Here is a 56,185-nt window from a genome sequence, read left to right as displayed (position 1 = left end):
TGAGGCAGGGGCGGACGTCTATGTGATCAATACCTGCTCCGTGACGAATATGGCGGACAGGAAATCCCGCCAGATGCTGCATCGGGCCAGGAAAATGAATCCTGAGGCTCTGATCGTAGCGGCAGGCTGCTATGTACAGGCTGTTTCCCCGGAGGCCTTGAAAGAGGCCGGGGTGGACCTGGCGGTAGGCAATGAGAAGAAAGGGAGTCTGGCGGATATTCTGGACCGCTGTTTTGCAGATAAAAATACGTCTCAGGAAGAAACAGTGACAGATATCGCCCGCCTCCATCCCTATGAAGAGATGGAACTGGAGACGGTGACAGACCATACCCGCGCCTTCATCAAGGTTCAGGACGGCTGCAATCAGTTTTGCAGCTACTGCATCATCCCTTATACCAGGGGACGGGTGCGCAGCCGGCGGCCGGAGCATGTGACGGAGGAGATCCGAAGGCTGTCCGGACAGGGCGTAAAAGAATTTGTGCTGACAGGGATTCACCTGAGCTCCTATGGGACGGATTTTACCGGGGAAGGAATTTCCCTGCTGACTCTGATCCGGCTGGTCCATGAGCTGCCGGGAGCAGAGCGGATCCGCCTGGGTTCACTGGAACCCAGGATTATTACGCCGGAATGGATTGAAGCAATACAGGGGCTTCCCAAGATCTGCCGCCATTTCCACCTTTCCCTGCAGAGCGGGTGCGACAGGACGCTGGAAAGAATGAATCGGCGCTACACTTCCGGGGAATACTTAGAAAAATGCTGTATGATCCGGGAAGCTTTTCCGGAGTCAGCCATCACTACAGATGTGATCGTGGGTTTTCCGGGAGAGACAGAAGAGGAGTTCAGCTGTACGAAGGCATTTCTGGACAAAATCGGATTTTATGAAATGCACATTTTTAAATATTCTCCGAGAAAAGGGACCAGAGCGGCTAAAATGCCGGAACAGGTGCCGGAACAGGTGAAAACGGTCCGGAGCAATGAACTGATTTCCCTGGAACGGGAGCAGTCCAGGCGCTTCAGAGAGTCCTTCGTGGGCAGGAGAGTATCCGTGCTTCTGGAGACCAGAGAGGTTCTGGACGGAGCTGCATACTGGGTGGGCCATACCAGAGAATACGTGCGGGCCGCTGTGCCGGAAGGGCCTGCAATGGGCGCAAATCAGGTGGTGGAAGGAGTGCCTTCCGGTTTCCTGACAGAAGAGATACTTTTGATGGAGGATGAAAATTGAAAGCTTGTCAAAGGAAAAGTACTTGCCTTATGAGAAAAAGTATATTACAATATACCCAAATGGTTTTTAGGGAGGCAGCCGCATGGAGAATCTGACACAGACACAATTTTTTAGACCTGAGCTGGAAAAACAGGCAGATGTCAGCGAAGTCCTGTCTCAGGTATACGCAGCTCTGAAGGAGAAAGGATACAACCCCATCAGCCAGATTGTAGGATATATCATGTCCGGAGACCCTACTTATATTACAAGTTATAACAGCGCCAGAAGCCTGATCATGAAAGTGGAGCGGGACGAGATTCTGGAGGAACTGCTGAAGAACTACGTGGCATATAAGCTGGAAAAATAATCCGGGACGGAGGAATTATGAAGGTAATGGGCCTGGATTTTGGGTCAAAGACAGTGGGTGTTGCAGTGAGCGACGCCCTTTGTCTCACTGCCCAGCCATACGAAACGATTGTGCGGAAATCAGAAAATAAATTGCGGCAGACCCTGTCACGAATTGAAGAGATTGTGAAGGAACAGGGAATAGAAACCATTGTGCTGGGTCTTCCAAAGAATATGAACGGCACAGAAGGGGAACGTGTAGAGAAAACGAAAGAGTTTCAGGAAATGCTGATACGGCGCAGCGGGTGCAGCGTGGTGCTCTGGGATGAGCGGCTCACTACTGTGGCGGCGGAGCGCGTCCTGATGGAGAGCGGAGTGAGGAGAGAACACAGAAAGGAGTTTGTGGACCAGATTGCTGCGGCGATGATTTTGCAGGGATATCTGGATGCGCATGGACGGAATGCAGGAGAAAATAAAATTTGATACAGAAGAAGGCGCTGTAGAATTCTTTGTGCTGGAGGAGACCAGGGTAAACGGATGCAATTATCTGCTGGTGACGGACAGCGAGGAGGAAGAAGCGGAGGCCTTTATTCTGAAGGACGTTTCTGACGCGTCAGAGGCAGAAGCGGTATATGAGATGGTGGAAGACGGGACAGAATTGGAGAGCGTGTCTAAAATTTTCACGGAATTGCTTGAGGACATCACTTTTGAATGACCAGATGAACATGGATTGGAACGTATCATCGTCTGAGGACGGTGTTATTTGCGTATAAAAAGAAACGAAAAATATTAAAATAGAATATATGGAGGTAAGAAATTGAAGAAAACAACAGCAAGCACAGACGCCCGGGTGAAAATTATACCGTTGGGGGGTCTGGAGCAGATCGGAATGAACATGACTGCCTTTGAATATGAAGACAGTATTATTGTGGTGGACTGCGGCCTGTCCTTTCCCACCGACGATATGCTGGGCATCGACCTGGTGCTGCCGGATATCACCTATCTGAAACAGAATATCGATAAAGTAAAGGGCTTCTTCATTACCCATGGTCATGAGGACCACATCGGCGCGCTGCCTTATGTACTGAAGGAAGTGAATGTGCCTGTGTATGCCACGAAGCTGACCCTGGGCATTATTGAAAACAAACTGAAGGAACACAATATGATGAAACAGGTGAAGCGGAAGGTTATTAAATACGGCCAGTCCGTGAATCTGGGCTGCTTCCGTGTGGAATTCATCCGCACCAACCACAGCATTGTGGACGCAGCTTCTCTGGCTATCTTTACCCCTGCCGGGGTGATCGTCCATACCGGCGACTTTAAGATCGACTATACGCCGATTTTCGGGGACAGCGCGGATCTTCAGCGCTTTGGCGAGCTTGGAAAGAAAGGCGTGCTGGCGCTGCTCTGCGACAGTACCAACGCAATCCGGGCCGGCTTTACCAGTTCAGAGCGCACGGTAGGGCACACCTTTGACAATATTTTTGCGGAGCATTCCAACAGCCGCATTATTGTGGCCACCTTTGCATCCAACGTGGACCGGGTGCAGCAGATCATCAACTCTGCCTGCAAATACGGACGCAAAGTTGTGGTAGAAGGCCGCAGCATGGTGAACATCATCGGGACGGCCATGGAACTGGGATATATTAATATCCCTGAGGGAACACTGATTGATATCGAACAGCTGAAAAATTATCCGGACGAAAAGACAGTATTGATCACCACAGGGAGCCAGGGGGAATCCATGGCCGCCCTTTCCCGGATGGCTTCTTCCATTCACCGAAAAGTTTCAATTAAACCAGGGGATACGGTGATCCTCAGTTCCACGCCGATTCCCGGAAACGAGAAGGCAGTGGCCCGGATTATCAACGAGCTGTCCATGCAGGGAGCGAATGTGATCTTCCAGGATACCCATGTATCGGGACATGCCTGCCAGGAAGAGATCAAGCTGATGTACTCCCTGGTGCGCCCCAAATACTCTGTGCCGCTGCACGGAGAGTTCCGCCACAGGAAGGCGCAGGCGGGTATTGCGGAAAGCCTGGGCATTCCCAAGGACAATATTTTCATGCTGAATTCCGGGGACGTCCTGGAAATGGGCATGGAAGGCGCGGCTGTAGTGGATCAGGTGACCCATGGGGCGGTTCTGGTGGACGGCCTGGGCGTGGGGGACGTGGGAAATATTGTACTTCGCGACCGGCAGAACCTGGCACAGGACGGCATTATCATTGTGGTGCTAACGCTGGAGAAATACAGCAACCAGCTGCTGGCAGGCCCGGATATTGTGTCCAGAGGCTTTGTGTATGTGAGAGAGTCTGAGAACCTGATGGAAGAGGCCCATGCCGTGGTGGAGACTGCCACCTACGACTGCCTGAACAAAGGGGTGACGGACTGGGGAAAGATCAAAAATGTGATCCGGGACAGCCTGGGCGATTTCCTGTGGAAACGCATGAAGCGCAGTCCCATGATTCTTCCGATTATCATGGAAGTAGATTTATAATGGCAGAGGGATAATGGCGAAAAAAAGAAAGAGATCATCCACAGAAAAATCAATTATGATTATGAAAGCTTCTCTGAAGATATTCCTGTTTGCCGTGGCGATCGTCCTGTTCTATGAGGGCGTCACCAGAGGGTACAAGCTGGGTTATGATCTGTTTTATGGGGAAGCTGTGGAAGCTGCGCCGGGCCGGGATATCACTGTGACGATCCCGGAAGGCGCTTCTGCCGCCGAAGTGGCGGAGATCCTGGAGGAAAAGGGGCTGATTACAGATCCCTTTCTGTTTCAGATTCAGGAAAAGTTCTTTTCTAAAAAGATCTTTTCCGGCGAATTTGTACTGAATACTTCAATGAACAACCGCGAGCTGATCCGGCAGCTGAGCGCTGCGCCGGGAAGCGGCTGAAAGGATAAAAATGGAGTGGGAAAGAATCGGGACTTTTATCAGGTCCCTGGAAGAACCCGGCACGCCTTTGCTGGAAGAAATACGCCGGGAGGCTCTGGCGGAAGATGTGCCGGTGATCCGGCCTGAGACCGGCAGCTTTCTGAAAACCCTGCTGCTGCTGAAACGTCCGAAGCAGGTGCTGGAGGTGGGCACCGCAGTGGGATATTCCGCGCTGCTGATGTGCGAGGCGCTGGAGGAAGACGGCCGGATCACCACCATTGAAAAATACGAAAAACGGATTCCGAAAGCCCGGGAGAATTTCCGCCGGGCAGGCCGCCAGGAGCGGATCACTCTGCTGGAAGGAGACGCGGCAGAGATACTGAAAGGGCTGGAAGGGCCTTTTGACATGATTTTTATGGATGCGGCAAAAGGGCAATATCTGAATTTTCTGCCGGATGCGCTGCGCCTTCTGGCTCCGGGTGGCCTGATGGTTTCAGATAATATCCTTCAGGACGGGGATGTGCTGGAATCCAGGTTCGCAGTGGCCCGCAGGGACCGTACCATTCACAGCAGGATGCGGGAGTACCTGTATCTGCTGAAGCATACAAAAGGGCTGGCCACCTCCATCGTGCCTATAGGAGACGGTGTGGCAGTCAGTGTGAAGGAATGAGGAGAGTAAAGTTGAGACACCCAGAATTGCTGATTCCGGCGGGAAGCCTGGAAGTGCTGAAGATCGCGGTGATTTACGGAGCGGATGCAGTTTATATCGGAGGGGAAGCCTTTGGCCTGCGTGCAAAGGCGAAGAATTTTTCCCGGGAAGAGATGAGAGAAGGTATTGACTTTGCCCATGCCCGGGGCGTGAAGGTCTATGTGACTGCTAATATTCTGGCGCACAACAGTGATCTGGCCGGGGCGAAACAGTATTTTGAAGAGTTAAAAGAGGTAGGCCCGGACGCCCTGATAATTTCAGACCCGGGCATTTTTGCCATTGCGAGAGAAGTATTGCCTGAAATGGAAATACACATCAGCACCCAGGCCAACAACACGAATTACGGCACTTATCTGTTTTGGCATGGACTGGGCGCAAAGCGGGTGGTGTCGGCCAGAGAGCTGTCCCTGCAGGAAATCCGTGAAATCAGGGACCATATCCCTGAAGATTTGGAGATTGAAACATTTGTCCATGGGGCCATGTGCATTTCCTATTCCGGACGCTGTCTGCTGAGCAACTATCTGACAGGGAGGGATGCCAACCAGGGGGCTTGCACCCACCCCTGCCGATGGAAATATGCCCTGATGGAAGAAACCAGGCCCGGAGAATATATGCCTGTGATTGAAAATGACAGGGGCACGTTTATTTTCAATTCTAAAGACCTGTGTATGATCGAACATCTTCCCGACCTGCTGGACGCAGGGGTGGACAGCCTGAAGGTGGAAGGCCGCATGAAGACGGCGCTTTATGCAGCGACGGTGGCCCGAACCTACAGGAAGGCGCTGGACGATCTGGCGGAATCCCGGGAAAAATACCAGGAGAACCTGGAGTGGTATAAACAGGAAATCGGCAAATGCACTTTTCGGGAGTTTACGACAGGATTTTTTTATGGAAAGCCGGGAACGGAGGCGCAGATTTACGGGAACAGCACTTATGTGAAAAACTATACATTTCTGGGTATTGCGGAGCAGACAGATGAAAGCGGAAGGCTGCTGCTGATGCAGCGCAACAAATTTTCCGTGGGGGAACGCATAGAACTGATGAAGCCCGACGGGCGGAATCTGGAAGTGACAGTGCATTCTATTACAGACCTGGATGGAAACTCACAGGAGAGCGCCCCCCATGCCAGACAGATGGTCTGGGTGGATTTGGGGGCTGAAGCGGAAAGATTTGATATCCTGCGCAGAGAGGAATAGGAGGGGGCAATGGTGATTACTGTGGTATACGGTGTTCTGGCGGTGATATGCCTGGGATATTTTGCAGGGATTGTAATTTATACCCAGACCGTGGGTTTTGCCCTGTTCTGGCTGCTGACTGGACTGCTGCTCTGCGCGGCCGGCGCCTACTGCGCTTACCGCAGGAAGCATCCTGACAGGCTGGAAATGCCCCTGATGCTGAAGAGCGCAGTTTTCACCTGTGTGTCCGTGGGATTTCTCATATTAGCCGCCGCAGGCATTACAATTTTTATGGATACGGAAGAAGAAGCGCCGGAGGATCTGGATTATCTGATTGTGCTGGGGAGCAAGACAGTGGGGAGGGAGCCTTCGGATACGTTGAAGCTCCGTCTGGACGCGGCGCTGGAATATCTGCAGGAGAATAAAAAAACCCGGGTGATTCTTTCCGGCGGAAAAGGGAGCGGAGAGGACTGGACCGAGGCCCAGGTCATGTACCTATATCTGAAAAATGCAGGGGTGCAGACCCACCGTATGGTGATGGAAACACAATCCACTGACACAGAAGAGAATGTTATCTATTCTCTGAATCTGGTAAAAAAGACTGATACGGTAGGAATTGTAACAAATGATTTTCATCTCTGCAGAGCTCAGGCCCTGGCGAGAAAGCAGGGAAAGACAGAGGTCTATGGGATTCCCGCAAAGTCCAACTGGTTCCTGCTACCAAACCAGACGGTACGGGAATGCTTTGCCCTGTTAATTGAGAAATTTATGGGAAATATCTGAATGAAATAAAAATGGAGGGTTTTAATGGATATTAATAAAATGACAGCGTATACCTGCGAACTGGAAGAGAAAGTGCCGGAGCTGGGAGGGACTGCCTGGCTGCTGCGCCACAAAAAAAGCGGCGCGCGCCTGTTTCTGGTTTCCAATGAGGATGAAAACAAAGTATTTACGATCGGATTCCGCACTCCGCCCGCGGACAGCACGGGACTGCCCCATATCCTGGAACACTCCGTGCTCTGCGGATCAGAACAATTCCCTGTGAAGGACCCTTTTATAGAACTGGCCAAGGGCTCCCTGAACACTTTTCTGAACGCGATCACCTATCCGGACAAGACGATTTATCCCATCGCCAGCTGCAACGACCAGGATTTTCAGAACTTGACGGCGGTCTATATGGACGCTGTGCTCCACCCCAATATCTATAAAAGTGATAAGACCTTCCGGCAGGAGGGATGGCACTACGAGCTGGAGGATACTGCCTCAAAGCTGAGCTATAACGGAGTGGTTTATAATGAAATGAAAGGCGCGTTTTCTTCCCCGGAAAGTGTTCTGGACCGGCTGACCAGCCAGGTGCTGTTCCCCGATACTCCTTATGCTTTTGAATCCGGCGGAGATCCGGCGGATATTGTGGACCTTAGCTACGAGGACTTCCTGAAATTCCACCAGACTTATTACCATCCCTCCAACAGTTTTATCTATCTGTATGGGAATATGGATATGGAAGAAAAGCTGGAATGGATGGACAGAGAATACCTTTCCCACTATGACGCAGTGAAAGTGGATTCAGAGATTCCGGAGCAGAAACCGTTTGAACAGGATGTGTATAAGACGGCCTGGTATGGGATTTCCGAAGAAGAGACGGAGGAAAACAGCGCTTATCTTTCCTGGAACAAGGTGACCGGTTCTGTTCTGGACCCCAAAAGATATATGGCTTTCCAGGTGCTGGAATACGCCCTTTTGGGAGCCCCCGGCGCCCCTTTGAAGAAGGCGCTGACTGACGCGGAAATCGGCCGGGATATTTACGGCGGTTATGACAGCAGCATGCGGCAGACCAGTTTCAGCGTGGTGGCGAAAGGAGCGGACGCGGACAGGCTGGAAGAGTTTCTTCAGATCATCCGCGGAACCCTGGAGCAGCTGGCGGAGCAGGGAATCAGAAAGAAATCCCTGCTGGCAGGAATCAATCACTGTGAATTTAAGTGCAGGGAGGCGGATTTCGGCTCTTACCCCAAAGGGCTGATGTATGGGATACAGTGTTTCGACAGCTGGCTTTACGATGACAGCGCTCCGCTGATGCACCTGAAATATGAAGATACCTTCCGGTTCCTGAGGGAACAGGTGGATACGGGATATTTTGAAGGGCTGATCCGGGAATACCTGCTGGATAATCCTCATGGAGGGGTTGTTACGCTGCTTCCGAAAAAGGGATACACGGCACAGCTGGAAGCAGAGGCGGAAAAACGCCTAGAAGATTATCAGAAATCTCTGAGCAGCCAGGAATTAGATCAGCTGGTGAAGGATACGGAAGAACTGCGCGCTTACCAGGAAGAACCGTCCACAGAAGAGGAATTGAAAACTGTGCCAATGCTGCAGGTTTCAGATATCGGGAAAAAGGCTGCGGGATTTCATAATGAAGAAAAGAATATCGGGGGAATGCCTGTCGTATTCCACAGGCTTTTTACAGGAGGAATCGGATACATTTCTTTCCTGTTTGACGCGTCTTCTGTAGCGACGGAGGACCTGCCCTATCTTTCACTGCTGAAAACGGTTCTGGGGCAGCTGGATACGGAACATTTCAGCTATCAGGAGCTGACTGATGAAATCAATATTGCCACCGGAGGGTTTGGCGCGTCTCTGGGCATCTATACTCAGGCAAAGGATATGAATTCCTATGATCTCCGTCTGGAAACGGGTTACAGGGCGCTGTATGAGAATATGGGGAATGGACTGTCCCTGCTGCGTGAAATTCTGTTCACTTCCCGCCTGGATGACACGAAGCGGATACGGGAGATCGTGGGCCAGCTGGCTTCCCGGTCTCAAATGGCGCTGAATAACGCCGGGCATACCGCCGCAGTGGTCCGGGCAGGCTCTTATCTCTCAGAGAGCGCATGGGTGATGGACACCACTTCCGGCATTGGCTACTATCATTTCCTGGAAGATCTGCTGGCTCATTTTGAAGAGCGGAAGGAAGAACTGACAGAGAAGCTGAAGGAGGTGGCCGGCCAGATATTCCGCAGAGAAAATGTAATTGTCAGCTATACCGCAGAGGCGGAAGGGCTGTCTGTTCTGGAGCAGGAACTGCCCGATCTGGCAGATTCCTTGCCGGAAGGCTTCCAGCCGGGAAAGAAAAGAGAGATTGCCCTGGAGAGAAAGAATGAAGGGTTCAAGACAGCGTCCCAGGTCCAGTATGTGGCCAGGGCCGGAAGCTTCCGGAGCGCCGGCTATGATTATACAGGGGCCATGCGGGTGCTGAAGGTGATCCTGAATTATGAATACCTGTGGCAGAAGCTGAGAGTGAAGGGCGGCGCTTATGGCTGCATGAGCGGCATGGGGCGCAGCGGCGAAAGCTATCTGGTGTCCTACCGGGATCCGAATCTGAGAGAAACAAACGAGGTTTACGAAGGTCTGCCGGAGTATCTGCGCCAGGTAGAAATCAGCGGACGGGATATGACGAGATATATCATTGGCGCGGTCAGCGATCTGGATACGCCTTTGACGCCCAATGATAAAGGGCGGCGTTCCATGGGCGCTTATTTAACAGGCGTGACGGAAGAGATGATACAGAATGAGCGCGACCAGGTGCTGGGCTGTACGCAGGAAGATATCAGGGCTTTGTCCGGCCCTGTGGCGGCTGTGCTTGCTTCAGACTGCCTTTGTGTCATTGGGAATGACGAGAAAATTGAATCAGAAAAAGAAATGTTCGGCAGCGTCAGCACGCTGTTCCACTAATGAGGAGAATGAATGAAACAGGAATATAAATCTGGCTTTGTAGGGCTGATCGGCCGCCCTAATGTAGGGAAATCCACTTTGATGAACCGTTTGATCGGGCAGAAAATTGCCATCACCTCCAAAAAGCCCCAGACCACCAGAAACAGGATACAGACAGTTTACACGGACGAGCGGGGGCAGATTATATTCCTGGATACCCCGGGCATTCACCAGGCTAAAAACAAGCTGGGAGAATATATGGTAAAAGTAGCAAACAGGACGCTGTCCGAAGTGGATGTGATCCTGTGGCTGGTGGAACCCAGCACCTTTATCGGCGCGGGAGAGAAGGAAATTGCCAGGCAGCTGTCCATGGTAAAAGCCCCGGTGATTCTGGTGATTAATAAAGTGGATACCGTCCAGAAGGAGCAGGTGCTGCGGTTTGTGGACGCCTACCGCGGGCTGCTGCAATTTGCTGAAATTGTCCCTGTTTCCGCGCTGAAAGGGCTCAATACGGACACTCTGCTGGATATACTGTACCGTTATCTGCCCCAGGGGCCCCAGTATTATGATGAAGACACAGTTACAGACCAGCCCATGCGGCAGATCGTGGCGGAAATGATCCGTGAAAAGGCGCTGCGGTGCCTGGACGATGAGATTCCCCACGGAATTGCAGTGGTCATAGACAGGATGAATGAGCGCAAGGGCGGGGGGATCATGGATATTGAGGCCACCATTGTCTGTGAAAGAGAATCCCACAAAGGAATTGTGATCGGAAAAGGCGGGCAGATGCTCAAGAAGATCGGCTCCGCCGCCCGGCACGATGCGGAAGAAATGCTGGAAATGCAGGTGAATCTGAAGCTGTGGGTAAAGGTGCGCAAGGAGTGGCGTGATAACGATCTGTATCTGAAGAATTACGGATATAATCCGAAAGAAAAGTAGGACCGGCGGAAAGGAGGCGGCATATGAGCGATGCGGTTGTGCTGACGGGGATGGTGCTGTCGGCAGTGGCGGCCGGCGAGTATGACCGCCGCCTGGTGCTTCTGACAAGAGAAAGGGGAAAAATCACCGCTTTTGCCAGGGGCGCCAGGCGCCAGGGCAGCGCGCTGCTGGCGGCGTCCCGGCCGTTTGCTTTCGGACAGTTCACTGTATACGAAGGGCGCTCTGCCTATACCATGCAGTCCGCTCAGATTGATCATTACTTTGCGGAATTCGGTTCTGATCTGGAAGGGATGGCTTATGGCTGCTATTTTCTGGAGCTTGCCGGGTATTTTTCCAGGGAGAATGTGGACGGCGCCCAGATGCTGAACCTGCTTTACCTGTCCCTGAAAGCGCTGCAGAAACCGGCTCTTCCGAACCCCCTGGTGCGCCGGATCTATGAACTGCGCACGCTGGTTGTGCAGGGGGAATATCCGGAAACGTTTCAATGTCCGGGCTGCGGTAAAGATCTGACAGAGGGACAGTACATACCGGAGCGGGACGCAGTGTTCTGCCGGGGATGCCTGAACGGAAAGATAATTGGTCACGACCTATCACCGGCGGGCCTCTACGCGATGCAGTATATAATCGGAGCCCCGCTGGAAAAACTCTATACTTTTACGCTGAAAGAGGACGTTTTCCAACAGGTGGAGAGGGCGGTGCAGGCGTGCCTGAAGCGGTATGTCCGTCAGGAATTCCCCTCCCTGACTGTGCTGGATGCAATTACTACTTGAAAAAATATGGAAATGCATGTAAAATAGCAGTCAGAGTATTTTCCGGCTGCAGGGCCGGACCAAATTAGGAGGCAAAGATGAGAAAATCAGCAGTGCGCCTGCTGGCTGTACTGATGGCAGTATGTCTGCTGCCGGCAGCCGGATGCGGAAAGAAAAATGAATTGGTTGTGGAATCCTATACAGACGAAAACGGTAATGTTGTTTACAGCTCCCGTGAGGCAGGAGACATTGATAAGAGAGAGAATAATTTTGCCCCTGCAAAGGCCGGTATATTTGTGAGAGTGGACGGCACTGTGACAGGAGCGAATGTGGAGAAGTTCGATACCGGAGAATACAGCGAATCCGGCCTGAAGGAATTTGTACAGAAGCATCTGGAAGAGTATAATAAAGAGACTTCCAAGATCACTGTGGGCGGAGATACCTATGCGGTGGGAGGAAAGGACGCGGTGAAGCTCAACAGCCTGTCCGTCAAGAATGATATGGCTACGCTGCTGCTGGATTACAAGAGCTGCGCGGATTATCTGGCCTTTAACTGTGAAGATCCTGAAGCGCTGAAGGACGGAGGAGAAGTCTTCTGGATCAGAAGCGTTGCGGACGCCCAGAAGAGCGGGGTGACCTTCGAAAATATGAAAACAGCGGACGGTCAGGACGTCTCTGCGGAAGAGATCGGGAAAAATGCCCAGTATCATGTAGTGGCAGTGGATTTCGGCGCCTCCATGCAGCTGCATGGGGAGGTTGTCTTTGCCAGCAGCGGAGTGAAGGTAACAGATCCCACCCATGTTGAGACGACGGGCGGCAGCATTTCTTATATAATATTTAAATAACAGGATCGAGGAGAGTATCGCATAATGGAAAAGACAATGGATAAAATTGTTGCGCTGGCAAAGGCCAGAGGCTTTGTATATCCGGGTTCGGAGATTTACGGCGGCCTGGCGAATACCTGGGATTACGGCAACCTGGGCGTGGAGCTGAAGAATAATGTGAAAAAAGCGTGGTGGCAGAAGTTTGTGCAGGAGAGCCCCTATAATGTGGGCGTGGACTGCGCGATCCTGATGAACCCTCAGACCTGGGTGGCCTCCGGCCATCTGGGCGGATTTTCTGATCCTTTAATGGATTGCAAGGAATGCCATGAGCGTTTCCGCGCAGACAAGCTGATTGAAGACTACAATGAGGAAAACGGAATCCAAATCGAGGGCTCAGTGGATGCCTGGAGCCAGGAACAGATGAAGGCTTACATTGATGAACATCAGATTTCCTGTCCTACCTGCGGGAAGCATAATTTTACAGATATCCGCCAGTTCAACCTGATGTTCAAGACGTTTCAGGGCGTCACGGAGGATGCGAAGAATACGGTATACCTCCGCCCGGAAACAGCTCAGGGAATATTTGTCAATTTTAAAAATGTACAGCGCACCTCCAGGAAGAAGATTCCCTTCGGGATCGGCCAGATCGGCAAATCTTTCCGCAATGAGATTACTCCCGGAAACTTTACATTCCGTACCCGTGAGTTTGAACAGATGGAGCTGGAGTTTTTCTGCGCGCCCGGAACAGACCTGGAGTGGTTCCAGTATTGGAGAACCTTTTGCATTGACTGGCTGAAGAGCCTGGGAATCAAGGAAGAAGAGATGCGGGCCCGGGATCATTCTCCGGAAGAACTCTGCTTCTACAGCAAGGGAACCACGGACATTGAGTTCCTGTTCCCCTTCGGCTGGGGCGAGCTGTGGGGAATCGCGGATCGTACGGATTATGACCTGACCCAGCATCAGAATACCTCCGGCGAAGAGATGTCCTATTTTGACGATGAAAAGAAAGAAAAGTATATTCCATATGTAATTGAGCCTTCTCTGGGCGCGGACCGCGTGACACTGGCGTTTCTGTGCTCCGCTTATGACGAGGAGGAGCTGGAGGGCGGCGATAAGAGAACCGTCCTGCGCTTCCATCCGGCCATCGCTCCAGTGAAGATCGGAATCCTGCCTCTTTCTAAGAAACTGAATGAGGGCGCTGAGAAACTGTACGGGGAGCTGTCTAAAAAATATAACTGCGAATTTGACGACAGAGGAAATATCGGGAAGCGCTACAGAAGGCAGGATGAAATCGGAACCCCTTTCTGCGTGACCTATGATTTTGATTCAGAGACGGACGGGTGCGTGACCGTGCGTGACCGGGATACCATGGAGCAGGTGCGCGTTCCCATGGCAGAGCTGCAGAATTATTTTGCGGACAAATTTGATTTCTGAAAGTCAGTCTGAGGCAGCATGGGCTGCTTTGCTGATAAAATAAAAAAGGAGGTATTTCAAGATGAAATTCTTTATCGACACAGCGAATGTGGATTATATCCGCAAGGCGAATGATATGGGTATTATCTGCGGCGTGACCACCAATCCGTCCCTGATTGCCAAGGAAGGCCGCGATTTTAAACAGGTAATTGAGGAAATCACGTCTATTGTTGACGGCCCCATCAGCGGCGAAGTGAAAGCGACTACCACGGATGCAGAGGGTATGATCGCGGAGGGAAAAGAAATCGCTGCGATCCATCCCAATATGGTAGTGAAGATTCCCATGACCGCAGAAGGCCTGAAAGCAACGAAAGCCCTGTCCGCAATGGGTGTGAAGACAAATGTGACTCTGGTATTCTCCGCGGCGCAGGCCCTGTTGGCGGCAAGAGCAGGAGCTGCTTATGTTTCTCCTTTTTTGGGACGTCTGGATGATATTTCTATGCCGGGCATTGATTTGGTGCGGACGATTTCCGAAATCTTTGCCCTTCACGGGATTGAGACAGAAATTATCGCAGCCAGCGTGCGCAATCCCATCCATGTGATCGACTGCGCCATGGCAGGCGCGGATATCGCGACAGTGCCCTACAGCGTTCTGGAGCAGATGATCAAACATCCCCTGACGGATCAGGGCATTGAGAAATTCCAGGCGGATTACAAGGCTGTATTCGGTGAATAACCCTGGCGGAACTGCCTTTGATTTGATGGAAGAAATGAATCCCGGTTTTCAGGAATTATCAGGCCTGAAAACCGGGATTTCTGGCATTCTTTCCGAAAAATTCAAAAGAAATTCCGGTTTTTTGCCCGCTCTGTTTTCTGCTGCAGAAAAAAATACAGAAAAATTTACTTTCTTTTTTGGCAGGAATTGACTTTAACTCATTAATGCGCTATAATGCTACGCATGACAAAGAGGTCCTGTGGCTTTGATAGCCTGCACGGATGTGCGGCAGGTCAGAGCTTTTTTCTTTTTTAGCAGGCAGCTGTGGGAAAGACAGGAAGGCTTTGAGGAGTAAAAATGAGAAAACAGGAGGTTGCCAGATGTCTTACGTTGATGAGGTTATGCAGAGAGTTGTAGAGAAGAATCCTTCCGAAAAGGAATTCCACCAGGCAGTGAAGGAAGTGCTGGATTCCCTGCGCGTGGTAATTGAAAAGAATGAAGAGAAGTATAGAAAAGACGCGCTGCTGGAACGCATCACAGAACCGGAAAGGGTGATTTCTTTCCGCATTCCGTGGGTGGATGATAAGGGACAGGTACAGGTGAACCGCGGATTTCGCGTACAGTTTAACAGCGCCATCGGACCTTATAAAGGCGGCCTGCGTTTACATCCTTCTGTGAACCAGGGCATTATCAAATTCCTGGGTTTTGAGCAGATCTTTAAGAATTCCCTTACAGGGCTGCCTATCGGCGGAGGCAAAGGCGGTTCTGATTTTGATCCTAAAGGTAAATCTGACAGAGAAATCATGGCGTTCTGCCAGAGCTTCATGACGGAACTGCATAAATATATCGGCGCGGATACAGATGTGCCTGCCGGGGATATCGGCGTGGGCGGAAGAGAGATCGGCTATCTTTATGGCCAGTATAAAAGGCTTACCGGCCTGTACGAGGGCGTTCTCACCGGCAAGGGGCTGACTTACGGCGGTTCCCTGGCCAGGACAGAAGCAACGGGATACGGACTGGTTTACATGCTGGATGAGATGCTGAAAGCAAACGGCAAAGCCATTGCGGGAAGCACAGTGGTGATTTCCGGTTCAGGAAATGTGGCAATTTACGCGACTCAGAAGGCGCAGCAGCTGGGGGCAAAAGTAGTGGCGCTCAGCGATTCCAACGGCTATGTATACGATAAGGACGGAATTGACCTGGATCTGGTGCGAGAGATCAAGGAAGTGCGCAGAGGCCGGATTAAGGAATATGTGGAAGCAAGGCCCGGGGCAGTTTATACAGAAGGTAAGGGGATCTGGACCGTTCCCTGTGATATCGCCCTGCCTTGTGCGACGCAGAACGAGCTGGGCCTGGAGGATGCGAAGGCTCTGAAAGCAAACGGCTGCTATGCTGTGGCGGAAGGGGCAAATATGCCGTCCACCAGAGAGGCTACTGATTTCTTCCAGGAAAACGGTATGCTGTTCATGCCCGGAAAGGCTGCCAACGCCGGCGGCGTGGCTACCTCCGCTCTGGAAATGAGCCAGAACAGCCAGAGACTGTCCTGGAGCTTTGAAGAAGTGGACGCAAAGCTGCATGAAATCATGATTGGAATCTTTAAGAAGGTAGATGAAGCGTCGAAACGCTACGGCCTGGAAGGCAACTATGTGGCAGGCGCCAATATCGCCGGATTTGAGAAGGTTGTGGAAGCGATGAACGCCCAGGGGGTTGTGTAATCCGGACGCAATTTCATATGAAAAAATAAAAACGGACCAGCGTATGGCGGAAATCCCGGCATGCCTGGTCCGTTTGGCTGTTTCAGGAAAAGCTTGCCGGCGAAAGGTTGACTTTTATCCTTTGGAATGGGATAATGAAACTGTATTCTTTTATATAGTTGGAGACTCCCTGATTTATCAGGGGAAATAGAATGTACATAAAGGAGAAAGAAATGAGGAATCAGAGATCCGGAGACCTGTTTATGGGGCTCATGTTTGTTCTGCTGGGCGTGGTGCTGGTGCTGAAGGTGTGCGGCGTGGCATTCGATATATTCTTTGCAGGCTGGTGGACGCTGCTGATGATCATACCCGCAGTGGTCAGCATATTGAAAAACGGTCCGAAAACCGGCAATGTGCTGTGCCTGGTGATCGGCGTGCTTCTGCTGTGCTCCGCCAGGGGATGGCTGCCTTTTGGCGGCAAACTGGTTCTGCCGCTGGGGCTGGTGGCGCTGGGCATGATCTTAATATTTGACAATGTCAGGAGGAAATAGAAAGCCTGCCGCAGGAGGAGAAAACCCCGGACCTTTCCTACAGGAAACGGTTCAGGGTTTTGCTGTAGATATAATCGTAGTCGGCCAGCGTTTCACAGATTGCTTCTGCATCCGCTTCATTGGCTTCGCAGAAAGCCTCCAGGCTGGGGTAGAAGTCCCGGAGCTGTGTGTTCAGATAGCTGACCAGGATCACGGGGTCTTTCGGCAGTTTCATAGTGAATCCTTTCCGGCGCGGGGCGCCTGTTTAAACTGTTACTATCATATGCAAACAGGAGAAAAATGTCAAGCGCAGGCCGGAAATTATATAAGCATGAAATCAAGAGGGAGGTATGAATATGGCTTATTATTGTAATGTATGCGGAAAACCACTGCAGGGGAATGAACGTGTCTGCCCCTACTGCGGGGCGCTGGTGCCGGATAATCAGGAGCCGGTGAAATACAGCGACAGATGGAACGGGGATCAGAACTGGCTGTGGCAGGCCTGATTATCGGTATTATCAGTACTGTATGGGCGGCATTTGTGCTTCTGGCCTCCTGCTGAAGGGTGAAAAATAAAGCGCTTTCAGGAAATTCTTGAATTTTTGTGGATAATTTATCATAAAGGATGAAACGAAACGCAAAAAAGTCCGCCTTTTCGGAAATATTTTCGCGGGAAAAGCGTGGACAGGCCGGAAAAATGTGGTATAATAAAAAACAGACAATTTGGATGAACGGCTGTATGTCCGGAATCCGGATGAGACAATCATTAGGAGGTATACAATGAGCAAGAAATGGGTTTATTTATTCAGAGAAGGCAATGCAGAAATGCGCAACCTTCTGGGCGGCAAAGGCGCGAACCTGGCCGAGATGACAAACCTGGGCCTGCCGATTCCTCAGGGCTTTACCGTGACGACAGAAGCATGTACGGATTATTATGACAGCGGGAAAAAGATCACTGACGAAATCCAGGGACAGATTTTTGAGGCATTGAAATGGCTGGAGCAGGAAAATGGAAGGACCTTCGGAGATACAGAAAATCCCCTGCTGGTTTCCGTACGTTCCGGAGCGCGCGCGTCTATGCCGGGCATGATGGATACAATCCTGAACCTTGGCCTGAATGACGTTTCTGTGGAAGGTTTTGCAAAAAAGACCGGAAACGCCAGATTCGCATACGATTCTTATAGAAGATTTATTCAGATGTTCTCCGACGTGGTGATGGAAGTGCCCAAGTCTTTCTTTGAAAAGATCATTGACGAAGTAAAGGAAGCCAAGGGCGTTCACTATGACACTGAGCTGACCGCAGAGGACCTGAAGGAACTGATCGCCAGATTCAAGGGCGTTTATAAAGAGGCTATGAAAGGGGAAGAATTCCCTCAGGATCCCAGAGTGCAGCTGATGGAAGCAGTAAAGGCTGTGTTCCGTTCCTGGGACAACCCCCGCGCCATTGTTTACAGACGAATGAACGATATTCCCGGAGACTGGGGCACTGCAGTGAATGTGCAGACCATGGTTTTTGGTAATATGGGAGATACCTCCGGCACCGGCGTGGCCTTTACCCGTAACCCTTCTACCGGAGAAAGAGGCATTTTCGGCGAATACCTGATCAATGCCCAGGGTGAAGACGTGGTTGCCGGCGTGCGCACACCTCAGCCGATTGCAAAGCTGGCAGAGGATATGCCTGAGTGCTATGCTCAGTTCATGGAGCTGGCGATGAAGCTGGAAAACCATTACCGCGATATGCAGGATATGGAATTCACCATCCAGGAAGGCAAGCTGTATTTCCTGCAGACCAGAAACGGCAAGAGAACAGCCCCTGCAGCCATTCAGATCGCCTGTGACCTGGTGGATGAAGGAAAGATCACTCCCGAAGAAGCAGTATGCCGCATTGACGCCAAATCTCTGGACCAGCTGCTGCACCCTACCTTTGACGAGGATGCGCTGAAAGCCGGCGAAGTGATCGGTTCCGCACTGCCCGCTTCTCCCGGCGCTGCTGCCGGTAAGGTGTATTTCACCGCTGATGAGGCGAAGATGGCTCATGCAAAAGGCGAGCGCGTCATTCTGGTCCGTCTGGAGACTTCTCCTGAGGATATCGAAGGAATGCACGCAGCAGAAGGTATTCTGACCGTACGCGGCGGCATGACTTCTCACGCTGCAGTGGTTGCCCGCGGAATGGGAACCTGCTGTGTGTCCGGCTGCGGGGAAATCAAGATCAACGAAGAAGAAAAGAAATTTGAACTGGGCGGCCATACGTTTACAGAGGGAGATTACATTTCTCTGGACGGCAGCACCGGTAAAATCTATAAAGGCGATATCAAAACAGTAGAGGCTTCTGTAAGCGGCAACTTCGGACGCATCATGATGTGGGCTGACCGTTTCCGCAAGCTGCAGGTACGCACCAACGCGGACACACCTGCGGATACAGAAAACGCAGTGAAGCTGGGCGCGGAAGGCATCGGCCTGTGCCGTACGGAGCATATGTTCTTTGAGCCTGACCGCATCCCGAAGATCCGCAAGATGATCCTTTCCGAGACCCAGGAAGCCCGTGAAGAAGCTCTGATGGAACTGCTGCCTTTCCAGAAGGAAGACTTTAAGAGAATGTATAAGGCCCTGCGCGGCCGTCCGATGACCGTCCGCTACCTGGATCCGCCGCTGCATGAGTTCGTTCCCACCGATCCGGAAGATATCAAGGCTCTGGCAGAAGATATGGGGCTGACCATCGAACAGGTGCAGGCAAAATGTGACGAACTACATGAGTTCAATCCCATGATGGGACACCGCGGCTGCCGTCTGGCAGTGACCTTCCCGGAAATCGCTAAGATGCAGACAAGAGCAGTGATCGAGGCTGCCATCGAAGTGAAGGAAGAGTGCGGATATGATATTGTTCCTGAAATCATGGTTCCGCTGGTGGGCGATAAGAAAGAATTGAAATTCGTCAAAGAAGTGATCGACCAGACAGCAAAGGCTGTGATGGAAGAAAAAGAACTGTATATTAACTACCATGTGGGAACTATGATTGAGATCCCCCGCGCGGCCCTTCTGGCTGACGAGGTAGCCGAGGAAGCTGAATTCTTCTCCTTCGGTACCAACGATCTGACCCAGATGACCTTTGGTTTCAGCCGTGACGATGCAGGTAAATTCCTGAGCTCTTATTATGAGAGCAAGATTTACGAATCTGATCCCTTTGCTCGTCTGGACCAGAACGGCGTTGGCCAGCTGGTGAAGATGGCGGCAGAAAAAGGCCGCAGCGTCCGCAAGGATCTGAAGCTGGGAATCTGCGGCGAACATGGCGGAGATCCGTCATCTGTGGAATTCTGCCACAAGGTAGGGCTGACCTATGTGAGCTGCTCACCCTTCCGCGTGCCCATCGCAAGATTGGCAGCAGCACAGGCGGCGCTGAATAATAAATAATAAATGCTGGGATTTTTGTTAAAAGGCAATCTCAAATAGCCAAAAAGTTTGCCCCAAATAAGAAGTAAAGACCTTGTACTATGTAGCCCATAGTATGAGGTCTTATTTTTTACCACCGCCGAGCCGGTAAACGCGCATTGAAAACTGCTGGCAATGGTTTTTCTGGATTATTTCTAAAACAGATGCTATAATGTGGTTAAACAAGGAAAGGGGGAAATCAGCCAATGCCTGAAATTAGTCTATTTTATGATATACGCATCACAATGTATTGGAGTGACCACAACCCTCCGCATTTCCATGCAGAACTGGGAATTATCAGAGGATAATAAACCGTTGGACAGAATTAACCCGTTAATTTAAAAAAGAGGTGAACTGTTTGAGTGATAATAGACTTGATGCCCGTTTCTATCCAGAGATGTATCAGGTTGTAGCCAATAAGATTTTGGTTGCGGCAGGAGCAGGAATATTAACCGTTACCGATAAGTATATAGGCAGTATAATACTGGCGACAGAGATGAGCTGACAGTATTCTTATATGAAAATGCAATACATGGAATTTCTCTGTAATTGCAGATTGTGAGGTACAGGCTATGAAAGGGTTTAAAAGAGAAAATCCGCTATTTTCACTTTGCGGACTGAATTGCGGCTTATGTTCTATGCATCTGGGCGGGCATTGCGGCGGCTGTGGATTTGGTAATCAGTCATGCCCTATAGCAAGATGTTCCTTAGAACATGGTTCCATAGAATACTGCTTTCAGTGCGGGGAGTATCCATGTGAGAGGTATGAATACATAGACGAGTATGATTCTTTTATTACGCATCAAAAGCGAAAAGCGGATCTGCATAAGGCGCAGCAATGCGGCATAGAAAAGTATAATGTGGAACAGAAAAAGAAAGCGGAAATACTGGATCATTTGTTGGATCAATATAATGATGGCCGAAAGAAGACGCTGTTCTGTTTGGCGGTCAATCTTCTGGAATCAGATGAATTAGAAGCAATCGTCAAAAGAGCTGATTCGGAGACTTCAGAGATGCCAAGAAAAGAAAAGGCGGCGTTTGTTTCAGCTCTTCTTCAGCAGCATGCATCGGAGAATGGTTTTGAGCTGAAATTGAAAAAACGAAAATGAGTGATCGGGCAGAGTATCAGACTGGCAAATATAATAGGCCGGCAGGGCGGACATGAGGAGAAAGATATGGCTAATCAGTATCAGGTAATAGATGAAAAAACATGGAAAAGGGTAATGCACTGCATGGTTTTCAGAAACAGTGTTGAACCGGCATTCTGCGTAACATTTGAAGCGGATATTACGAAGTTCAGGCGTATGGTTAAAGAGCAAGGACTTTCTTTCACGCTGGCAATGGTGTACGCAGTCTGCAAATGTGCCAATGAAATAGAGGCGTTTCGCTACCGGTTTGCCGATGGAAAGATCGTTTTGTTTGATAAAATAGACACGGCCTTTACTTACCTGGATCAGGAGACAGAACTGTTCAAGGTGGTTAACGTGCCTATGCTTGATGATTTGAAAGAATACTGCGCATTGGCTGCCCAAACTGCCCAGAAGCAGAAAGAGTATTTTACAGGCCCCTTAGGAAATGATGTGTTTCAGTGCTCCCCTATGCCCTGGGTAACTTATACGCATATTTCTCATACGAATTCAGGAAAGCAGGAGAATGCAACCCCTTTGTTTGATTGGGGAAAGTATTATGAAAAAGAGGGAAAAACAGTGATGCCGGTATCCGTACAGGCCCATCATTCGTTTGTTGACGGAATTCATATCGGGAAATTTGTTGAAAAATTGCAGGGCTTTTTGGATAGGTGGTAAAAGCGGCCGGCACAATAACATTTCGGAAATGTTTGCCGTGGGATACGGATTGTATTTTTTGCAGGTAAGTTATTATTACCAGCAGCAGTAGTTTGCACACTAAATTCCTATTGACAAAGTAGGATATAGCATTTATGATTACTATAAACCTATGAATAAGATAGGTTTTAAAGCACAGCGCAATTGAAACGGAGGATGTTATGTCAAGTCAAATACTTCAAATAAAAAAATTATCAGTCAATGTGGAAGAGAAGGAGATCCTGCATGGGATTGATCTGCAGATTGGAAAAGGAGAAACCCATGTGCTCATGGGGCCTAACGGAGCCGGAAAATCCACGCTGGGTTACGCCCTGATGGGAAATCCGCGCTATGAGATTACAGGCGGAGAGATCTGGTTCCAGGGGAAGCGGATTGAAGAGGAATCCGCGGATCAAAGGGCCAGGGCAGGGATGTTTCTTTCTTTTCAGAACCCATTAGAGGTTCCGGGATTATCTTTAAACGGATTTATCCGCAGCGCCTTGTCCGCAGGACAGGGAGGGAAGCTCCGGTTCCGGGAATACAGGAAAGAGCTGGCCAGAGCCATGGAATTGCTTCAGCTGGACGGAACTTTTGGTGAACGGGAACTGAATGTGGGTTTTTCAGGAGGAGAAAAGAAAAAATCAGAAATCCTGCAGATGCTTATGCTCAAGCCGGTTCTGGCCATCCTGGATGAGACAGATTCCGGGCTGGATGTGGATGCAGTGCGCACAGTATCTCAAGGTGTGGAAGCCTTTCAGAAAGACAGGAAGGGCAGCTTGCTGATCATCACCCACAGCACCAGAATCCTGGAATCCCTGCATGTGGATTATACCCATGTGATGGTGGACGGGAGGATCGTGACGACAGGGGACGGCGCGCTGGTGGAACAGATCAACCGGGAGGGCTTTGAACCGTTTATGAATCCGGAAGCTGTGGAAAGGAGCTGATTTGATGGAAGAAAAAACCTTTGTGGATGATATAGACAGAAGCATCTACGATATAAAAAATGAGGAAAAAGATGTATACCGCCTGCAGGAAGGGCTGACGTCAGCCATTGTCCAGCAGCTTTCCAGAGAAAAAAACGATCCTGCCTGGATGGAACTGTTCCGCCTGCGGTCTCTGCAGATCTATAACAATATGAAAATACCGGATTGGGGTCCGTCTCTGGACGGCCTGGATATAGACCATATTGCCACCTATGTACGCCCGAATACGAAGATGAAAAGGAAATGGTCAGAGGTTCCGGAAGAGATCAAAGAAACCTTTGAGCGTTTGGGAATTCCGCAGGCGGAGCGAAAATCCCTGGCCGGGGTAGGCGCGCAGTACGATTCTGAGTTAGTTTATCATAACGTGCGGCGGGAAGTGGCGGAGCAGGGCGTGGTCTATACGGACATGGAAAGCGCGCTGACCGGGGAGTACGCGGATATGGTGAGAAATCATTTTATGAAGCTGGTGAAGCCCACAGATCATAAATTTGCCGCTCTCCACGGGGCTGTGTGGTCCGGCGGTTCTTTTGTATATGTTCCGCCGGGCGTTTCCGTGACCATACCGCTGCAGTCCTATTTCCGCCTCAACGCGCCTGGGGCAGGGCAGTTTGAACACACGCTGATCATCGTTGACGAAGGGGCGGACCTCCATTTCATTGAGGGATGTTCCGCGCCGAAATACAATGTGGCAAATCTCCATGCGGGATGTGTGGAGCTGTATGTGAGAAAACATGCCCGTCTCCGGTATTCCACTATAGAGAACTGGTCTAAAAATATGTATAACCTGAATACAAAAAGAGCAGTAGTGGAAGAAGGAGGGACCATTGAGTGGGTGTCCGGGTCTTTTGGGTCCCACGTTTCCTGCCTGTATCCCATGAGCATCCTCAAGGGAAGAGGGGCCAGAATGGAGTTTACGGGCATTACGTTTGCGGGGAAAGGACAGAACCTGGACACCGGAGCAAAGGTGGTGCACAGCGCGCCGGAAACAACTTCTTTTATGAATACCAGGTCCATTTCCAAAGACGGAGGGATCAGCACCTTCCGCAGTTCTGTGGTTGTGTCAAAGGGGGCCGGGAAAAGTAAGGCAGCAGTATCCTGCCAGTCTCTGATGCTGGATTCCCAGTCCCGTTCGGACACGATTCCGGCTATGGATATCCGTACTCAGGACGCGGACATCGGGCATGAAGCCAAGATCGGAAGGATCAGCGATGAAGCAGTATTCTACCTGATGTCCAGAGGGCTCAGCGAGGAAGACGCAAAAGCGATGATTGTCAGCGGTTTTGCGGAAAATGTATCCAAAGAACTGCCTCTGGAATATGCGGTGGAAATGAACAATCTGATCCGTCTGGAGATGAAGGGAAGTATTGGCTGAAGCCTGTATTATAGGAAAGGAGGCCTTATCATGGGCCAGAAATTAAATATGAAAGTTAACAGGCTGCCGGTCAGGACATGGAACTGGCTGAGGATGAATGAGAGCAGCCTGGATCAGATAGAAATTACAGACTCTTGCGCAGTGTTTACAGAGGGCGCGGCGGAAAGTGCGGCAGCAGGAAAATTCGATTTTTCAACCATCGCTGCAGGGATGGGGAAAGATATGGACCGGCTGGCGGAAAGGGGAAAGAATCCGCCAATCCGATTGTGTTCCACAGCCGGCGGAAAAGATGCAGTGAAGCTGCATTTTGTATATGAAAGTGAACAGAACAGCTTTCAGGAAGTCCAGGTATTAGCGGAAGAGGGCAGCGTCCTGACTGTTATCATGGATTATACCTCAGGAAAGGCGGATCAAGGCCTGGCTGCGGTGCGGATCCGGCTGCGCCTGGAAAAAGATGCGAAGGTGCGTCTGATTCAGATTCAGCTCCTGGGAACGGGCTACGCCATGCTCAACGACGTGGGGATCAGCTGCGCAGAAGGAGCATCGGCAGAGGTGGTTCAGCTGTTTCTGGGATCGGAGAAAACCTATTCCGGCTGTCAGGCGGATCTGGCGGGGAGAGGAAGCGGTCTGACGGCAGATATTGGATATCTGGGGAGAAATGAGCAGAAATATGACATGAATTATACCGCAGTGCATAAAGGGGTTCAATCCATGAGTTCCATCCGGGCCATTGGCGCTCTGCAGGACCGGTCCTTTAAGCTTTTCCGCGGCACTATAGATTTTCAGACCGGTTCCTCGGAATCAATGGGGGAAGAAAAAGAAGATGTGCTGCTGCTCAGTGACGGAGCCGTCAATCAGACCATCCCACTGATTCTCTGCGGGGAAGAAAATGTGCAGGGAAACCATGGGGCCACCATTGGCAGGCTGGATGAAGAGCTTCTGTTTTATCTCTGTTCCAGAGGAATGGACAGAGAGAGCGCCTGCAGCATGATCGTCCGCGCCAGGATAGAGGCGGTTTGCCAAAAGATCGGAGATGAAGAAGCCCAGAGGCAGGTTCAGAATTATCTGGAGGAGGCGGCAGGCAGTGGAGAATAAACGAAATAATCCATACAGAAAGGATTTTCCCCTTCTGGACTGTGATCCGGTGATTTACCTGGACAACGCGGCCACCGCCCAGCGCCCCGGCTGCGTCATCGAGGCCGAGAAGACGTTTTATGAACAGCATAACGCCAATCCGATGCGAGGTTTTTACAGGCTGAGCGTTTCAGCCACTGAAAAATATGAAAGCGCAAGGAAAACAGTTCAGGAATTGATCCATGCGGAATCACCTGAGGAAATAATTTTCACAAGGAATACGACAGAGAGCCTGAATCTGACGGCGTATAGCTATGGGCTCCAATATTTGAAAGCCGGAGACGAAATTCTGGTGAGTGTCATGGAACATCACAGCAACCTGCTGCCCTGGCAGATGGTAGCCAGGCAGACGAATGCCAGATTGAAATTCCTGGAATGCCTGCCGGACGGCAGGATAACGGAGGAACAGCTCCAGGAAGGATTTTCTGACAGAACCAGGCTGGTGGCCATAGCCCATATATCCAATGTGTTTGGAAGGGTGAATCCCATAAAAAGGATTGTTTCTATGGCCAGGGAGAGAGGCGCGGCCGTGGTGTTGGACGCGGCACAGAGCGTCCCCCATATTCCTGTGGATGTGAAGGAACTGGGAGTGGATTTCCTGGCATTTTCCGGGCATAAGCTTCTGGGGCCTATGGGGATCGGAGTGTTGTACGGCAGGCGGGAATTGCTGGAGAAAATGCCTCCTTTTCTCACGGGAGGGGAGATGATTCAGTCCGTGACCAGGACCGGCGCGGTTTTCGCGGAACTCCCGTACAAATTTGAGGCCGGGACTGTGAATGCGGCTGGGGCCGCAGGCCTTGAAGCCGCCATTCATTATATGAAAAAGGTGGGATATGAGGAAATACACCGCAGAGAAACAGAGCTGACCTCCCAGGCTCTCTCGGGGCTGAAAAAGATTCCCCATGTGCATGTCATTGGTTCTGACCTTCCGGAAGAGCACGCAGGCATACTGACCTTCACCATAGACGGCGTGCATCCCCATGACATCAGCGCCATCCTGGACGGTGATGGGATTGCTGTCCGGGCAGGGCATCACTGCGCCCAGCCGCTGATGCAGCACCTGGGAATTTCTTCTTCCGCCAGGGCCAGTTTCAGCTTTTATAATACGGAAAATGAAGTCAGCGCTTTCTTGAAAAGCGTGGAAGGGATCAGGAGGAAAATGGGATATGGAGACGAACCGATTTTATAATGAAATCTTAACAGAACACAATCTGCATCCGGAGCACAAACATGATCTGGCGGAGGCCAATTTGGTGCTGGAGGGGGTGAATCCCAGCTGCGGGGATCATATCTATCTGAAACTGCTGGTAGAGGACGGCAGAATTTGCGACGGAGCTTTTGTGGGGGACGGCTGCGCCATTTCCCAGGCTTCCGCGGATATCATGCTGGACCTGGTGATCGGCAGGGAAAAAGAAGAAGCGCTGCGGCTGGCGGATCTTTTCCTGCGCATGATCCAGGGCAGTTTGACGGAAGAGGAACTGGACGGCCTGGAAGAGGCTTCGGCGCTGCAGGATATTTCTCATATGCCTGCCAGAGTAAAATGCGCAGTTCTGGGCTGGCATACTCTGGAAGAAGCGCTGAATGGAAATATTTCTGCCGGGCCAGGCGTGAATCTGGAATGACAATGTTTTGCCTGCATATAAAAATAGAAAACAGATCAGAGGATGCAGGGATATGAAATATGATGTAATAGTGGCCGGAGGCGGCTGGGGAGGCTGTGCGGCTGCGCTGGAGGCAGCGGTTCAGGGTGCATCAGTTGTTTTGCTGGAGCGTACGGATATGCTTCCCGGAACAGGCCTGGCGGGAGGAATTATGAGGAATAATGGCCGGTTTACGGCGGCGGAGGAGATGGACGCTCTGGGGGCCGGCGCTTTATTTGCGCTGACTGACAGTATTTCCCGTCACAAAAACATAGACTTTCCAGGACACCGCCATGCCTGGCTGTATGATGTGGGAAAAGTCAGCGGTGTGCTGGAACGGACACTGGCTGAATCAGGGGTCCATATCGTATACGGTTCCAGAATTATTAAGGCCGAAATGGACAAAGAACGATTAAAAGCTGTGATTTCCGCTGAAGGCACCCGATATGAAGGCAAGGTTTTTGTGGACGCCACAGGTACGGCCGGGCCTATGGGCGAATGCGCCAGATACGGAAACGGCTGCGCCGCTTGTGTGCTGCGCTGTCCTGTTTTTGGAGGCAGAGTGAGCCTGTGCGGCCTGGCAGGGGTGAAAGAAAAAGCCGGAAGGAGGGAGGATGGGGGGACCGGAGCCATGAGCGGTTCCTGCAAACTGATGAAAGAATCTCTTTCCGCCGGGATTCAGAAAGAGCTGGAGGAAGCCGGGGCCGCGTTGGTTCCAGTCCCGGACTCCCTGAGAGAGGATCATCTTTCGGCCAAAGCCTGCCAGCAGTATGCGCTGCCAGAATTTGCCCGTCAGCTGGTGCTGCTGGACACAGGGCATGCAAAGCTGATGGCCCCCTGGTACCCGCTGCGCAAACTCAGGTGTATCCCTGGAATGGAAAATGCCAGATTTGAGGACCCCTATGCGGGAGGAAAAGGAAATTCCATCCGCTTTCTGGCCATGGCGCCCAGGGAGAATACGCTTCAGGTAAAGGAACGGCCTAATCTTTTCTGCGCAGGAGAAAAAGCAGGGCCCATGGTAGGCCACACAGAAGCGATTGTGACAGGAACCCTGGCCGGGTTTAACGCAGTGCGCAGACTGCGGGGGAAAAGTTTGCTGACTTTGCCTGGAAGCCTTGCCTGCGGAGATATCATTGCCTGTGCGGGCGAAGCGCTGGAACAGGAACAGGTGGTGGGAAAATATACATTTTCCGGTTCTGCTTACTGGGAACGGATGCAGCGTATGGGGCTGTATACCACCAGTAGAGAAGAAGTAGAGAAAAGAGTGGAAGAAGCCGGGCTGACCGGGATATTCGCTGAAAAATGAGGCCGCACGGCAGGTATTTGAAACACGTCTGAGCAGAGGGCGCCGCAAAATCATTAAAATAGATGATTGAGCGGCGCCCTCGCTCTGCATGTACTCCTGTTTTTCCTGGAATAACAAACTGTAATATTGACATATGTTAATATAGCGGCTATAATATGAATGTTAACATATGTTAATTTAAAGGCGGTGACAATTTGAATCCAGATGTAAACGAAAATAAATCATATCATTTTGGCAATTTAAAAGAGGCGCTTATTGAACAGGGAATTGAGTTAATTCACGAGGTGGGAATTGAAAAGTTTTCTTTACGAAAGGTGGCAAAGAAAGTAGGGGTGTCAGCGACTGCCTGCTATAATCACTTTGAGAATATAGGTGAATTGCTTCGGGAAATGTACGCTTATGTTATAGACAAGTTTGCAGACACTCTAAAACAGGCAGTTGAGGAAAATCCGTGCCAGTATGTTACAATTTCTATGGGTGTCGCCTATGTGGAATTTTTTGCAAAATATCCCCACTATTTTAATTTCTTATTTGACAGTGAGTATCTGGGCATTCAAATAAAAGAGACTGAAATTACATGGAACAGTGACTGCACTCCATTTGAAATTTTCGTAAATGGAGCGAAAAGAGGGATGAAAGAACTGAACATTGATGAAAATGAATTAAGAGATGACCTCTTAGTAATGTGGGCAGCTGTACATGGTCTGGCAGCTATGGCCAATATGAAAGGAATACAGTATGAAAATGGCGATTGGGGTGCTCTTACAGAGAGAATACTATTAAACAAAGTAATGTTATAACATGCGTTGAGAGAAAACAGGAGGAACCTATTATGACGGAGTTAGAAGCAATCAGAGCAAGGCACGCAGTCAGGAAATATACAACAAAACCACTTTCACCTGTCTTGATTGATGGATTGAAAGAAGAAATTGAGCAGTGTAATCGAATGGGACAGCTGCATATTCAATTAGTAACGGAAGATGAAGGTGCATTTGAAAGTTTTGTCCCTTTATTTGGCAGATTCAAAAATGTAAAAAACTATATTGCTTTGGCAGGTAAAAAGCAAGGTGACTTTTATGTGAAGTGTGGTTACTATGGAGCGCGTCTTATGATTAAAGCTCAGCAAGCAGGTCTTAATTCGTGTTTTGTCACAAATACATACAATGCGAAAAAATGTTTGGTATCGCTGGTTCCTGAGGAGGAATTAGTTGGTGTGATTGCAATTGATTATGGCGCTGCTGACGGTACGCAGCATAAGTCTAAGGGCATTGAAAGTTTATGCAGGCCATGCAGTGATAAATGGTTTATTGATGGTATGAATTCGGCTGTTCTTGCTCCCACAGGCCTGAACAGACAGAACTTTTTCATCGAAGCGAATGGTAATGCCGTATCTATTCATACAAAGGATAACAGCCCTATGTCTCAAATCGATACTGGCATTGTGAAATACCATTTTGAGATTGGCGCTGGAAAAAAGAACTTTTCTTGGGCTTAACAGATCTGATTCAAATTGCGGCAAAATGCCGCCTATAGGAGGATAAATGATGCGCTGCCAGGAGATATTGGATGATCTTGTAAATACATGCCAGAGGATACTGGGAGGCAGCCTCACAGGAATTTACCTGCACGGTTCCCTGGCTATGGGATGCTTTAACCCTCACAAGAGCGATATTGATGTGATCGTGATTGTGGAGGACAGCATAGCTGATGAACAAAAACTCAGCCTTTTGGAAAACATTGCGGAACTGGACGCCAGAGCCCCTGCGAAAGGTCTGGAAATCAGCTTTGTAAATAAGAAATACTGTGATCCATTTATTTACCCGACCCCGTTTGAAATGCATTTTTCATGCATGCACAGGCAAAGGGCGCTTGAGAACCCCAGGGAATTCATCAGTCAGATGAAAGGGGAAGACAGAGATCTGGCGGCCCATTTTACAATTATTAAAGAATACGGAGTAAAACTCTCCGGAAAGGAAATCCCTGAAGTCTTTGGCGCTGTACCTGCCGACTGTTATTTGGACAGCCTGTGGCATGATATTAAAAACGCAGCGGCGGATATTTTAGATCAGCCTGTTTACAATATTTTGAATTTGTGCAGAATATCGGCATATTTAAGGGAAGGAACTATTCTTTCAAAAGAAAGGGGTGGGGAATGGGGGCTGGAAAATCTGGAGAAGAAATACCGTTCCCTCATCCTGCAGGCGCTGCAATGCTACCGGTCAGACAGGGGGATGCAGGCAGAGGAAGAGGCCGGGAAACAATTCGCAGAAACCCTGCTGAAAGAAATTGAATCAAGAATAAAAAAACAGTTGACAAACTGACAGATATGATTTATCATACATATGAACAGATATTCATATGAATAGATTTGAAATTCAGGAGGTGGAGACAGATGGCAATTCATGATGTGGAATGCTGCGAACAGATCCAGGTACACGAAGACCTGGTGAATACAGCGCGGGCACAGCTGCCGGAGGAAGATACGCTGTATGATCTGGCCGAAGTGTTCAAGGTATTCGGGGATTCCACCCGGATCAAAATTTTATATGTGCTGTTTGAAGCCGAAATGTGCGTCTGCGACATCGCCCAGCTGCTGAATATGAATCAGTCGGCAATTTCCCATCAGCTGAGGATTCTGAAACAGTCCAGGCTGGTGAAAAGCAGAAGAGACGGAAAGCAGGTCTTTTATTCCCTGGACGACGAGCATGTGCATTCAATTCTGAACCAGGGCATGGCGCATTTAACAGAAAAGTAAATGATTTCAGGAGGACAGGAATAATGAAGAAAAAGTTTAAACTGGCGGATCTGGATTGTGCCAACTGCGCGCAGAAGATGGAAGATGCAATTAAAAAAATCGAGGGCGTGGAAAATGCCAGCGTGAGTTTTATGATGCAGAAGTTGACGGTGGAAGCAGCAGAGGACAGATTTGATGAAGTGATGAAGCAGGTTGTGGAGGTCTGCAGAAAGGTGGAGCCGGACTGCCGGATTCAGATGTAAGGTGAGAAGATGAACAAAAAGCAGAAACGCACACTATTGCGTATTATCTTATCTTTTGTTATTCTGGCTGCGCTGATGGTTATGGAAAAGACAGGCGCAGCAGGAATCTCCTGGGATTTTCCGGTGGGATTTCTGCTGTTTTTAGTCCCATATCTGCTGATCGGCTGGGACGTGATCTGGAAAGCGGCCCGCAATATCAGCCACGGACAGATATTTGACGAGAACTTTTTAATGATGATCGCTACCTTCGGCGCCTTTGGTGTTGGGGAATATTCAGAGGGCGTGGCAGTGATGCTGTTTTACCAGGTGGGCGAGCTATTCCAGAGCTATGCAGTGAACCGTTCCCGCCAGTCTATTTCCGAGCTGATGGATATTTGCCCGGAATACGCAAATATAGAACAGGACGGCCAGGTGGTTCAGGTGGACCCTGACGATGTATCAGTGGGAGATGTGATCCTGGTGAAACCGGGAGAGAGAATCCCCCTGGACGGCATTGTGACAGAGGGAAGCTCCATGGTGGATACTTCCGCGCTCACAGGGGAATCCGTTCCCAGGGGGGTTCAGGCCGGGGCGGAGGTCATCAGCGGATGCGTCAACGGCAGCGGCCTGCTGCATGTCCGGGTGACAAAAGAATTTGAAGATTCCACTGTTTCCAAAATTCTGGAACTGGTGGAGAACGCCAGTGAAAAGAAAGCGAAGACAGAAAATTTCATCACAAAATTTGCCCGATACTATACTCCGGCAGTTGTGATCGGCGCGCTGCTTCTGGCGCTGCTGCCGCCTTTGATCACAGGGGGAAACTGGGGCGAGTGGATTGAACGGGCCTGCATTTTCCTGGTTATTTCCTGTCCCTGCGCGCTGGTAATTTCCGTGCCTTTAAGCTTTTTCGGGGGAATCGGCGCGGCTTCCCGGATCGGCGTCCTGGTCAAGGGCAGCAACTATCTGGAAGCAATGTCCGAAATGCGCACCATTGTGTTTGACAAGACGGGAACTCTGACAAGAGGGGATTTCAGAGTTTCAGGGCTGTATCCTGCCGGCAGAACAGAAGAAGAACTGCTGGAACTGGCGGCTCTGGCCGAGAGCTATTCCGATCACCCCATTTCCAGATCCATTGCAGCCGCTTTTGGCAAAAACGTGGATACGGGACGGGTGCAGAATGTGGAAGAGATTTCCGGACACGGCATCAAAGCGGAAGTGGACGGGAAAACGGTTCTGGCAGGCAATGAAAAGTTGATGGGGAAATTCGGAATCAGCATTGTGCGGGCAGAGCAGGCAGGGACTATCGTATATCTGGCGGAAAACGGCAGGTTTGCCGGAACGGTGGTGATTTCGGATACGGTAAAACCGGAAGCAAGAGATGCTGTGGCCCAGCTGAGGGACGCGGGCGTCCGCAGAGAAGTGATGCTGACAGGGGATAAGCGCTCGGTAGGAGAAGCTGTTGCGGCAGAGCTGGGGCTGGATCAGGTTTATGCGGAACTTCTGCCGGAAGATAAGGTGGACCGGGTGGAGGATTTGCTGAAGATGCAGTCCGGCAAAGATAAGCTGGCCTTTGCAGGCGACGGAATCAATGACGCTCCGGTTCTTTCCAGAGCGGATATCGGCATAGCCATGGGCAGCATGGGGTCTGACGCTGCCATAGAAGCCGCGGATATCGTGCTGATGGACGACGATCCCAGAAAGATCGCCGCCACTATGAGAATCGCCAGAAAGACGCTGCGCATTGTGAAACAGAATATTATATTTGCTCTGGGCGTGAAGGCAGCCTTTTTGATTTTGGGCGCTTTCGGAATGGCGAATATGTGGGAAGCAGTGTTCGCAGACGTGGGCGTCTCCGTCATCGCAATTATCAACGCAATGAGAGCCTTGCGGACGAAATAAAATGTACAGAAACCTGATGATCAATCAAGTTTGATTATCAGGTTTCGAGTTTTTATTGAAAGATTCTAGCAGATATAGTATAGTTAAAATAAAAAGCGAGGCGCCCATGAATACTGAATTTATCAATATAACAGAAGATAATCTGGCGGAGGAGCATTTGTGCTGCCTGATCCGAAGCAAAAAGCCCCATCCCGGCATCGAAGCAAAGCGTTTATGGCTGGCAGACCGGCTGAAGGAAGGACATGTGTTCCGCAAGCTGAATGAAAAAGCCATTGTATTCATTGAGTACGCGCCTCTTGAGACAGCCTGGGTTCCCGTTACCGGCGACAATTACTTATATGTGTATTGTCTGTGGGTTTCAGGAACCTGCAAGGGAAAAGGGCATGGCAAAGCACTGATGGAGTATTGTATCGCTGACGCGAAAGCAAAAGGAAAATCCGGCGTCTGCATGCTGGGAGCCAAAAAGCAAAAGGCTTGGCTTTCTGATCAGTCCTTTGCGGCGAAGTTCGGATTTGAGGCAGTGGATACTACTGAGGATGGGTATGAGCTGCTCGCCCTTTCTTTTGACGGGACCAGGCCAAAGTTTGCAGAGAATGTAAAGAGCGGGGAGCCGGCAAACAAAGACCTGACGATTTACTATGATATGCAGTGCCCCTATATCCGCCAGAGAATAGAATGGGTCAGAAAATATTGTGAAGAGAACGCGGTTCCGGTTTCATTGATTCAGGTGGATACGCTGCAGAAAGCGAAGGAACTGCCTTGCGTTTTCAATAACTGGGCTGTATTTTATAAAGGCAGATTTGAGACAGTGAATCTGCTGGATGCGGGCAGTCTTGGCAGGATATTGAAAAAGTAAAGGATTATGCGGGCATCATCAGGGGTTGACATGGTGAAAATTTATGCTATAATAAATCCAGAATGAAGAAAGAGAGGAAAGTGCATGTTAACTGTGTTAGTAATGGAGATTGCGGCTAATTAAATAGTTGCAGGGACGGGTGGTTTTGCTGTGACATATTCCATCTGGTCCTGTTGCCGGTATGCGCAGAATGCCGGCGTATCTGCCTTACTAATATATCATACACTTCATATACGATCGTCCGTATTATTATGGATGAATGAAGAGCATGGCTGTATGGCTGTGTTCTTTTTATTTTATAATGTTCAGAAAAGATGGAGAGCAGGCCTGAATGTCTGGATAAAATAAAACCGTGGAAGCTGTATGCCTGAAAGGGCGGATGCGTCTGCGGTTTTTCTTTTATTTTTGCATAGGAAACTGCGTTCCCTATGCAACAGAACCCTCCGGGAAATCCCGCGAGCGGGATTCTTTTTCAAAAGAAAGGATAAGAAATGGACCAATCATTAAAAACAATAGGATACAATCAAATTATAGAAAAACTGAAGGAATACGCCTGTTCCGGGCAGGCAAAAGAGATGGCGGAAGCCCTTCGGCCTTACCGGTCTTATTCAAAACTGGCCAAAAATATGCGGGACACCACCCAGGCCAGGAAAATGCTGGAGGAAGCAGGCTCGCCGCCGCTCCCGATTATGGAAAATATTGAGGAATATCTGGAACGGTCTGTGAGAGGAGATTTGCTTTTGCCGGAACAAATTGAGCAGACAGGGGGTTTTCTGGTAGCAGTCAGGCGTCTGAAAAGCTATCTGGAGAACCACCACCACACGCAGATGGGGATTGCATTTTACAGCGATAACCTGAATCCGCTGACCGGACTGCAGAAAGAAATAGAACGTTCCATCCGCGGAGGAAAGATAGACGATTATGCGTCGGTTCCTCTTCGCAATATCAGGCGGCAGATCCAGCTGCTCCGTGAAAAGATCCGGGAAAAGGCGGAACAGGCATTAAGCATCAATAAAAAATATGCCGCGGATTCTTTTGTGGCGCAGAGGGGCGGAAGGCTGTGCATTCCTGTAAAAAAGGAATTTAAGTCCAAAGTGCCGGGGATTGTGGTGGATCAGTCCTCAACAGGCTCTACATTTTTTATTGAGCCAAAGGCAGCGGCCAGATTACGGGAAGAATATGAGCTGTATCAAATCCAGGAAGACACAGAGGAAAGACGCATTCTTTATTCTTTAATGGAACAAATTGCTTTATCAGAGGCAGAAATAAGGGAAGATATCAGAGTAATTATACTTCTTGACTTTATGTTCGCAAAAGGGAAAATGAGCATGGATATGAATGGCGTAGAACCAGAAGTAAACCTGGAACGGAGGATTTTCCTGGAAAAGGCCAGGCATCCCATGCTGCCTCCGGAAAGCTGCGTTCCTCTGGATTTTGAAATCAGTACAGGAAAGCGGGGGATGGTGATTACAGGCCCAAATACCGGTGGAAAGACTGTGACGATCAAGACAGCCGCGCTGCTGAGCGCGATGGCCTGTTCGGGGCTTCATATTCCCTGCCAACGTGCTGATATTGCAATGAACAGCCAGATTTTATGCGATATTGGGGATGGCCAGAATATTTCAGATAACCTGTCCACCTTTTCCGCCCATATAAAAAATATATTGGAAATCCTGACAAGGGCGGATAGGGAGAGCCTGGTGATCCTGGATGAACTGGGATCCGGAACAGATCCGGCGGAAGGTATGGGAATTGCTGTCGCCATTTTGGATGAGCTGCGGCAAAGCGGCGCTCTTTTTCTGGTGACAACCCACTATCCGGAAGTAAAAGAGTACGCGAAAAGCCATGAAGAGATTATCAATGCGCGCATGGCCTTTGACAGGGAAAGCCTGAAGCCTCTCTACCGGCTGGAAATGGGAAAATCCGGGGAGAGCTGCGCCCTCTATATCGCCAAGAGGCTTGGCATTCCGAATCAAATGCTGCGGACAGCGGCCCGGGCGGCATACGGGAGCCAGGCAGACAGAATATTTGAAGATTTAAATCTAGAAGAAAAAGACGCCGGCCTGATCAAGAAAAAGATGCCCGGAATAGAGGGGGAGAAAAACGGTAAAAAAGAAGCTGTGCACGGAACAGGTTTTGCCAGAGGGGACAGCGTGACGATCCTGCCGGAAAACAAAATCGGCATAGTAGTGAAGCCCGCTGACAGGCAGGGAAATGTACTGGTCCAGATTCAGAAAGAAAAGGTGCTGGTCAACCATAAACGTCTGAAGCTTAAAGTAGCCGCAACAGAGCTGTATCCGGAGGATTATGATTTTTCCATTGTTTTTGACACTGTGGAAAACAGGAAGGCAAGACATATGATGGAGAGAAAGTATCAGGAGGGGCTCAGCATTGAATTGGAGAGCCCAAATTGAAAAGGTGAAGCTGCGGCAGCTGCTTGAAGCGGCTGCCGGGGCCAGGCCTCCCGTGTTTATCCAATATCGCCGGTCTCCATCGAATAGGTCAATTGCTTCACTGTCTCATGCTTCTTAGGATAGGTCCTTACCCCATCGTCTTTTTCAAGCTTCAGGCCTATTTTGTTCATTAGAGTATATGAGGCGGCATTTCTATAATCGCAGTTTGAAATCAGCTTTTTCAAATGCAATGTATTTATGGCAAAATCTTTTATGGCAAAAGCAGCTTCAGATGCGATTCCTTTTTGCCACTCACTGGAAACACGAATTAAAAACTGGCGGGTTTCCTCGATTGTGTGATTTGGCAGCCAAAACATATATGCAGTGTTCTCTTCATCAGAAGCATATGCATGCACGGTTTCCAGATCGTCTGTACTCAATGGACGCAAAATCAGCCTGTCCGTCTTTATTTCATAATTCATTCTTTTATCCTGCCTTTAATATTTATAGCTAAAATACTTCCCATAACAAAACCAGTGGCAAAGGCAATAAAGTGAATTGCCAGAGCCGAGGAGTCCATCCAAGAAAACAACGGAATATTTGCCGCCACAGCATAAATTAATATCCAGTTTCCGTACCAGGTCCCCGGACGGAACCGGGGAAACCCTGCATCAAAAATCTGGAGAGCCGAAATCAACCCCAAATAGGAAAAAATCAGGGGAGAACCGCCGGCGGAACCGGATACATTTGGGTATACGGACATAAAAACGAGCTGTGCCAGGAAGCAGCAGACAATTCCAAAACTGAGATATTTCCAAATTCCTATGTTTTTTTCCAAAAAGCGCCCGACCCAGAATAATGTACCGCAATTCACAGCCAAATGAATGAAATTTGTATGGAGGAGAGCTCCGGTGAATATGCGGTAATACTGTCCGCCCATAAGATGCAGACCTTTGCCGCATAGTAAAGGGAAAAGTCCAAAAAACTGATCGGAAATAAATAATATGCACCATATAGCTATGATAAAAAATGTGGCCTTTATTCCGGAAATTCTAGATAACATGATGCGTCTCTGCTTTCCTGCTACATAGGAAACTACGTTCCCTATGTAACAAAACCCTCCGGCGAGCCGGACTCTTTATTGTATAAAATCGAATATATCTGAAGCTATTTTATCACAAAAATATTCTAATTTCCATCAGTTTTATAGAACAGTCTTGTTTAAGGATTGATTTGAAAGGAACAGTTGCGGGAGTATGGGATTTATGCTATATTGAAATAATATTTTTGCCAAAGGACGGACATCAAGGGAGGATAGAAGATGATTATAAGAGAGTACAGGAAGGAAGACCTGGGGGAGGTCATGCAGTTGTTTTACGATACGGTTCATACGGTAAACCGCAGAGACTACACGGAGGAACAGGTCAACGCCTGGGCTCCTGAAAAGTGGGAGACCGGGGATTGGGAACAGTCATTTGCAGACCATGACAGTGTTGTCGCAGAGGAAAACGGCCGTCTGATCGGTTTTGGGGATATAGATGAAACGGGGTATCTGGACAGGCTTTATGTGCACAGGGATTTTCAGAGACAGGGAGTCGGCTCTGGGATTTGCGGCGTTCTGGAAAGCAGGGCAAAGGATAAGAAGCTGACAGTACACGCCTCAGTCACCTCGGTTCCTTTTTTTGAAAGCCGGGGGTACCGGGCGGTACGAGAGCAGCAGGTGGAGAGAGACGGCGTGCTGCTCACAAATTTTGTGATGGAACGGGAACGGCCCAGAAGATATGAAGCCATTGACAAGGTGGGCCGGGCCGCGGTGGATACGGGGCTTTGCCGGGCGATTGTATTAAAGGGGTCCATCGGACGGGGAGACGATGACGCGTATTCTGATATTGATATGTACGTGGTGACAGCAGAAGGGGATTTTCAGGCGTTTCTGGACAAGCGTCTGGAATGCTTAAAATCCTATGGAAATATTGTATTTTGGGAAGAAAACCAGTTTAGCGCGCCCCAGCTGCTGGCGATTTATGAAAACGGGCTGCATGTGGACCTTTATACAGTCACTGCCGAAAATATGGAACACAGCGATCCGGTAAAGGTGCATTATGATCCGGAGGGGATTTTTGCAGATTACCGCTGGGACAGGCCGGAAATGAGCCCTGCGGAGCTGGCCGCCTCTTTTTCCAGCGCGCTTTATTATATGGTAGAGGCTGACACGGCTTATTGCAGGAAAAATTATGCCTGGACAGCCAGGATTCTGGACAGCTCTGTTGCAGAAAGCGCCAGGCTGCTGCGTTCTTTGTACGACAGGCAGTACGCGTTCCTGGGCTTGAAAAAACTTAATGAAATTGTACCTCCGGAGCGTTTCCGGATGGTGGAAGAAGCCTATGCGAATCTCCGGGAAGGAGGCTTCCAGCGGGCCAATGAATGCGTGATGGAGCTGTTGGAACTATTTTTGAATGAAACAGAAGAAGCGGTAAAATCCTTCTTGAATCTGGGATTTTACCGCTGGATGCAAAAGAATATTAACAATACGCTGTTCAGGCCCTGACAGCTAAAGGTTTTGCCTGGCAAGGATGGGGATGGAAGCGGCGGCAGCTGCCGCAGAAAGCAGCACTGCGACGGCGGCTGCAGGAAGAAATTCTGAGGGAGATGCGCCGGCCTGCAGCCCGGAGGCGGCAAACAGGTAGATGGGCGTCCAGCGGCTGAGGGCCGGAAGCATCCCTAACAGGTAGGACAGCAGGAATACTCCGCCGCCTGCCAGCAGAACCGCCGAACCGGTCCGGAAGATGGAGGACGCCAGCAGCAGCAGGGAAATCAGCCATACCCCCAGAAGCCAGATACACAGGCCCGACAGGAACAGATAGGGCACGCTGCCGTTTCCCCAAAAGTACGCATTGTAGGCATAAGTGACTCCGAAACAGAGCCAGAAGCAGATTGTCCAGAGCAGCAGGACAGTGAAGCCTTTGGCAGCCAGCACTTTCCAGCGGGACAGCCCTTTGGTCAGCATATTGGTTAGGGTTCCCTTCTGGTATTCCCCGGTCAGAATATTGCTGAACAAGATAAAAAAGATGACCATGGCGATAGGGATATTTTTATAAAACTGTGCCCAGGAAGTCATCACATCCACACGTATTTCAGTGATGGCCATGCCGGATTCTGCAAGGCTTTCGGAAAACAGCTCCATCATCCAGGGCGTGAGCTTGGCGATGGCAGGGTTCATGATGCCGAACAGAAGGAATATGATTGCCAGAATCAGGAATCTCCCTGTGCGGAAAAGCTCCAGAAATTCTTTTTGGGTAAATGCAGCCAGCTGTTTCATGTGCCAGTCACCTCCATAAACAATGATTCCAGGGTGGGTTCTTTCATCTCCAGACGCTGAGGCGTGATGCCGGTTTCCACCAGGATTCTCATGGCCTTCTCCATTTCCTTCCGGCTTTTCCCCGGATACAAAAGCTGGGTTTTTCCCAGCCTTTCCCCCTGGGGATATAACTGCAGGAAATATTCGGCGTCCTCCGGAGCGTAAAAATCCGCCTCAAACCCGTCGCTGCGGCGCATCTGCCGTATTTCTTCTATGGAGCCGCGGAGGGCAAGGCTTCCCTGATGAAGGAGTCCCACCTCGTCGCAGATGCGTTCAACGTCAGACAGAATATGAGTGGAAAAAATAACTGTGGTGTGTTCTTTTACAGCGGAAAGAATATCCAGGATCTCTTTTCTGCCCGCCGGGTCCAACGCTGAGGTGGGTTCGTCGCAGATCAGCAGGCGGGGGCTGTTGATCAGTGCCTGCGCGATGCCCAGGCGCTGTTTCATCCCCCGGGAAAATCCCTGGATTCTCTTGTCTGACTGGGTGAGCCCTACAATTTCCAGGAGCTCCCCGGATCTTTTTTTGATTTCCCCATCTTCCATTCCTGTGATGCGGCCGCAGAGAGCCAGATATTCCCGGGGAGTCATGTATCCGTAAAATTCCGGGACGTCCGGAAGATAGCCAATATAACGGTTGGTTCTGCCGGATCCATAGCGGACCTTTTCGCGATTGACAAGGATTTCCCCGCCGTCCGCCCTGCAGAGGCCCAGAATAATTTTCATAGTAGTGGTTTTTCCTGCGCCGTTTTGTCCGATAAATCCGTAGACTGTGTGCTCCGGCACGGAGAAACTGAGATCCTTCAGCACAGGGGTCCTGCCAAAGGCTTTGGAAACATGGGAAAGCTCCAGCACATCCATCAGACGTCCTCCTTTCCAAACAGGAAATAAACGATAGGGCCCCAGAACTGCATTCCGATCACACTGACCGCGATCCAGAGCAGGCGGCTGCCTCTTTTATAGTGGGGATGGGTCAGGATATGCCACAGGGTGTATCCTAAAAGCACCAACTGCGCGATAATCAGCGGGATCAAAAACGGGATCAGATCTTCAAAATCCATTATGGCCTCCTTCTTTTTCCAGAAAATTGCGGATTTGACGGAATTCCTTTGTCTCAGACAGCGGTGCAAATGAGGGATGATCCAGAGCCTGAATGGCGCTGCCGCGCACCAGTTTTTTATTCCGGACCGCTTCCGCGCCAAGATCACTTTCCAGAAACCAGCTGTCCAGACAATTAAAATAGCTGTCTCCGTGAAGCAGGATATCACTGTCCAGGAGAGACCGGGTGAGCCCGGCATATTTCCAAAGATATTGAAATACCTTCTCCGGCTGCCGGTGGCCCGCATATACCACAGCAGCGTAGAAATAGAAGGCGGCGGTGGTATTGGGATTCAGCTGGTCAAAAGAAAATGCCTGGTTTACCTGGGAGATCCGGCGGATAGTTTCCTCGCAGAGGTTCAGATCTTCCGGATGCAGGAGCAGCAGCTGTGTTGCATCCGCCACCAGAGAGAGCAGATGATTATAAAGACAGATCTGTGCGTAACTGTCAGCTTTTGAGATGTCTCCGGCAGCTTTGTAGGCCTGGATCAGTACTGCATCGCTTTGACTGGTAAAACGCCGGGGGTCCAGGAGCTGTTCCATGGAATCAATCACATCCTGGGGCCTTCCCTGCTGCAGATCAATCACAGCTTTAATGGAAACAGCGTCATTGCAGAGTCCAATGTCCCTGCTTCCAGACAGAATACGCAAGCATAGCTCTGCAGCCTGCTCCAGAACTTCGCTCTGCCGTTCAGGGGACTGAGCGAGGCTGAAATGATTCAGCCACAGCACAGAGATCTGAAGCAGGAATGAATAACAGGAATAATATTTCTTTACCAGCACCAGGCATTTGTCCATTACCTGTTCAAAAGGCAGCTCGGCAAAATCAGCAGCCAGATCATGATAGTATTTTCGGATCTGTTCCGTTGACAGCTGCGGCTGGTATCCCAGAAGGTCATCCACGGATACGTCGAAATATGCGGCCAGCTGGGGAAGCAGCAGGATATCCGGCAGGCTTTGGCCGTTTTCCCATTTGGAAACGGAGGCTTTTGTAACGCCGATGAAGTCGGCCAGCTCTTCCTGGGTTATGCCCCGGCCCCGCCGGAACTCCTGCAGATTTTTTGGTAAACTGAAAACATTCATCTTTTCATCTCCTTCGTGAGGTTATTATACGATGGTTATGTTCAATGCACAAGGGAGCGAAAAGATACATTGGGAAATAAAATCAACTGACAGTTAACAGGACGGCTTTCAGCGCTAAAATCAGCGTGAGACGTCTTCCAGTTTTATAAATGCCTTTTTAGAATACAGGGAGATTGCCAGCGCGGCAGCTCCTGCTCCGAACATGACCAGAAAAGGGACTCCGGACAAGAGATCGAAGAGCAAGCCGTAAACAGCCTGCCCCAGGGGCTGGGTACACATGGAGACAGAGATAATAGCCGCCATGATTTTTCCTACCAGATGGGCCGGTGTCTGCTGCTGTACAACTGTGGATATCTGAATGGTGAAGAGCGTGGATGCGCCCATGGCGGTAAAACTTCCTGCCAGGATAATCAGATACCCTGCCAGAGCGGGGAGTCCCGGCAACAGCGCGGCGCCCATGAGGACAGAAGACAGGGCACAGGTGAGGAGCAGCCAGTAGCTGCGCCGTACCGGGATCAGAGACGCGAGAGGGCCGGCCGCCAGCCCTCCTGCCAGCCCTCCCAGGCCCATGACGCCCTGGGCAAGGCCCAGGCTGAAATCATCCATACCCAGAATATTGACAACCATGACAGGGATGCCGACGATCATTGCGGGAGACAGAACCAGGTTAAATGCCGCCAGCGCGGCTACCACAGAAAAGAACGCAGGTTTTCTGTCCCGGGTAAAACGCCAGCTCTCTGACAGATCAGATTTTGCCACAGAGAGCAGCCCTTTCTGGGCCGGCCGCTTTTGATATGGAATTACAATGAAAATTTCCATAATGGCGGAGAAGGTAAAACAAGCGATGCTGATGATCAGAATGGGATAGATGCCCCAAATTCCGAAGAGGATGCCGCCGATCACCGGGCCGGTCAACCCGGAAAGGGTGTTTACAAAGTTAATGACAGCGTTTCCTTCCATCAATTTTTCCTGTCTGACCAGAGCAGGCACGCTGGCCTGGACTGCGGGCTGATAAGTGCCGCTGATCCCGTACAGGATCATGAGAAATACAATGAACAGAGGAACAACAGGGAGTTTGCCCATAGACAGGCAGAAAATTGTAATCAGCGCAGCGGTGCAAAAATCCAGTATCACCATGATATTCCGCTTGTTGATCCGGTCCGCCAGGACGCCGCCTACCAGAGAGAGCAGGATCATGGGGATGAAGGAACAGGCGGTGACAGTTCCGAACAGTGTGGAAGATCCAGTCAGCCGCAGCAGGTAAAGAGGAAGGGCGAAACGCAGGATGGCGTTGCCGAAAAGGGAGATGACCTGCCCGATCACCACCAGTGTGAAGTCCCGGGTGAATAATTTTGATGAATTTGAATCTTGTTTCATAGTAAGATCTCCTTTTACATTAAGATATGGGCCTTTAGGAAACGCAGTGTCCGTTGGAATAACATAAACCGACCGTCGGTTTGTATTAAGGCAAAAGAGAAACTGCTCTGTAACGAGCAGTTCCAGGTTATTTGTGGATCTTTTCCAGGAACTGGCTGAAGCCAACGTAGACCGAAGCCAGTTCTTCATCCAGGACATCGATGCCGATACCCTTCATCAGCTGGATAAACACTTCGCATCTGGCTTTCATGGCTTCTGCGCTGGTAGGCTGCAGCAGGGGGTGCATCCAGATATTGGAGAGGACGAGAATCGCTTCGGCCAGCTCCCGGGGATGCTCCGCCTGGATAGAACCATCTGCAATGCCTTCTTCCAGAATGGGCTGGATATAACCAGGCGCAACTTCTTCATAAATATCCCTGATCTGCATTGCCAGAAATCTGGGGTTATCCAGCAGGTACGGGACCATGTTGATCATATTGATCTGGTTGGTTTCCAGCAGGGATACCCGGAAAATTTCCTTTAATTTCTCCCGTCCGTTCAGCGCAGGATTATCCCGGACTTTCGCCAGGATGACGGCATTTCTCTGCCCGGTCCGGTCTCCTATCCTGAGAAAAATTTCTTCTTTGGATGAAAAGTGGTGATAAATTGCTCCCTTCGACAAGTTGGTAGCGTTGATGATGTCCTGGAGAGAAGTTTTCTCATAACCTTTCTCAATGAATAGTTTTTCTGCAGAATCCAGAATCAGTTTTACGGTTTCTTCGGGATATTTGTTTCTTGCCATAATGCTTTGCCTCCAAACAGACCGACGGTCTGATAAAACAGTATCACATAGTAAGGCTGTTGTCAACCACAATCTGCTGGTTTAAATTTCCGCTACCACACGGCAGGGCAGCCCGGTCATACCTGTGAAATTAACGGGATAGGTGTGGACTGTGCAGGCAGCGCAGGAAGCTCCGCGCAGCACGCTGTCCAGGGAGCAGAGATTTTCAATTACAAAAATCCCGCGGTTTGCGCAGCGCTGGTCTGCAGGCGTGTGTTCTGCTCCGCGGCGGATTCCGGCGCAGTCAATGCCGATCATGGACACTTGCTTTTCTGTGAGCAGGCAGATCAGTTCCTGGGAGAGCTGAGGATGATTCTTAAAATATTCAGAAGTACCGTACCCGGATTCTTCCAGAAAACCTGTCCGAAAGATCACGAAGTCGCCGGCTTTTATCTTTTCGGTGTCGATATCTCCGACGGATATGTCCCTGTCCCGAACAGCCGACACATCAAAGACAAGCCCGTCCCTGCGGATATTTTCCAATGGGAATTCCTTATCCATCACGTCGAAATGTGTGCCCAGATGGCCAACCAGAGCCTTCTTTTCATTTCCCTGCGCGTCCTGAAGCGTCCTGGGAGATATTTTTACGGTAATATCAACATACATATTATTTTCCTCCGATTTCTTGAATTTTTGTTTCCAGATAATTGTTGAATGACGTCATAAATGCCTGTATTTCCGCCAATTCCGCTTCGGAATACCGGCTGAAAAAAGCGGCGTCCCGCTGTTCCCACAGACTGTGCCGGCGGGCGTGTTCCTGATAAAGTGTCTTCCCTCCGGAAGTGAGGCGGAAATATACCTCTTTTTTGTTCTCCGGCAATGCATAGTTTTCTGCCAGACCATAAGCGATCAGCCGCCTCGTTATTTTGCTGGCTGCGCCCCGGGTCATTTTCATCCGCTTTGCAATACGGGTGACATTCGGCTTGTCCAGCTCTTCGATCGCAGCGATACAGTGTATTTCTGAATACCCGCAGCCGTGCAGGATTTCCGATTCGGTAAGTCTGGACAGCAGATCCTGTTTTTCAAGATGCTCTGCAAAAAGTGAAAGAAGCTGTTTTGTCTGATCCATGAATATCTCCTTATTTGTTTCCGTAGAAACATAATACGCCAAAAATGTTTCCATGTCAACAAAAAAACCATATAAAAAGGATGGGGTTTCAGAAGGCTGCTGTCAACGTGCGTTATCTTCGGCAGATAAACAAATTGACAGGGCGGTTGGAATAATCTACACTGATAGAAACAATGGCAGGGAATGGGGGAACCAAGATGATTGATTTTCAGGAGATCGAGAAATATAAAGAAAATAACAGGATTGAAGCAAAACGAGCGACGGGCGGTTTTCCCGGGAGCCTGTGGGAGACTTATTCTGCTTTTGCCAACACCCTGGGCGGAGTGATTCTGCTGGGGGTGGAAGAATTCCCTGATAAGAGTCTGCATCCGGTGAAACTGCCTTATCCCGAAGGTTTAGTCCTGCAATTCTGGGCTGAAGTCAATGATCCGGAAAAAGTCAGTGTAAATATCCTTTCTGAGGAAAATGTCTCCGTTATAGAAACGGAAGGGAAGCGGATTGTGGCGATCACGGTTCCCAGGGCCATGCGCTACGACCGTCCGGTCTATATTAATGGCAGCGCGGCGGGCGGGACTTACCGCCGGAACGGGGAGGGGGATTACAGGTGCAGCCCGGGAGAGGTACAGGCCATGGCCCGGGATGCAGCATTAAAGTCTCAGGATATGAAGATACTTGAATATATGGGTCTGGAATCCCTTGACATGCGGACAGTGACGAGGTATAGACAGAGGATGCGCCAGTCCAGGCCGGGCCATGCCTGGGAGCTGCTGGATCATGGAAAGTTTCTTTACAGGCTGGGAGCGGCAGGGAGAGGAGCGGACCGAAGGCTCCATCCCACAGCCGCGGGCCTGCTGATGTTCGGGCGCTGCAACGAGATTTGCAGGGAGTACCCTGAATATGATCTGGTATACAGAGAAGAGGGGGATCGTGGAACAGTAAGAAAAACATTGCGTTCCGGAGCCGGGGGTCTGGAAAATGTTTTTGATTTCTATTCCGCTGTTTCTGAAGAGCTCCTGAATCCTGACAACTCAGAGGAAGTAAATGGGGCGATGGAAGAAGCGATGGCAAATTGTCTGATCAATACAGATTACTATGGAATCGGGGGAGTGGAAATAAGTAAAAGAAACAGAAAGGTTGTGTTTTCTAATCCGGGGAGCTTTCGGCTGGAGCTGGAAGAAGCCAGGGCCGGAGGGATTTCTGATCCGCGCAATGAAATGCTGATTAAGATGTTCAAGCTGGTGAATGTGGGGGAAGGGGCCGGCAAAGGGATTCCCAATATTTTTGCAGTATGGAACAGACAAGGGTGGGCGGCGCCGAGACTGAAAGAGAGTTTTGATCCGGACCGCATTACGCTGGAATTGGAATTTTCCGGAAGCCCTGCGGTGTCCCGGATTCCCCGCCGGGGAAAGTCCGGAAGGACTCTGGAGCAGGCGGCGGTGATTGAGTATCTGACCGCCAATGTGTCAGCAGCCCCCGGCAATATAGCAGAGCTGTTGAATGTGACGGGGAGGCAGGCCCGGGAGGTGCTGGCTGAGCTGGAAGAAAAAGAGATTGTGACGGCGGAAGGCCGGGGGCGGGGAAGGCGGTACAGGCTGAAGGCCTGATAGAATAGGCCTGTGGTCAGGCTTTTTCAGGTTTTCTGCCGGGAAGCTGCGCCAGCACGATGGCCGCCAGCATCAGGATACAACCGCAGGTTTCTCGCAGAGTCAGGGCCTGACCCAGCAGAATCCATCCGGCCAGTACAGCTACCACGGATTCCAGGCTGAGGATCAGCGAAGCCACAGTGGGATTCATGTTTTTCTGTCCGATGATCTGAAGCGTATAGCCTACCCCGCAGGACAAAAGCCCTGCGTAAAGAATGGGCATCCAGGCAACGCAGACGGCGGAAAAGGTTGGATCTTCAAACAACAGCATAGGTATTGCGGAGAGGATGCCGCTGACCAGAAACTGGACGCAGGACATGCGCACGCCGTCCGTACCTTCTGAAAAATGATCGATTACCAGTATATGCACCGCAAACAGGAGAGAACATCCCATCACGTACAGGTCACCGGGCTGAATGGACAGCCCGTCAGTGATGCAGAGCAGGTACAGCCCTCCCACAGCCAGGGCTACGCTGGCCCAGACTTTCAGGCCGGCCTTTTTCCGTAGAAAAATGCCCAGCACTGGCACTAAAACAATATAGCAGGCAGTAATGAAACCAGCTTTCCCCACTGTAGTATGAGTCATTCCGATTTGCTGAAGATTGCTGGCCAGGCACAGGACAATGCCGCAGCATACGCCGCCGGTTAAGGTTCTCTTCTTGTTGTATTCAGGTTTTACAGATTCATTTTTATATTTTAGTCTGTCCAGCAGGAAAATGGCGGGAATCAGGCACAGCCCTCCCAGGAGGGAACGGATGCTGTTGAAGGTAAATGGTCCCACATAATCCATACCCACGCTTTGCGCTACAAAAGAGGTTCCCCAGATAGCGGCGGTGAGCAGCAGGATCAGAGACTGTCGCAGTTGTGTTTTCATAAAAAAACTCCTTGGTATAAAGATTTGGCCCGGACGGGCGAATTTGATTATGACATAAAAGAGGAGGATTCGTCAATGATTTTATGTTGTATTTTCAATTGGGATGTGATATCTTTATAGGATAAATGCAAAAATTTTACGGTGGATAATACAATGACAAAGAAAAGTTATGAAATGGACATGTGCAGCGGGCCTCTGCTGGGGAAAATCCTGCGTTTCGCACTGCCCTTGATGTTATCGGGCATATTGCAGCTCTTGTTCAATGCAGCCGATATTGTGGTGGTGGGCCAGTTTGCGGGCCACGAGTCTCTGGCGGCTGTTGGGTCCACCAGTTCTCTGATCAATCTGCTTGTGAACCTGTTTATCGGCCTGTCCGTGGGGACGAATGTATTGGTGGCCCGGTATTATGGGGCAAAAAGGGAAAAAGATATCAGCGACGCGGTCCATACCTCCCTGTTGGTCAGCGTGCTCTCCGGGCTGGCGCTGGTGGCGATCGGCGTGGCGCTGGCCAGGCCGCTGCTGGAGCTGATGGGGACGCCGGAAAATGTCCTTTCTCTGGCCGTACTCTATATGAGGATTTTCTTTTGCGGAATGCCGGTGATGATGCTGTATAATTTCGGCAGCGCGGTGCTGCGCGCCGTGGGGGATACGAAAAGGCCTCTCTATTTTCTTTTAATATCAGGGATCATCAATATTCTTCTGAACTTGTTTTTTGTGATTGTCTGCCATATGGCGGTGGCGGGCGTTGCCCTGGCTACCGTTATTTCCCAGGCTGTTTCAGCCCTGCTGGTGGTCCGCTGCCTGGCAAAAATGGAAGGAAGCCTGAAATTTTCTTTCCGCAGGCTGTGCATCAGGAAGCCAATTTTAATCCAGATGATTAAAATAGGGCTGCCGGCCGGAATGCAGGGCTGTGTTTTTTCTATTTCTAACGCGCTGATTCAGTCTTCCATCAATTCTTTTGGCTCCGTGGCCATGGCGGGGAATACAGCGGCCTCAAACCTGGAAGGCTTTGTATATACGTCTATGAACGCGGTCCATCAGACTGCGCTGAGTTTTACCAGCCAGAACCTGGGAGGCAGGAAGTATACCAGAATTAATAAAATCTGGTGGATGTCCCTTGCGGTGGTATCTGTCATCGGGCTGGTAATGGGAAATCTGATGTATCTGTTCGGCCGGCCGCTTTTGGGAATTTATTCCCCGGATGCGGCGGTAGCGGACTACGGGCTGCTGAGAATGCAGATGATCTGCATTCCCTATTTTCTCTGCGGGGTTATGGATGTAATGGTGGGAAGCTTGCGGGGCATGGGATATTCCCTGCTGCCCATGTTTGTGTCACTGACCGGCGCCTGCGCTTTCCGGGTGCTTTGGATTTATACATTTTTTGCCTGGGACAGGACGCTTTCTGTTCTGTATTTTTCCTATCCGGTGAGCTGGCTGCTGACGCTGATCGTCCATGGTGTCTGTTATTTCCTGATGCGCCGGAGGCTGCCGAAAGAAGACGGATTGCCCTGGAGCCGGGAGAGAGGCTGAATTTGCATAAATTTAAGAAACTTGTCATGGTTTTTTTACTGGAAATCCCCGCGGAATTGTGCTAAGATAGTCGAAAAGTGGAGGTGAGCAGATGTTTGGGTATGTGAATGTGAATAAGCCGGAACTGAAGGTCCGGGAGTATTATCAGTTCAAGGCATATTACTGCGGCCTCTGCCGGAAGCTGAAAGAGCTGTATGGGCCGCTGGGACAGATGACGCTGTCCTATGATATGACGTTTGCCATAGTGCTGCTCACCTCCCTGTATGAACAGGAAACGGAGCATACCACAGGCAGATGTCTGCTGCACCCGGCGCAGAAACACGATTTTCTGATCAACGAGATTACAGAATATGCCGCCAAAATGAACCTGGTGCTGGCATATTATCATTTTCTGGACGACTGGGCGGATGAACATAAAGCTTCGGCTCTTGTTTCCGCCAGATCCCTGCACAGACAGGTACAGAACGTGCGGGGGGAATATCCGGTCCAGTGCGAGGCTATCCGCAGGGAGCTGGGACGGCTGAGAAGGCTGGAGGCGCAGAACTGTACGGATCTGGATCAGGTCAGCGCCTGTTTCGGGCGGCTGATGGGAGAGATTCTCCTGTGGAAAAAGGACGGCTGGGCAGGATCACTAAAGCGCCTGGGATTTTTCCTGGGGAAATTTATCTACCTGATGGACGCCTGGGAAGACCTGGAAGAAGATAAAAAGGAAGGCAGATATAATGTGCTGTCCGACCGCGCGCGTTCTGAAGAATTTGAACAGGAATGCGGGCAGATACTGAATATGATGATGGCGGAATGCAGCCGCGCTTTTGAGCAGCTGCCCTGTCTGCAGGATGCGGGGATACTGCGGAATATCCTGTATGCAGGCGTTTGGAACAGATATGATAAGCTGCGCAGGCAGCGGGAAGAAGGAAAGGAACAGGAAAATGAGCAACCCCTATGAGGTGCTGGGCGTTTCGCCCAATGCCAGCAATGATGAAATTAAGAAGGCTTACAGAGATCTGAGCAGGAAGTACCATCCTGATTCTTATGCCAATAACCCTCTGGCAGGCCTGGCGGAAGAGAAATTTAAAGAAATCCAGGAAGCCTATAATCAGATCATGAAAGAACGGGAAGGCGGCTACGGAGGCGGAAGCTACGGCAGAGCCGGAAGCGGCGGGGGAAACTATTCCAGTTCCAACCAGGACGATGTGGAGATGCAGGCGGTTTATAATTACATCAACAGCCGGCATTATCAGGAAGCTCTTTCCCTCCTGTCCCGGATGTCCAACCGCAGCGCGCGCTGGTATTACTGCAGCGCCATTGCAAACGCGGGGGTGGGCAACAATGTGCTGGCCATGGATCATGCAAAACAAGCGTCCAGCATGGAGCCGGGCAACCGGGAGTACAGCAACCTGGTGAATCAGCTGCAGTACGGCGGACAGCAGTATCAGCAGATGAGCTATGGATACGGGAGGCCGGGTTTCGGAACCGGCAATTTCTGCTGTGACCTGATGATTGCGGATACCTGCTGCGAATGTATGGGAGGAGATTTGTGCGCATGTTTCTGAGTGCGAAGACACTTGCGTTTACCGGAGTGCTGCTGGCTCTGGCGGAGCTGTGTATCGTTGCCAGCGGTATTTTTGAATGGAATACATTGGTTTTGCTGGCCGCGGCCGCCTTCCTGGTGGGAATTGTGATCCGGGAATGGGGAATGAAGGCCGGGGCCGCATTTTTTACAGCGGCAGTGGTGCTGGGAGTGTTTCTGGCGCCCAACAAAATTTACTGCGTTACCTTTGGCGCCATGGGGCTGTATGTTCTGGCAGATGAGGGCGTGTTCAGAATGATGCAGAAGCGGCCGCTGATGGGTCATCGCAGGCTGTGGCAGGCAGTTTTGAAATGGGCGGTGTTCAATGTAATGTTTCTGCCTATGGTGCTGTTCTTCCCACAGCTGCTGTTTCTGAAACCAATTACAGGCTGGTGGCTGGCAGGAACAATTCTGCTGGGCCAGGCGGCGTGGTTTTTATTTGATATGGCTTATGACTGCTTCCAGGCAACCATCTGGGGAAGAATCCGCGGACGGCTGCCTCATTGATGAGAAGCGACAGATAAAGTGGGGAAAAACATGGAAGAAAAACAAACCTGGTATAAGCAGATGCTGGCTGTTCCCAATATTCTGGGTTATTTGAGGATTTTGATGATCCCGGCCTTTGTGTGGCTGTATCTGCGGGCCGGAGAGACGGGAGATTACTGGATGGCGGCGCTGGTGATCGCACTGTCCGGCTTTACAGATTTCCTGGACGGTAAAATTGCCAGAAAATTTAATATGATTACAAGCCTCGGTAAGGTTTTGGACCCTGTTGCCGACAAGCTCACGCAGGCAGCGATGGTAATTTGCCTGTCGCTGCGGTATCCTCTGATGATTGCAGTGTTTGTTCTGTTTGCCTTAAAGGAGATTGTGCTGGGCATTGTGGGGCTGGCGCTTTTGAAAAAGAAACACCGCCGTCTGGACGGCGCCATGTGGTGTGGTAAAATCTGCACATTTATCCTTTATATGGCTATGTTTGTGCTCTTTTTGTTCCCCCAGATCCCTGCTCCGGCAGCTGTAATTATGATCCTGATCTGCGGCGCGCTGCTGATTTACGCGTTTTTGCACTACCTATCGGTATACCGGCGCATGTGGCGGGGAGAGGATGTGCCCCATACGGTGCGCACACAGAAAGGTCTTGCAAAATAGGGAGACATAAGTTATAATAATCTTACAGAAAATCCTGGGGTGTTCGATATCTTACATTATTTGAGCCTACATGACAACCTACGGGATTCCTATATTGCGGAACGGATGTCAGGCCTCCTTATGAGTGGAAGGCAGAAGTTCCTGCTGCGGTCGCCCACCTAGCTTCGCTAGGAGTCAAACTTGTAGGAGCCGGCATTTTGGGATTTTCTTATTTCATAGGAAACTTTGTTCCCTATGAAACAAAACCCTCCTTGGGATGCGCACTGCGCGCTAAGGAAATATGGCCGCTGAAGCGACCGCGCTCCGGCGGGGGAGTCCTGCGGGCCAGACTCTTTATTACTTAGCAGAAAATTTCCAGTATTTTCTGCAGGGCAGAGTTATACAGAAGATAAAAAAATAGATTACAGAAGAGAGATCAGCCGGGTGCCTATGGCAGCGGCTGTGAGGAAGTGAATCCTTCAGACGGGCCGCTGCGTAAAAGCAGTGGCCTTTGCTGTGGCCCCGGCTGCGGGAGATGCCGGATGAAAAAACACTTGACCTTTTTGGAAAACTGAGCTAAACTGATTACGAATCAAATCAGGGGTGCCGGATGAGTCCGGCTGAGATTAAGACCACCAGAATGTCTTTGACCCTTAACCTGATCTGGGTAATGCCAGCGTAGGAAGCATAAACGCGCGGAAGCGGGAACAAGGCCTCTTTGTCTGGTATAGGACAAGGGGGATTTTTTTGCTCCGGCGGTAAAGAAGTAATGGCTGATACCCTCAAAAAAGAGAAAGAGAGGAAAAAGTATGAACGCAAGTGTTGCAATTCAGGTGCTGCCCAAGGTGAGCGGCGACGACGAGGTGATCCGTGTAGTGGATGAGGTGATTGATTATATCAAGAGCACCGGACTGAACTATTATGTGGGCCCATGTGAGACTTCGATTGAGGGAGATTACGACGAACTGATGGAAATTGTGAAAAATTGCCAGAAAATTGCGGTTCAGGCTGGGGCGCCGTCAGTTTCTTCTTATGTGAAGATCACTTACAGGCCAGAAGGAGATGTGCTGACCATTGAAAAGAAAGTTACAAAGCATCACCAGTAAACTGACTTCAGCGTCCGGCATTCTGGGCATTGTAATTGTATGGCAGTTCTGCTGCAGCATGGGATGGATTCCCAAGTTCATGCTGCCGTCTCCTGCGGATATCATAAAAGCTCTGGTTACAGATTTTCCTGCACTTATGCAGCACTCAGGGATTACGCTGCTGGAAGCGTTTCTTGGACTGTCCCTGGGGGTGACGGTAGGCGTGGCTGCAGCTGTACTTATGGATCGCTTTCCGTCGGTATATAAGGCTTTTTATCCGCTGCTGATTTTGACCCAGACGATTCCCACTGTAGCCATTGCTCCGGTGCTGGTGATCTGGATGGGTTACGGTATTGCGCCAAAGGTGACGGCAATCGTGATCGTAACCTTTTTTCCCATGGCCATCGGCCTGCTGGATGGTTTCCGTTCGGCGGATCAGGACGCAGTGCGGCTGCTGTCTTCCATGGGCGCTAAAAGAAAGCAGATATTCCGCTATATCAAATTTCCAGGGGCAATGGGACAGTTTTTTGCATCCCTGAAGATTTGCGCCTCCTATTCCATTGTGGGAGCGGTGATTGCAGAATGGCTGGGGGGCAATTCCGGGCTGGGCGTGTATATGACAAGAGTGCGGAAGTCTTATGCGTATGATAAGATGTTTGCAATTATAGTATTAATTTCAGTCATCAGTCTGCTGCTGATGAAGGGCGTGGAGCTGCTGAGACGGCGCTGTATGCCCTGGGAAACCAGAGAGTGAGGAAAAAATGAAAAACAGGAAATTTTTAGCAGGGATTCTTGCAGGGTGTCTGGCCCTGAGCCTGGCGGCCTGCGGCAACACCCCTGACGGAGATGGGGGAAAGAACGACGGAGGAAAAGGAACGGCGGCAGGGGACGGGGAAAAAATTACAGTGGTGCTGGACTGGACCCCAAACACAAACCACACTGGCATGTATGTAGCTCTGGAAAAGGGCTATTATAAGGAAGCCGGACTGGAAGTGGAAATTATGCAGCCGCCGGAAGATGGCGCTTCAGCCCTGGTGGCAGCAGGAAAGGCGGAGTTTGGCATTAACGCGCAGGACACCATCGCTCCGGCGTTCGCCATGGAGCAGCCCCTGCCTGTCACTGCTGTGGCAGCGCTGATTCAGCACAATACATCAGGGATTATTTCCAGAAAGGGCGAGGGCATAGACCATCCCGGAGGCCTGGCCGGAAAGACTTACGCAACCTGGGACAACCCTGTGGAACAGGCAATGATTGAAAACGTGGTGAACGGGGACGGCGGGGATTATGGCAAAGTGAATCTGATCCCAAACAACATTACAGATGAAGCCGCCGCACTGGAAATGAACCAGACAGATGCGATCTGGGTTTTTTACGGATGGGGCGGCATTTCCGCGAAGCTGCGGGGAGTGGAAACTGATTTCTTTAACTTCGTGGATTATAACAAAACTTTTGACTATTATACTCCTGTCCTGATCGCTAACAATGACTTTTTGGCAGAGCGGCCGGAAGCTGCCAAAGCGTTTCTGGCTGCTACGGCCAGAGGATATGAAGATGCGGTAAAAGATCCGGAGGAAGCAGCGAAAATTCTCTGTACCGCAGATCCTTCTCTGGATAAAGAGCTGGTGTCGGAGAGCCAGAAATGGCTGGCGGATCAGTATATGGCGGATACGGAACAATGGGGATACATCGATCCGGCCCGTTGGAACGGGTTTTACCAGTGGCTGTGGGAAAACCAGCTGATATCGGTAGAAATCCCGGAGAATTTCGGCTTTTCCAATGATTATCTGGCAAAATAAGGAAAAAACATGGCAAAACTTAGAACGGAACATGTAACAAAGTCCTTTGACGGACGGAAAATTATTGAAGATATCAGCCTGGAACTGCATCAGGGGGAACTGGTGTCCCTGCTGGGCTTGTCAGGGGGAGGAAAAACCACGCTTTTCAATGTGATTGCAGGCGTATCCGCTCCGGATTCTGGGCGGGTGCTTCTGGATGAACAGGAGATTACGGGCCAGACAGGCCATGTGAGCTATATGCTGCAGAAGGACCTTCTCCTTCCGTACCGCACGATTGAAGATAATGTGGCCATCCCGCTGCTGATCCGCGGGATGAAAAAACAGGAGGCGAGGGAACGGGCCAGAGAACAGTTCGGAGCTTTCGGCCTGGAGGGGACGGAACGGAAGTATCCCAGCCAGCTGTCAGGAGGCATGAGGCAGCGGGCGGCGCTGCTGCGCACCTACCTGTTTTCCAGCGATGTAGCGCTGCTGGATGAACCGTTTTCCGCGCTGGATACCATCACAAAGAGCGCGATCCACCGCTGGTACCTGGACATGATGGGAAAACTGAAGATGTCCACTCTCTTTATCACCCATGATATTGACGAGGCCATCCTGCTGTCAGACCGGATCTGCCTGCTCACCGGAGCTCCCGGAAAAATCACGGAGGAAATTGTGATCAGCGAAAAACGTCCCCGCACCCGGGACTTTAATCTCACGGAAGAATTTCTGGATTACAAGCGCAGGATTATTGAGGCTCTGGGGCAGCGGCCATAAGGACTGCCCTGTCCGGCAGACTGGCTCTTTTCAGTCTGCCGGAGCAGAATGATCATTTCTTGAAAATCATCTTTTCTATCTCATTATTTTTCAGTATAATACTAATATATCCATTCAAAATTTCCGGTTTCAGAGCTTATGTACAATTAGGGTTTTAGAATTTTATTGACAGGGGGAAAGGGAATGAATAAAAATAGGGTGAAGAAGTTCTGGTATCTCGCGGCGGCTTTGGGGATTTTTAGCTGCGCAGCCTTTGCGTACAGATATTCCGGCAGGTCTTTTGATGACAGCCTGAGGCCCTGGAGGGATG

61 protein-coding genes, 1 other RNA gene and 1 riboswitch (2 of these 63 only partly in view) are annotated in these 56,185 nt (G+C 50.3%); of the genes, 50 read left to right on the top strand and 12 right to left on the bottom strand.

What is annotated here, in order from left to right; translation table 11 throughout:
* From mtaB to EV209_RS03730, 17 genes are all read left to right on the top strand, one after another.
* Positions 1-1,222, top strand: partial view of a tRNA (N(6)-L-threonylcarbamoyladenosine(37)-C(2))-methylthiotransferase MtaB gene (mtaB, locus tag EV209_RS03810; protein ID WP_130433202.1) — the 3' portion only. 104 nt of this gene lie to the left of the window's left edge; only the last 1,222 of its 1,326 coding nucleotides appear in the window; its start codon lies beyond the left edge, outside the window; it ends in the stop codon at positions 1,220-1,222.
* 82 nt (positions 1,223-1,304) lie between these two features.
* Positions 1,305-1,568: an IreB family regulatory phosphoprotein gene (locus EV209_RS03805; protein WP_130433200.1), complete on the top strand. Its 264-nt coding sequence runs from the start codon at positions 1,305-1,307 to the stop codon at positions 1,566-1,568.
* Between the two features lie 17 nt (positions 1,569-1,585).
* Positions 1,586-2,029, top strand: coding sequence for a Holliday junction resolvase RuvX (gene ruvX, locus EV209_RS03800; protein ID WP_130433198.1), 444 nt, complete (start codon positions 1,586-1,588; stop codon positions 2,027-2,029).
* A complete protein-coding gene (locus EV209_RS03795) occupies positions 2,007-2,261 on the top strand; it encodes a DUF1292 domain-containing protein (protein WP_243647484.1) in 255 nt (84 codons plus the stop codon). Before ruvX ends, EV209_RS03795 begins: the two co-directional genes overlap by 23 nt.
* A gap of 102 nt (positions 2,262-2,363) precedes the next feature.
* Positions 2,364-4,043, top strand: a complete 1,680-nt coding sequence (locus tag EV209_RS03790; protein WP_130433196.1) for a ribonuclease J — start codon at positions 2,364-2,366, stop codon at positions 4,041-4,043.
* A gap of 13 nt (positions 4,044-4,056) precedes the next feature.
* Positions 4,057-4,443, top strand: a complete 387-nt coding sequence (locus EV209_RS03785; RefSeq protein WP_130433194.1) for an endolytic transglycosylase MltG — start codon at positions 4,057-4,059, stop codon at positions 4,441-4,443.
* Positions 4,444-4,453: 10 nt separating this feature from the next.
* On the top strand, positions 4,454-5,092 hold the full coding sequence (locus EV209_RS03780; RefSeq protein WP_130433192.1) for an O-methyltransferase: 639 nt from the start codon (positions 4,454-4,456) through the stop codon (positions 5,090-5,092).
* Between the two features lie 11 nt (positions 5,093-5,103).
* Complete coding sequence (locus EV209_RS03775) at positions 5,104-6,327, top strand: peptidase U32 family protein (RefSeq protein ID WP_130433190.1); 1,224 nt, start codon at positions 5,104-5,106, stop codon at positions 6,325-6,327.
* A 9-nt stretch (positions 6,328-6,336) separates the two neighbouring features.
* A complete protein-coding gene (locus tag EV209_RS03770) occupies positions 6,337-7,089 on the top strand; it encodes a YdcF family protein (protein WP_130433188.1) in 753 nt (250 codons plus the stop codon).
* Positions 7,090-7,113: 24 nt separating this feature from the next.
* Positions 7,114-10,035, top strand: a complete 2,922-nt coding sequence (locus EV209_RS03765) for an insulinase family protein (RefSeq protein WP_130433186.1) — start codon at positions 7,114-7,116, stop codon at positions 10,033-10,035.
* Between the two features lie 12 nt (positions 10,036-10,047).
* The gene (era, locus tag EV209_RS03760; protein ID WP_130433184.1) at positions 10,048-10,953 is read left to right on the top strand and encodes a GTPase Era; all 906 of its coding nucleotides are present in this window, start codon (positions 10,048-10,050) and stop codon (positions 10,951-10,953) included.
* A 23-nt stretch (positions 10,954-10,976) separates the two neighbouring features.
* The gene (gene recO / locus EV209_RS03755; RefSeq protein WP_130433182.1) at positions 10,977-11,723 is read left to right on the top strand and encodes a DNA repair protein RecO; all 747 of its coding nucleotides are present in this window, start codon (positions 10,977-10,979) and stop codon (positions 11,721-11,723) included.
* A gap of 77 nt (positions 11,724-11,800) precedes the next feature.
* Positions 11,801-12,547, top strand: a complete 747-nt coding sequence (locus tag EV209_RS03750) for a hypothetical protein (protein WP_130433180.1) — start codon at positions 11,801-11,803, stop codon at positions 12,545-12,547.
* A gap of 24 nt (positions 12,548-12,571) precedes the next feature.
* Positions 12,572-13,960, top strand: a complete 1,389-nt coding sequence (locus EV209_RS03745) for a glycine--tRNA ligase (protein ID WP_130433178.1) — start codon at positions 12,572-12,574, stop codon at positions 13,958-13,960.
* A gap of 61 nt (positions 13,961-14,021) precedes the next feature.
* Entirely contained in the window at positions 14,022-14,675 is a 654-nt protein-coding gene (fsa, locus tag EV209_RS03740) for a fructose-6-phosphate aldolase (RefSeq protein ID WP_130433176.1), read from the top strand.
* 359 nt (positions 14,676-15,034) lie between these two features.
* Complete coding sequence (gene gdhA / locus EV209_RS03735) at positions 15,035-16,369, top strand: NADP-specific glutamate dehydrogenase (protein ID WP_130433174.1); 1,335 nt, start codon at positions 15,035-15,037, stop codon at positions 16,367-16,369.
* Between the two features lie 212 nt (positions 16,370-16,581).
* A complete protein-coding gene (locus EV209_RS03730) occupies positions 16,582-16,899 on the top strand; it encodes a LiaF transmembrane domain-containing protein (RefSeq protein WP_130433172.1) in 318 nt (105 codons plus the stop codon).
* Positions 16,900-16,936: 37 nt separating this feature from the next.
* Here EV209_RS03730 and EV209_RS03725 read toward each other — a convergent pair whose 3' ends face one another.
* A complete protein-coding gene (locus EV209_RS03725; protein ID WP_130433170.1) occupies positions 16,937-17,113 on the bottom strand; it encodes a DUF4250 domain-containing protein in 177 nt (58 codons plus the stop codon).
* 121 nt (positions 17,114-17,234) lie between these two features.
* Here EV209_RS03725 and EV209_RS03720 point away from each other — a divergent pair, with 121 nt between their 5' ends.
* From EV209_RS03720 to EV209_RS03630, 20 genes are all read left to right on the top strand, one after another.
* Positions 17,235-17,384 carry a zinc-ribbon domain-containing protein gene (locus tag EV209_RS03720; protein WP_165388803.1) on the top strand — a complete coding sequence of 50 codons (150 nt, stop codon included), beginning with the start codon at positions 17,235-17,237 and terminating at the stop codon, positions 17,382-17,384.
* A 274-nt stretch (positions 17,385-17,658) separates the two neighbouring features.
* Positions 17,659-20,286, top strand: a complete 2,628-nt coding sequence (ppdK, locus tag EV209_RS03715; protein WP_130433166.1) for a pyruvate, phosphate dikinase — start codon at positions 17,659-17,661, stop codon at positions 20,284-20,286.
* A 224-nt stretch (positions 20,287-20,510) separates the two neighbouring features.
* A complete protein-coding gene (locus EV209_RS16940; protein WP_334295309.1) occupies positions 20,511-20,612 on the top strand; it encodes a DUF4160 domain-containing protein in 102 nt (33 codons plus the stop codon).
* Positions 20,613-20,662: 50 nt separating this feature from the next.
* Positions 20,663-20,809: a hypothetical protein gene (locus tag EV209_RS16235; RefSeq protein ID WP_165388802.1), complete on the top strand. Its 147-nt coding sequence runs from the start codon at positions 20,663-20,665 to the stop codon at positions 20,807-20,809.
* A 67-nt stretch (positions 20,810-20,876) separates the two neighbouring features.
* Positions 20,877-21,413, top strand: coding sequence for a DUF3795 domain-containing protein (locus tag EV209_RS03705; protein ID WP_130433164.1), 537 nt, complete (start codon positions 20,877-20,879; stop codon positions 21,411-21,413).
* 66 nt (positions 21,414-21,479) lie between these two features.
* Positions 21,480-22,109, top strand: coding sequence for a CatA-like O-acetyltransferase (locus EV209_RS03700; RefSeq protein WP_130433162.1), 630 nt, complete (start codon positions 21,480-21,482; stop codon positions 22,107-22,109).
* Positions 22,110-22,309: 200 nt separating this feature from the next.
* On the top strand, positions 22,310-23,074 hold the full coding sequence (sufC, locus tag EV209_RS03695; RefSeq protein ID WP_130433160.1) for a Fe-S cluster assembly ATPase SufC: 765 nt from the start codon (positions 22,310-22,312) through the stop codon (positions 23,072-23,074).
* 4 nt (positions 23,075-23,078) lie between these two features.
* The gene (gene sufB, locus EV209_RS03690; RefSeq protein WP_130433159.1) at positions 23,079-24,485 is read left to right on the top strand and encodes a Fe-S cluster assembly protein SufB; all 1,407 of its coding nucleotides are present in this window, start codon (positions 23,079-23,081) and stop codon (positions 24,483-24,485) included.
* Between the two features lie 30 nt (positions 24,486-24,515).
* On the top strand, positions 24,516-25,580 hold the full coding sequence (locus EV209_RS03685) for a SufB/SufD family protein (protein WP_130433157.1): 1,065 nt from the start codon (positions 24,516-24,518) through the stop codon (positions 25,578-25,580).
* Entirely contained in the window at positions 25,570-26,808 is a 1,239-nt protein-coding gene (locus tag EV209_RS03680) for an aminotransferase class V-fold PLP-dependent enzyme (RefSeq protein WP_243647483.1), read from the top strand. Before EV209_RS03685 ends, EV209_RS03680 begins: the two co-directional genes overlap by 11 nt.
* Positions 26,786-27,241, top strand: coding sequence for a Fe-S cluster assembly sulfur transfer protein SufU (gene sufU / locus EV209_RS03675; protein ID WP_130433153.1), 456 nt, complete (start codon positions 26,786-26,788; stop codon positions 27,239-27,241). Before EV209_RS03680 ends, sufU begins: the two co-directional genes overlap by 23 nt.
* A 52-nt stretch (positions 27,242-27,293) precedes the next feature.
* Positions 27,294-28,565: an FAD-dependent oxidoreductase gene (locus EV209_RS03670; RefSeq protein WP_130433151.1), complete on the top strand. Its 1,272-nt coding sequence runs from the start codon at positions 27,294-27,296 to the stop codon at positions 28,563-28,565.
* A 194-nt stretch (positions 28,566-28,759) separates the two neighbouring features.
* On the top strand, positions 28,760-29,365 hold the full coding sequence (locus EV209_RS03665) for a TetR/AcrR family transcriptional regulator (protein WP_130433149.1): 606 nt from the start codon (positions 28,760-28,762) through the stop codon (positions 29,363-29,365).
* Positions 29,366-29,397: 32 nt separating this feature from the next.
* A complete protein-coding gene (locus EV209_RS03660; RefSeq protein ID WP_130433147.1) occupies positions 29,398-30,060 on the top strand; it encodes a nitroreductase family protein in 663 nt (220 codons plus the stop codon).
* Positions 30,061-30,106: 46 nt separating this feature from the next.
* Positions 30,107-30,886, top strand: a complete 780-nt coding sequence (locus tag EV209_RS03655) for an aminoglycoside adenylyltransferase domain-containing protein (protein WP_243647482.1) — start codon at positions 30,107-30,109, stop codon at positions 30,884-30,886.
* A 71-nt stretch (positions 30,887-30,957) separates the two neighbouring features.
* Complete coding sequence (locus EV209_RS03650) at positions 30,958-31,320, top strand: ArsR/SmtB family transcription factor (protein WP_130433145.1); 363 nt, start codon at positions 30,958-30,960, stop codon at positions 31,318-31,320.
* Between the two features lie 23 nt (positions 31,321-31,343).
* Entirely contained in the window at positions 31,344-31,562 is a 219-nt protein-coding gene (locus EV209_RS03645) for a cation transporter (protein ID WP_130433143.1), read from the top strand.
* A gap of 9 nt (positions 31,563-31,571) precedes the next feature.
* Positions 31,572-33,440, top strand: coding sequence for a heavy metal translocating P-type ATPase (locus EV209_RS03640; protein WP_130433141.1), 1,869 nt, complete (start codon positions 31,572-31,574; stop codon positions 33,438-33,440).
* A gap of 106 nt (positions 33,441-33,546) precedes the next feature.
* Positions 33,547-34,296, top strand: a complete 750-nt coding sequence (locus EV209_RS03635) for a GNAT family N-acetyltransferase (RefSeq protein WP_130433139.1) — start codon at positions 33,547-33,549, stop codon at positions 34,294-34,296.
* 491 nt (positions 34,297-34,787) lie between these two features.
* A complete protein-coding gene (locus EV209_RS03630; RefSeq protein ID WP_130433137.1) occupies positions 34,788-36,710 on the top strand; it encodes an endonuclease MutS2 in 1,923 nt (640 codons plus the stop codon).
* A gap of 56 nt (positions 36,711-36,766) precedes the next feature.
* On the opposite strand, the gene EV209_RS03625 is transcribed toward EV209_RS03630, so the two are convergent.
* Positions 36,767-37,171, bottom strand: a complete 405-nt coding sequence (locus EV209_RS03625) for a GNAT family N-acetyltransferase (RefSeq protein WP_130433135.1) — start codon at positions 37,169-37,171, stop codon at positions 36,767-36,769.
* Complete coding sequence (locus tag EV209_RS03620; RefSeq protein ID WP_165388801.1) at positions 37,168-37,629, bottom strand: rhomboid family intramembrane serine protease; 462 nt, start codon at positions 37,627-37,629, stop codon at positions 37,168-37,170. Before EV209_RS03620 ends, EV209_RS03625 begins: the two co-directional genes overlap by 4 nt.
* 381 nt (positions 37,630-38,010) lie before the next feature.
* On the opposite strand from EV209_RS03620, the gene EV209_RS16860 reads away from it, so the two are divergent.
* Positions 38,011-39,237, top strand: a complete 1,227-nt coding sequence (locus EV209_RS16860) for a GNAT family N-acetyltransferase (RefSeq protein WP_130433131.1) — start codon at positions 38,011-38,013, stop codon at positions 39,235-39,237.
* A gap of 3 nt (positions 39,238-39,240) precedes the next feature.
* On the opposite strand, the gene EV209_RS03610 is transcribed toward EV209_RS16860, so the two are convergent.
* The 8 genes from EV209_RS03610 to EV209_RS03575 all read right to left on the bottom strand — a co-directional run bounded on the left by EV209_RS03610 (position 39,241) and on the right by EV209_RS03575 (position 45,493).
* Positions 39,241-40,008 (bottom strand): ABC transporter permease subunit, encoded by a 768-nt coding sequence (locus tag EV209_RS03610; protein WP_130433129.1) that lies wholly within the window; start codon positions 40,006-40,008, stop codon positions 39,241-39,243.
* A complete protein-coding gene (locus EV209_RS03605; protein WP_130433127.1) occupies positions 40,005-40,907 on the bottom strand; it encodes an ABC transporter ATP-binding protein in 903 nt (300 codons plus the stop codon). The genes EV209_RS03610 and EV209_RS03605 overlap by 4 nt, the downstream gene beginning before the upstream one ends.
* Positions 40,907-41,107 carry a PLDc N-terminal domain-containing protein gene (locus EV209_RS03600; protein ID WP_130433125.1) on the bottom strand — a complete coding sequence of 67 codons (201 nt, stop codon included), beginning with the start codon at positions 41,105-41,107 and terminating at the stop codon, positions 40,907-40,909. The genes EV209_RS03605 and EV209_RS03600 overlap by 1 nt, the downstream gene beginning before the upstream one ends.
* Complete coding sequence (locus EV209_RS03595; RefSeq protein ID WP_130433123.1) at positions 41,097-42,227, bottom strand: helix-turn-helix domain-containing protein; 1,131 nt, start codon at positions 42,225-42,227, stop codon at positions 41,097-41,099. Before EV209_RS03595 ends, EV209_RS03600 begins: the two co-directional genes overlap by 11 nt.
* 120 nt (positions 42,228-42,347) lie before the next feature.
* Positions 42,348-43,604 carry an MFS transporter gene (locus tag EV209_RS03590; protein WP_130433121.1) on the bottom strand — a complete coding sequence of 419 codons (1,257 nt, stop codon included), beginning with the start codon at positions 43,602-43,604 and terminating at the stop codon, positions 42,348-42,350.
* A gap of 127 nt (positions 43,605-43,731) precedes the next feature.
* Positions 43,732-44,385 (bottom strand): TetR/AcrR family transcriptional regulator, encoded by a 654-nt coding sequence (locus tag EV209_RS03585; protein WP_130433119.1) that lies wholly within the window; start codon positions 44,383-44,385, stop codon positions 43,732-43,734.
* A gap of 81 nt (positions 44,386-44,466) precedes the next feature.
* Positions 44,467-45,030 (bottom strand): cyclase family protein, encoded by a 564-nt coding sequence (locus EV209_RS03580; protein WP_130433117.1) that lies wholly within the window; start codon positions 45,028-45,030, stop codon positions 44,467-44,469.
* 1 nt (position 45,031) lies between these two features.
* On the bottom strand, positions 45,032-45,493 hold the full coding sequence (locus EV209_RS03575) for a MarR family transcriptional regulator (RefSeq protein WP_130433115.1): 462 nt from the start codon (positions 45,491-45,493) through the stop codon (positions 45,032-45,034).
* A gap of 197 nt (positions 45,494-45,690) precedes the next feature.
* Here EV209_RS03575 and EV209_RS16590 point away from each other — a divergent pair, with 197 nt between their 5' ends.
* Positions 45,691-47,097 (top strand): RNA/DNA-binding domain-containing protein, encoded by a 1,407-nt coding sequence (locus EV209_RS16590; protein ID WP_165388800.1) that lies wholly within the window; start codon positions 45,691-45,693, stop codon positions 47,095-47,097.
* 16 nt (positions 47,098-47,113) lie between these two features.
* Here EV209_RS16590 and EV209_RS03565 read toward each other — a convergent pair whose 3' ends face one another.
* Positions 47,114-48,010, bottom strand: a complete 897-nt coding sequence (locus EV209_RS03565; RefSeq protein WP_130433111.1) for a DMT family transporter — start codon at positions 48,008-48,010, stop codon at positions 47,114-47,116.
* Positions 48,011-48,163: 153 nt separating this feature from the next.
* Between EV209_RS03565 and EV209_RS03560 the strand changes: the two genes are divergently transcribed.
* The 11 genes from EV209_RS03560 to EV209_RS03510 form a co-directional block, all read left to right on the top strand.
* A complete protein-coding gene (locus EV209_RS03560; RefSeq protein ID WP_130433109.1) occupies positions 48,164-49,540 on the top strand; it encodes an MATE family efflux transporter in 1,377 nt (458 codons plus the stop codon).
* Positions 49,541-49,631: 91 nt separating this feature from the next.
* Positions 49,632-50,486: a DUF5685 family protein gene (locus EV209_RS03555; RefSeq protein WP_130433107.1), complete on the top strand. Its 855-nt coding sequence runs from the start codon at positions 49,632-49,634 to the stop codon at positions 50,484-50,486.
* Complete coding sequence (locus tag EV209_RS03550; protein WP_130433105.1) at positions 50,470-51,093, top strand: J domain-containing protein; 624 nt, start codon at positions 50,470-50,472, stop codon at positions 51,091-51,093. Before EV209_RS03555 ends, EV209_RS03550 begins: the two co-directional genes overlap by 17 nt.
* The gene (locus EV209_RS03545; protein ID WP_130433103.1) at positions 51,084-51,617 is read left to right on the top strand and encodes a hypothetical protein; all 534 of its coding nucleotides are present in this window, start codon (positions 51,084-51,086) and stop codon (positions 51,615-51,617) included. The genes EV209_RS03550 and EV209_RS03545 overlap by 10 nt, the downstream gene beginning before the upstream one ends.
* A gap of 30 nt (positions 51,618-51,647) precedes the next feature.
* A complete protein-coding gene (locus tag EV209_RS03540) occupies positions 51,648-52,259 on the top strand; it encodes a CDP-alcohol phosphatidyltransferase family protein (protein WP_130433101.1) in 612 nt (203 codons plus the stop codon).
* Between the two features lie 28 nt (positions 52,260-52,287).
* A non-coding RNA gene (gene ssrS, locus EV209_RS03535) (6S RNA) lies at positions 52,288-52,467 on the top strand.
* A 360-nt stretch (positions 52,468-52,827) separates the two neighbouring features.
* Positions 52,828-52,940: riboswitch (TPP riboswitch) on the top strand.
* Between the two features lie 107 nt (positions 52,941-53,047).
* Entirely contained in the window at positions 53,048-53,344 is a 297-nt protein-coding gene (locus EV209_RS03530) for a thiamine-binding protein (RefSeq protein ID WP_130433099.1), read from the top strand.
* Positions 53,313-54,077, top strand: a complete 765-nt coding sequence (locus tag EV209_RS03525) for an ABC transporter permease (protein ID WP_130433097.1) — start codon at positions 53,313-53,315, stop codon at positions 54,075-54,077. The genes EV209_RS03530 and EV209_RS03525 overlap by 32 nt, the downstream gene beginning before the upstream one ends.
* Before the next feature lie 7 nt (positions 54,078-54,084).
* Positions 54,085-55,119, top strand: a complete 1,035-nt coding sequence (locus EV209_RS03520; protein WP_130433095.1) for an ABC transporter substrate-binding protein — start codon at positions 54,085-54,087, stop codon at positions 55,117-55,119.
* 9 nt (positions 55,120-55,128) lie between these two features.
* Positions 55,129-55,875: an ABC transporter ATP-binding protein gene (locus EV209_RS03515; RefSeq protein WP_130433093.1), complete on the top strand. Its 747-nt coding sequence runs from the start codon at positions 55,129-55,131 to the stop codon at positions 55,873-55,875.
* A gap of 183 nt (positions 55,876-56,058) precedes the next feature.
* Positions 56,059-56,185, top strand: partial view of a hypothetical protein gene (locus EV209_RS03510; RefSeq protein ID WP_130433091.1) — the 5' portion only. Its footprint extends 1,169 nt past the window's final position; 127 of the gene's 1,296 nt are visible here — the first part of the coding sequence; it begins with the start codon at positions 56,059-56,061; its stop codon lies off the right edge, out of view.

The sequence above is a fragment of the Cuneatibacter caecimuris genome (assembly GCF_004216775.1).
GTDB lineage: Bacteria > Bacillota > Clostridia > Lachnospirales > Lachnospiraceae > Cuneatibacter > Cuneatibacter caecimuris.
This window is presented reverse-complemented; position numbering and strand designations above follow the sequence as displayed.

Excerpts from the sequence above, each read along its gene's own strand:
- gdhA (WP_130433174.1), top strand. The coding sequence starts at position 15,035 with ATGTCTTACGTTGATGAGGTTATGCAGAGAGTTGTAGAGAAGAATCCT.
- EV209_RS03645 (WP_130433143.1), top strand. The coding sequence starts at position 31,344 with ATGAAGAAAAAGTTTAAACTGGCGGATCTGGATTGTGCCAACTGCGCG.
- EV209_RS03730 (WP_130433172.1), top strand. The coding sequence starts at position 16,582 with ATGAGGAATCAGAGATCCGGAGACCTGTTTATGGGGCTCATGTTTGTT.
- EV209_RS03745 (WP_130433178.1), top strand. The coding sequence starts at position 12,572 with ATGGAAAAGACAATGGATAAAATTGTTGCGCTGGCAAAGGCCAGAGGC.
- EV209_RS03550 (WP_130433105.1), top strand. The coding sequence starts at position 50,470 with ATGAGCAACCCCTATGAGGTGCTGGGCGTTTCGCCCAATGCCAGCAAT.
- EV209_RS03725 (WP_130433170.1), bottom strand. The coding sequence starts at position 17,113 with ATGAAACTGCCGAAAGACCCCGTGATCCTGGTCAGCTATCTGAACACA.
- EV209_RS03630 (WP_130433137.1), top strand. The coding sequence starts at position 34,788 with ATGGACCAATCATTAAAAACAATAGGATACAATCAAATTATAGAAAAA.
- recO (WP_130433182.1), top strand. The coding sequence starts at position 10,977 with ATGAGCGATGCGGTTGTGCTGACGGGGATGGTGCTGTCGGCAGTGGCG.
- EV209_RS03520 (WP_130433095.1), top strand. The coding sequence starts at position 54,085 with ATGAAAAACAGGAAATTTTTAGCAGGGATTCTTGCAGGGTGTCTGGCC.
- EV209_RS03560 (WP_130433109.1), top strand. The coding sequence starts at position 48,164 with ATGACAAAGAAAAGTTATGAAATGGACATGTGCAGCGGGCCTCTGCTG.
- EV209_RS03750 (WP_130433180.1), top strand. The coding sequence starts at position 11,801 with ATGAGAAAATCAGCAGTGCGCCTGCTGGCTGTACTGATGGCAGTATGT.
- EV209_RS03555 (WP_130433107.1), top strand. The coding sequence starts at position 49,632 with ATGTTTGGGTATGTGAATGTGAATAAGCCGGAACTGAAGGTCCGGGAG.
- EV209_RS03655 (WP_243647482.1), top strand. The coding sequence starts at position 30,107 with ATGATGCGCTGCCAGGAGATATTGGATGATCTTGTAAATACATGCCAG.
- EV209_RS03595 (WP_130433123.1), bottom strand. The coding sequence starts at position 42,227 with ATGAATGTTTTCAGTTTACCAAAAAATCTGCAGGAGTTCCGGCGGGGC.
- ppdK (WP_130433166.1), top strand. The coding sequence starts at position 17,659 with ATGAGCAAGAAATGGGTTTATTTATTCAGAGAAGGCAATGCAGAAATG.
- EV209_RS03660 (WP_130433147.1), top strand. The coding sequence starts at position 29,398 with ATGACGGAGTTAGAAGCAATCAGAGCAAGGCACGCAGTCAGGAAATAT.
- sufB (WP_130433159.1), top strand. The coding sequence starts at position 23,079 with ATGGAAGAAAAAACCTTTGTGGATGATATAGACAGAAGCATCTACGAT.
- EV209_RS03705 (WP_130433164.1), top strand. The coding sequence starts at position 20,877 with ATGAAAGGGTTTAAAAGAGAAAATCCGCTATTTTCACTTTGCGGACTG.
- EV209_RS03650 (WP_130433145.1), top strand. The coding sequence starts at position 30,958 with ATGGCAATTCATGATGTGGAATGCTGCGAACAGATCCAGGTACACGAA.
- sufC (WP_130433160.1), top strand. The coding sequence starts at position 22,310 with ATGTCAAGTCAAATACTTCAAATAAAAAAATTATCAGTCAATGTGGAA.
- EV209_RS03780 (WP_130433192.1), top strand. The coding sequence starts at position 4,454 with ATGGAGTGGGAAAGAATCGGGACTTTTATCAGGTCCCTGGAAGAACCC.
- EV209_RS03530 (WP_130433099.1), top strand. The coding sequence starts at position 53,048 with ATGAACGCAAGTGTTGCAATTCAGGTGCTGCCCAAGGTGAGCGGCGAC.
- EV209_RS16940 (WP_334295309.1), top strand. The coding sequence starts at position 20,511 with ATGCCTGAAATTAGTCTATTTTATGATATACGCATCACAATGTATTGG.
- EV209_RS03765 (WP_130433186.1), top strand. The coding sequence starts at position 7,114 with ATGGATATTAATAAAATGACAGCGTATACCTGCGAACTGGAAGAGAAA.
- EV209_RS03625 (WP_130433135.1), bottom strand. The coding sequence starts at position 37,171 with ATGAATTATGAAATAAAGACGGACAGGCTGATTTTGCGTCCATTGAGT.
- EV209_RS03600 (WP_130433125.1), bottom strand. The coding sequence starts at position 41,107 with ATGGATTTTGAAGATCTGATCCCGTTTTTGATCCCGCTGATTATCGCG.
- EV209_RS03610 (WP_130433129.1), bottom strand. The coding sequence starts at position 40,008 with ATGAAACAGCTGGCTGCATTTACCCAAAAAGAATTTCTGGAGCTTTTC.
- EV209_RS16860 (WP_130433131.1), top strand. The coding sequence starts at position 38,011 with ATGATTATAAGAGAGTACAGGAAGGAAGACCTGGGGGAGGTCATGCAG.
- fsa (WP_130433176.1), top strand. The coding sequence starts at position 14,022 with ATGAAATTCTTTATCGACACAGCGAATGTGGATTATATCCGCAAGGCG.
- EV209_RS16590 (WP_165388800.1), top strand. The coding sequence starts at position 45,691 with ATGATTGATTTTCAGGAGATCGAGAAATATAAAGAAAATAACAGGATT.
- EV209_RS03540 (WP_130433101.1), top strand. The coding sequence starts at position 51,648 with ATGGAAGAAAAACAAACCTGGTATAAGCAGATGCTGGCTGTTCCCAAT.
- EV209_RS03620 (WP_165388801.1), bottom strand. The coding sequence starts at position 37,629 with ATGGGCGGACAGTATTACCGCATATTCACCGGAGCTCTCCTCCATACA.
- ruvX (WP_130433198.1), top strand. The coding sequence starts at position 1,586 with ATGAAGGTAATGGGCCTGGATTTTGGGTCAAAGACAGTGGGTGTTGCA.
- EV209_RS03580 (WP_130433117.1), bottom strand. The coding sequence starts at position 45,030 with ATGTATGTTGATATTACCGTAAAAATATCTCCCAGGACGCTTCAGGAC.
- EV209_RS03575 (WP_130433115.1), bottom strand. The coding sequence starts at position 45,493 with ATGGATCAGACAAAACAGCTTCTTTCACTTTTTGCAGAGCATCTTGAA.
- EV209_RS03670 (WP_130433151.1), top strand. The coding sequence starts at position 27,294 with ATGAAATATGATGTAATAGTGGCCGGAGGCGGCTGGGGAGGCTGTGCG.
- EV209_RS03720 (WP_165388803.1), top strand. The coding sequence starts at position 17,235 with ATGGCTTATTATTGTAATGTATGCGGAAAACCACTGCAGGGGAATGAA.
- EV209_RS03785 (WP_130433194.1), top strand. The coding sequence starts at position 4,057 with ATGGCGAAAAAAAGAAAGAGATCATCCACAGAAAAATCAATTATGATT.
- EV209_RS03565 (WP_130433111.1), bottom strand. The coding sequence starts at position 48,010 with ATGAAAACACAACTGCGACAGTCTCTGATCCTGCTGCTCACCGCCGCT.
- EV209_RS03515 (WP_130433093.1), top strand. The coding sequence starts at position 55,129 with ATGGCAAAACTTAGAACGGAACATGTAACAAAGTCCTTTGACGGACGG.
- EV209_RS03640 (WP_130433141.1), top strand. The coding sequence starts at position 31,572 with ATGAACAAAAAGCAGAAACGCACACTATTGCGTATTATCTTATCTTTT.
- EV209_RS03700 (WP_130433162.1), top strand. The coding sequence starts at position 21,480 with ATGGCTAATCAGTATCAGGTAATAGATGAAAAAACATGGAAAAGGGTA.
- EV209_RS03805 (WP_130433200.1), top strand. The coding sequence starts at position 1,305 with ATGGAGAATCTGACACAGACACAATTTTTTAGACCTGAGCTGGAAAAA.
- EV209_RS03605 (WP_130433127.1), bottom strand. The coding sequence starts at position 40,907 with ATGGATGTGCTGGAGCTTTCCCATGTTTCCAAAGCCTTTGGCAGGACC.
- EV209_RS03685 (WP_130433157.1), top strand. The coding sequence starts at position 24,516 with ATGGGCCAGAAATTAAATATGAAAGTTAACAGGCTGCCGGTCAGGACA.
- EV209_RS03635 (WP_130433139.1), top strand. The coding sequence starts at position 33,547 with ATGAATACTGAATTTATCAATATAACAGAAGATAATCTGGCGGAGGAG.
- sufU (WP_130433153.1), top strand. The coding sequence starts at position 26,786 with ATGGAGACGAACCGATTTTATAATGAAATCTTAACAGAACACAATCTG.
- EV209_RS03585 (WP_130433119.1), bottom strand. The coding sequence starts at position 44,385 with ATGGCAAGAAACAAATATCCCGAAGAAACCGTAAAACTGATTCTGGAT.
- EV209_RS03770 (WP_130433188.1), top strand. The coding sequence starts at position 6,337 with ATGGTGATTACTGTGGTATACGGTGTTCTGGCGGTGATATGCCTGGGA.
- EV209_RS03590 (WP_130433121.1), bottom strand. The coding sequence starts at position 43,604 with ATGAAACAAGATTCAAATTCATCAAAATTATTCACCCGGGACTTCACA.
- era (WP_130433184.1), top strand. The coding sequence starts at position 10,048 with ATGAAACAGGAATATAAATCTGGCTTTGTAGGGCTGATCGGCCGCCCT.
- EV209_RS03545 (WP_130433103.1), top strand. The coding sequence starts at position 51,084 with ATGTTTCTGAGTGCGAAGACACTTGCGTTTACCGGAGTGCTGCTGGCT.
- EV209_RS03795 (WP_243647484.1), top strand. The coding sequence starts at position 2,007 with ATGCAGGAGAAAATAAAATTTGATACAGAAGAAGGCGCTGTAGAATTC.